This is a genomic window from Thermostichus sp. OS-CIW-33, from assembly GCF_054059615.1.
In genome coordinates this window covers 113,200-169,486 of sequence record NZ_JBSSCH010000005.1, presented here as the reverse complement: position 1 = coordinate 169,486, position 56,287 = coordinate 113,200, and the positions used below count along the sequence as shown (strand labels likewise).

General features: G+C 58.6%; 50 protein-coding genes and 1 tRNA gene (2 of these 51 running past the window's edge). 34 read left to right on the top strand and 17 right to left on the bottom strand.

The window, feature by feature from the left end:
- Positions 1 to 373, top strand: the 3' portion of a protein-coding gene (locus tag ACVWZG_RS05590; RefSeq protein WP_414344061.1) for an ABC transporter substrate-binding protein. It extends 638 nt beyond the left edge of the window; only the last 373 of its 1,011 coding nucleotides appear in the window; its start codon lies beyond the left edge, outside the window; it ends in the stop codon at positions 371 to 373.
- Here the strand turns inward: ACVWZG_RS05590 and ACVWZG_RS05585 are convergent.
- Positions 370 to 903: a phycobilisome rod-core linker polypeptide gene (locus ACVWZG_RS05585; RefSeq protein ID WP_457405331.1), complete on the bottom strand. Its 534-nt coding sequence runs from the start codon at positions 901 to 903 to the stop codon at positions 370 to 372. The genes ACVWZG_RS05590 and ACVWZG_RS05585 overlap by 4 nt on opposite strands.
- Before the next feature lie 588 nt (positions 904 to 1,491).
- Between ACVWZG_RS05585 and ACVWZG_RS05580 the strand changes: the two genes are divergently transcribed.
- The 6 genes from ACVWZG_RS05580 to ACVWZG_RS05555 all read left to right on the top strand — a co-directional run bounded on the left by ACVWZG_RS05580 (position 1,492) and on the right by ACVWZG_RS05555 (position 5,191).
- On the top strand, positions 1,492 to 1,977 hold the full coding sequence (locus ACVWZG_RS05580) for a 2Fe-2S iron-sulfur cluster-binding protein (protein WP_457405329.1): 486 nt from the start codon (positions 1,492 to 1,494) through the stop codon (positions 1,975 to 1,977).
- A gap of 232 nt (positions 1,978 to 2,209) precedes the next feature.
- Complete coding sequence (locus tag ACVWZG_RS05575; protein WP_457405327.1) at positions 2,210 to 2,890, top strand: V4R domain-containing protein; 681 nt, start codon at positions 2,210 to 2,212, stop codon at positions 2,888 to 2,890.
- 59 nt (positions 2,891 to 2,949) lie between these two features.
- Positions 2,950 to 3,231: a hypothetical protein gene (locus tag ACVWZG_RS05570; protein ID WP_457405325.1), complete on the top strand. Its 282-nt coding sequence runs from the start codon at positions 2,950 to 2,952 to the stop codon at positions 3,229 to 3,231.
- 63 nt (positions 3,232 to 3,294) lie between these two features.
- On the top strand, positions 3,295 to 3,888 hold the full coding sequence (locus ACVWZG_RS05565; RefSeq protein ID WP_457405324.1) for a hypothetical protein: 594 nt from the start codon (positions 3,295 to 3,297) through the stop codon (positions 3,886 to 3,888).
- 24 nt (positions 3,889 to 3,912) lie between these two features.
- Positions 3,913 to 4,383, top strand: coding sequence for a globin family protein (locus ACVWZG_RS05560; protein WP_011432225.1), 471 nt, complete (start codon positions 3,913 to 3,915; stop codon positions 4,381 to 4,383).
- Between the two features lie 118 nt (positions 4,384 to 4,501).
- On the top strand, positions 4,502 to 5,191 hold the full coding sequence (locus ACVWZG_RS05555) for a V4R domain-containing protein (RefSeq protein WP_457405323.1): 690 nt from the start codon (positions 4,502 to 4,504) through the stop codon (positions 5,189 to 5,191).
- Positions 5,192 to 5,228: 37 nt separating this feature from the next.
- Here the strand turns inward: ACVWZG_RS05555 and ACVWZG_RS05550 are convergent, their stop codons facing one another.
- Entirely contained in the window at positions 5,229 to 5,936 is a 708-nt protein-coding gene (locus tag ACVWZG_RS05550) for a hypothetical protein (RefSeq protein WP_011432227.1), read from the bottom strand.
- Between the two features lie 279 nt (positions 5,937 to 6,215).
- On the opposite strand from ACVWZG_RS05550, the gene ACVWZG_RS05545 reads away from it, so the two are divergent.
- The 7 genes from ACVWZG_RS05545 (at position 6,216) to ACVWZG_RS05515 (ending at position 12,727) form a co-directional block, all read left to right on the top strand.
- Positions 6,216 to 7,460 carry an HhoA/HhoB/HtrA family serine endopeptidase gene (locus ACVWZG_RS05545; protein WP_457405321.1) on the top strand — a complete coding sequence of 415 codons (1,245 nt, stop codon included), beginning with the start codon at positions 6,216 to 6,218 and terminating at the stop codon, positions 7,458 to 7,460.
- 424 nt (positions 7,461 to 7,884) lie between these two features.
- Complete coding sequence (locus ACVWZG_RS05540) at positions 7,885 to 8,808, top strand: glycine betaine ABC transporter substrate-binding protein (protein WP_011432229.1); 924 nt, start codon at positions 7,885 to 7,887, stop codon at positions 8,806 to 8,808.
- A 26-nt stretch (positions 8,809 to 8,834) separates the two neighbouring features.
- Positions 8,835 to 9,803: an ABC transporter ATP-binding protein gene (locus ACVWZG_RS05535; protein WP_457405319.1), complete on the top strand. Its 969-nt coding sequence runs from the start codon at positions 8,835 to 8,837 to the stop codon at positions 9,801 to 9,803.
- Positions 9,800 to 10,417 carry an ABC transporter permease gene (locus ACVWZG_RS05530; protein ID WP_414344038.1) on the top strand — a complete coding sequence of 206 codons (618 nt, stop codon included), beginning with the start codon at positions 9,800 to 9,802 and terminating at the stop codon, positions 10,415 to 10,417. Before ACVWZG_RS05535 ends, ACVWZG_RS05530 begins: the two co-directional genes overlap by 4 nt.
- A gap of 83 nt (positions 10,418 to 10,500) precedes the next feature.
- The gene (locus ACVWZG_RS05525; RefSeq protein ID WP_457388306.1) at positions 10,501 to 11,142 is read left to right on the top strand and encodes a sigma-70 family RNA polymerase sigma factor; all 642 of its coding nucleotides are present in this window, start codon (positions 10,501 to 10,503) and stop codon (positions 11,140 to 11,142) included.
- A gap of 66 nt (positions 11,143 to 11,208) precedes the next feature.
- On the top strand, positions 11,209 to 12,039 hold the full coding sequence (locus ACVWZG_RS05520; RefSeq protein WP_457415287.1) for an anti-sigma factor domain-containing protein: 831 nt from the start codon (positions 11,209 to 11,211) through the stop codon (positions 12,037 to 12,039).
- A gap of 1 nt (position 12,040) precedes the next feature.
- Positions 12,041 to 12,727, top strand: a complete 687-nt coding sequence (locus tag ACVWZG_RS05515; RefSeq protein WP_457393578.1) for a VanW family protein — start codon at positions 12,041 to 12,043, stop codon at positions 12,725 to 12,727.
- 386 nt (positions 12,728 to 13,113) lie between these two features.
- On the opposite strand, the gene ACVWZG_RS05510 is transcribed toward ACVWZG_RS05515, so the two are convergent.
- On the bottom strand, positions 13,114 to 14,532 hold the full coding sequence (locus ACVWZG_RS05510; protein ID WP_457405315.1) for a TIGR03985 family CRISPR-associated protein: 1,419 nt from the start codon (positions 14,530 to 14,532) through the stop codon (positions 13,114 to 13,116).
- Between the two features lie 165 nt (positions 14,533 to 14,697).
- Here ACVWZG_RS05510 and crn3 point away from each other — a divergent pair, with 165 nt between their 5' ends.
- Positions 14,698 to 15,666 carry a CRISPR-associated ring nuclease Crn3/Csx3 gene (gene crn3, locus ACVWZG_RS05505; RefSeq protein WP_457405314.1) on the top strand — a complete coding sequence of 323 codons (969 nt, stop codon included), beginning with the start codon at positions 14,698 to 14,700 and terminating at the stop codon, positions 15,664 to 15,666.
- 215 nt (positions 15,667 to 15,881) lie between these two features.
- Here crn3 and ACVWZG_RS05500 read toward each other — a convergent pair whose 3' ends face one another.
- The 4 genes from ACVWZG_RS05500 to ACVWZG_RS05485 all read right to left on the bottom strand — a co-directional run bounded on the left by ACVWZG_RS05500 (position 15,882) and on the right by ACVWZG_RS05485 (position 21,518).
- The gene (locus tag ACVWZG_RS05500) at positions 15,882 to 16,721 is read right to left on the bottom strand and encodes a nitrate ABC transporter ATP-binding protein (RefSeq protein ID WP_414344143.1); all 840 of its coding nucleotides are present in this window, start codon (positions 16,719 to 16,721) and stop codon (positions 15,882 to 15,884) included.
- Positions 16,722 to 16,792: 71 nt separating this feature from the next.
- Positions 16,793 to 18,790 carry a nitrate ABC transporter ATP-binding protein gene (locus ACVWZG_RS05495; protein ID WP_457405310.1) on the bottom strand — a complete coding sequence of 666 codons (1,998 nt, stop codon included), beginning with the start codon at positions 18,788 to 18,790 and terminating at the stop codon, positions 16,793 to 16,795.
- 68 nt (positions 18,791 to 18,858) lie between these two features.
- The gene (ntrB, locus tag ACVWZG_RS05490; RefSeq protein WP_011432252.1) at positions 18,859 to 19,686 is read right to left on the bottom strand and encodes a nitrate ABC transporter permease; all 828 of its coding nucleotides are present in this window, start codon (positions 19,684 to 19,686) and stop codon (positions 18,859 to 18,861) included.
- A 521-nt stretch (positions 19,687 to 20,207) separates the two neighbouring features.
- A complete protein-coding gene (locus ACVWZG_RS05485) occupies positions 20,208 to 21,518 on the bottom strand; it encodes a CmpA/NrtA family ABC transporter substrate-binding protein (RefSeq protein WP_457405309.1) in 1,311 nt (436 codons plus the stop codon).
- Between the two features lie 204 nt (positions 21,519 to 21,722).
- Between ACVWZG_RS05485 and ACVWZG_RS05480 the strand changes: the two genes are divergently transcribed.
- The 8 genes from ACVWZG_RS05480 (at position 21,723) to ACVWZG_RS05445 (ending at position 28,155) form a co-directional block, all read left to right on the top strand.
- Positions 21,723 to 22,820 (top strand): tocopherol cyclase family protein, encoded by a 1,098-nt coding sequence (locus ACVWZG_RS05480; RefSeq protein ID WP_457405307.1) that lies wholly within the window; start codon positions 21,723 to 21,725, stop codon positions 22,818 to 22,820.
- A gap of 175 nt (positions 22,821 to 22,995) precedes the next feature.
- A tRNA-Arg gene (locus ACVWZG_RS05475) sits at positions 22,996 to 23,069 on the top strand.
- A gap of 118 nt (positions 23,070 to 23,187) precedes the next feature.
- Positions 23,188 to 25,662 (top strand): ATP-dependent Clp protease ATP-binding subunit, encoded by a 2,475-nt coding sequence (locus tag ACVWZG_RS05470; protein WP_414522435.1) that lies wholly within the window; start codon positions 23,188 to 23,190, stop codon positions 25,660 to 25,662.
- 116 nt (positions 25,663 to 25,778) lie between these two features.
- Positions 25,779 to 26,414 (top strand): ATP-dependent Clp protease proteolytic subunit, encoded by a 636-nt coding sequence (locus ACVWZG_RS05465; protein ID WP_457405305.1) that lies wholly within the window; start codon positions 25,779 to 25,781, stop codon positions 26,412 to 26,414.
- 17 nt (positions 26,415 to 26,431) lie between these two features.
- A complete protein-coding gene (locus ACVWZG_RS05460; RefSeq protein ID WP_457405304.1) occupies positions 26,432 to 26,707 on the top strand; it encodes a hypothetical protein in 276 nt (91 codons plus the stop codon).
- The gene (locus tag ACVWZG_RS05455; protein ID WP_414328713.1) at positions 26,704 to 27,093 is read left to right on the top strand and encodes a Uma2 family endonuclease; all 390 of its coding nucleotides are present in this window, start codon (positions 26,704 to 26,706) and stop codon (positions 27,091 to 27,093) included. Before ACVWZG_RS05460 ends, ACVWZG_RS05455 begins: the two co-directional genes overlap by 4 nt.
- The gene (locus ACVWZG_RS05450) at positions 27,041 to 27,652 is read left to right on the top strand and encodes an ATP-dependent Clp protease proteolytic subunit (RefSeq protein WP_457405300.1); all 612 of its coding nucleotides are present in this window, start codon (positions 27,041 to 27,043) and stop codon (positions 27,650 to 27,652) included. The genes ACVWZG_RS05455 and ACVWZG_RS05450 overlap by 53 nt, the downstream gene beginning before the upstream one ends.
- 185 nt (positions 27,653 to 27,837) lie before the next feature.
- Positions 27,838 to 28,155 (top strand): hypothetical protein, encoded by a 318-nt coding sequence (locus ACVWZG_RS05445; protein WP_457396945.1) that lies wholly within the window; start codon positions 27,838 to 27,840, stop codon positions 28,153 to 28,155.
- A gap of 14 nt (positions 28,156 to 28,169) precedes the next feature.
- On the opposite strand, the gene ACVWZG_RS05440 is transcribed toward ACVWZG_RS05445, so the two are convergent.
- The gene (locus ACVWZG_RS05440) at positions 28,170 to 28,781 is read right to left on the bottom strand and encodes a chromophore lyase CpcT/CpeT (protein ID WP_414400142.1); all 612 of its coding nucleotides are present in this window, start codon (positions 28,779 to 28,781) and stop codon (positions 28,170 to 28,172) included.
- Between the two features lie 8 nt (positions 28,782 to 28,789).
- On the opposite strand from ACVWZG_RS05440, the gene ACVWZG_RS05435 reads away from it, so the two are divergent.
- Positions 28,790 to 30,184, top strand: a complete 1,395-nt coding sequence (locus tag ACVWZG_RS05435) for a malic enzyme-like NAD(P)-binding protein (RefSeq protein WP_414350856.1) — start codon at positions 28,790 to 28,792, stop codon at positions 30,182 to 30,184.
- Positions 30,185 to 30,284: 100 nt separating this feature from the next.
- Here the strand turns inward: ACVWZG_RS05435 and ACVWZG_RS05430 are convergent, their stop codons facing one another.
- Complete coding sequence (locus ACVWZG_RS05430) at positions 30,285 to 31,229, bottom strand: putative CRISPR-associated protein (protein WP_414344159.1); 945 nt, start codon at positions 31,227 to 31,229, stop codon at positions 30,285 to 30,287.
- Between the two features lie 884 nt (positions 31,230 to 32,113).
- Here ACVWZG_RS05430 and ACVWZG_RS05425 point away from each other — a divergent pair.
- A complete protein-coding gene (locus tag ACVWZG_RS05425; protein ID WP_457405298.1) occupies positions 32,114 to 32,785 on the top strand; it encodes a DUF1614 domain-containing protein in 672 nt (223 codons plus the stop codon).
- Here the strand turns inward: ACVWZG_RS05425 and ACVWZG_RS05420 are convergent.
- Positions 32,782 to 34,956 carry a caspase family protein gene (locus tag ACVWZG_RS05420; protein WP_457405295.1) on the bottom strand — a complete coding sequence of 725 codons (2,175 nt, stop codon included), beginning with the start codon at positions 34,954 to 34,956 and terminating at the stop codon, positions 32,782 to 32,784. The two genes, ACVWZG_RS05425 and ACVWZG_RS05420, sit on opposite strands and share 4 nt — an antisense overlap.
- 266 nt (positions 34,957 to 35,222) lie before the next feature.
- Positions 35,223 to 36,062, bottom strand: coding sequence for a CPBP family intramembrane glutamic endopeptidase (locus ACVWZG_RS05415; protein ID WP_457415284.1), 840 nt, complete (start codon positions 36,060 to 36,062; stop codon positions 35,223 to 35,225).
- Positions 36,063 to 36,313: 251 nt separating this feature from the next.
- Here ACVWZG_RS05415 and ACVWZG_RS05410 point away from each other — a divergent pair, with 251 nt between their 5' ends.
- Complete coding sequence (locus ACVWZG_RS05410) at positions 36,314 to 38,233, top strand: ABC1 kinase family protein (RefSeq protein WP_011432269.1); 1,920 nt, start codon at positions 36,314 to 36,316, stop codon at positions 38,231 to 38,233.
- Here ACVWZG_RS05410 and ACVWZG_RS05405 read toward each other — a convergent pair.
- Positions 38,230 to 38,628, bottom strand: coding sequence for a hypothetical protein (locus ACVWZG_RS05405; protein WP_414330450.1), 399 nt, complete (start codon positions 38,626 to 38,628; stop codon positions 38,230 to 38,232). The genes ACVWZG_RS05410 and ACVWZG_RS05405 overlap by 4 nt on opposite strands.
- Positions 38,629 to 39,137: 509 nt before the next feature.
- On the opposite strand from ACVWZG_RS05405, the gene ACVWZG_RS05400 reads away from it, so the two are divergent.
- The 4 genes from ACVWZG_RS05400 to ACVWZG_RS05385 all read left to right on the top strand — a co-directional run bounded on the left by ACVWZG_RS05400 (position 39,138) and on the right by ACVWZG_RS05385 (position 42,990).
- Complete coding sequence (locus tag ACVWZG_RS05400) at positions 39,138 to 40,031, top strand: prephenate/arogenate dehydrogenase (RefSeq protein WP_457405290.1); 894 nt, start codon at positions 39,138 to 39,140, stop codon at positions 40,029 to 40,031.
- A gap of 80 nt (positions 40,032 to 40,111) precedes the next feature.
- Positions 40,112 to 40,861 carry a cytochrome c biogenesis protein CcdA gene (locus tag ACVWZG_RS05395; RefSeq protein WP_457405387.1) on the top strand — a complete coding sequence of 250 codons (750 nt, stop codon included), beginning with the start codon at positions 40,112 to 40,114 and terminating at the stop codon, positions 40,859 to 40,861.
- Between the two features lie 111 nt (positions 40,862 to 40,972).
- Positions 40,973 to 42,382, top strand: a complete 1,410-nt coding sequence (locus ACVWZG_RS05390) for a cytochrome c biogenesis protein (RefSeq protein ID WP_457393622.1) — start codon at positions 40,973 to 40,975, stop codon at positions 42,380 to 42,382.
- Between the two features lie 347 nt (positions 42,383 to 42,729).
- On the top strand, positions 42,730 to 42,990 hold the full coding sequence (locus ACVWZG_RS05385) for a ferredoxin-thioredoxin reductase variable chain (RefSeq protein ID WP_011432274.1): 261 nt from the start codon (positions 42,730 to 42,732) through the stop codon (positions 42,988 to 42,990).
- Here the strand turns inward: ACVWZG_RS05385 and ACVWZG_RS05380 are convergent.
- The gene (locus ACVWZG_RS05380; protein WP_011432275.1) at positions 42,987 to 43,460 is read right to left on the bottom strand and encodes a globin family protein; all 474 of its coding nucleotides are present in this window, start codon (positions 43,458 to 43,460) and stop codon (positions 42,987 to 42,989) included. The genes ACVWZG_RS05385 and ACVWZG_RS05380 overlap by 4 nt on opposite strands.
- 260 nt (positions 43,461 to 43,720) lie before the next feature.
- Here ACVWZG_RS05380 and ftsH point away from each other — a divergent pair, with 260 nt between their 5' ends.
- Positions 43,721 to 45,637, top strand: coding sequence for an ATP-dependent zinc metalloprotease FtsH (ftsH, locus tag ACVWZG_RS05375; RefSeq protein WP_457405287.1), 1,917 nt, complete (start codon positions 43,721 to 43,723; stop codon positions 45,635 to 45,637).
- Positions 45,638 to 45,740: 103 nt separating this feature from the next.
- Here the strand turns inward: ftsH and glgP are convergent, their stop codons facing one another.
- From glgP to ACVWZG_RS05360, 3 genes are all read right to left on the bottom strand, one after another.
- The gene (glgP, locus tag ACVWZG_RS05370) at positions 45,741 to 47,942 is read right to left on the bottom strand and encodes an alpha-glucan family phosphorylase (protein ID WP_457405285.1); all 2,202 of its coding nucleotides are present in this window, start codon (positions 47,940 to 47,942) and stop codon (positions 45,741 to 45,743) included.
- Positions 47,943 to 48,393: 451 nt separating this feature from the next.
- Positions 48,394 to 49,578, bottom strand: a complete 1,185-nt coding sequence (locus tag ACVWZG_RS05365; RefSeq protein ID WP_457393626.1) for a SpoIID/LytB domain-containing protein — start codon at positions 49,576 to 49,578, stop codon at positions 48,394 to 48,396.
- Between the two features lie 262 nt (positions 49,579 to 49,840).
- A complete protein-coding gene (locus tag ACVWZG_RS05360; protein ID WP_414417605.1) occupies positions 49,841 to 50,374 on the bottom strand; it encodes a nucleoside deaminase in 534 nt (177 codons plus the stop codon).
- A gap of 192 nt (positions 50,375 to 50,566) precedes the next feature.
- Here ACVWZG_RS05360 and ACVWZG_RS05355 point away from each other — a divergent pair, with 192 nt between their 5' ends.
- Positions 50,567 to 51,808: an HhoA/HhoB/HtrA family serine endopeptidase gene (locus tag ACVWZG_RS05355; protein ID WP_457405283.1), complete on the top strand. Its 1,242-nt coding sequence runs from the start codon at positions 50,567 to 50,569 to the stop codon at positions 51,806 to 51,808.
- A gap of 66 nt (positions 51,809 to 51,874) precedes the next feature.
- A complete protein-coding gene (locus ACVWZG_RS05350; RefSeq protein WP_457405281.1) occupies positions 51,875 to 53,470 on the top strand; it encodes a protein kinase domain-containing protein in 1,596 nt (531 codons plus the stop codon).
- A 54-nt stretch (positions 53,471 to 53,524) separates the two neighbouring features.
- Here ACVWZG_RS05350 and ACVWZG_RS05345 read toward each other — a convergent pair whose 3' ends face one another.
- The gene (locus ACVWZG_RS05345; RefSeq protein ID WP_457405385.1) at positions 53,525 to 54,856 is read right to left on the bottom strand and encodes an NAD(P)/FAD-dependent oxidoreductase; all 1,332 of its coding nucleotides are present in this window, start codon (positions 54,854 to 54,856) and stop codon (positions 53,525 to 53,527) included.
- A gap of 399 nt (positions 54,857 to 55,255) precedes the next feature.
- On the opposite strand from ACVWZG_RS05345, the gene ACVWZG_RS05340 reads away from it, so the two are divergent.
- Positions 55,256 to 56,287, top strand: partial view of a cation-transporting P-type ATPase gene (locus tag ACVWZG_RS05340; protein ID WP_457405280.1) — the 5' portion only. 1,734 nt of this gene lie beyond the right edge of the window; only the first 1,032 of its 2,766 coding nucleotides appear in the window; the start codon lies at positions 55,256 to 55,258; the stop codon falls past the right edge of the window.

The window sequence follows — 56,287 nt, the reverse complement described above, 5'->3', positions numbered from 1 at the left end:
CTATTCCCCCTACGCCACCACCCTGGAGACCACCCGCCCCTTTGCCGAACAGCACCCGGAGCAGGTGCGAAAATTTGTAGCTGCCTCCATCCAGGGCTGGCAGAGCTACCTAGAGGATCCCCGCCCCGGCAATCGCCTCATCCGCCAAGACAACCCCAACATGAGCGAGGCCCTCCTGGCCTACGCCCACCAAGCCCTAAAAGACTACGGCCTTCTCACCAGTGGAGATGCCGCCACGCTGGGGATCGGTGCCATGACCCACCAGCGCTGGCAAACCTACTTTCAGGAGATGGTGGCCCTGGGGATCGGCGCAGCGGGTCTGGAGGTTCGCCAAGCCTATACCCTCGACTTCCTCCCCGGCCCCACTGCCTAAGGGATCCCCACTTCCATCGCCGCCAAACTGTGCAAAAGCGGGGATCCCTGCATCCCCAGCTCATGGCGCCGGTGCATTTGGTTTGTCAGCAAGTAGGCCAAAGGTGGGTGGCCGCTCAGCCGTTGGCGGGGGTGGGGCAGATGGTCGTTGCCGAACTGGTGGCGGTACTCCTCCGAGTCGATAAAGGCATTGACCATGGCCTGCAAGCCCTGGTGCACCAAAATGTCGTGGTAGGCGGCCACCTCCTCCTTGCTGGCCGGGGCCCGTCCCAAAAAGTGCTTGAAGCCCTGCTCCACACAGCGGGTGTTGCAGCCGGCACTGAAAAACAGCCGCTGATAAAGACGGGATCCCCCGATTTGACGAACCAAACGTTTGATCCCAATCCGCCCGCGGAGAAAGTCCTGCTCGATTTTCTCCAGTTCTCCCGCTTTCTCGTGCTGGTAGGGCTGGCGTTCCAAAAGCTGCTGATAGGCGGCCCGCAACAGGTTTTGCAACGTTTGCGGATCCTGCCGGCGCTGGCGCGATTCCATAACCCTAGCTCCCAATCGACGAAGCCAACAAAAACAGAAAAGATCGATTTACAGACAAAATGGGGGACTACTTTAAAGAAATTATGAAGGGAATAGCAAATGGCTCGATACGCTTTTACGGCGGACTTCAGCACATCCCTCTGCAACAAAACTGCCAACAAAAGACTATGAAGAGCCTACTTGAGATTTACCTTGACGATAGAACAACCGACGTAGATCCGCGATAAATATTTACAAAAGGATTGTCGTTGGCTCTGATTTACGTGATTTCACTTTGTGGCTTTCTGGGCGATAAAAAGATTCCGTGTTTATCCGTAGTTAAGGATTATGACATTTTCATCCAAGATGACCTCATCCAAATCCAAAATAAAGTAAAGAATATAGCCTTCCCCAGAGTTGCTTGTGCGGGACTCATCATCTGAGGTGACCTACATTTAACTTTAATCGACTGGGAAATCAGGTGTTGCCGTAGACCTGCAGAAGGACTGCAGGGAAGGGAGTTAATTGTTGTGATTTGTTTGCGTTGCTTTTGCAGTAGATCTTGCCCGCCGGGGTTTCTTGCCTGCCCTTAGCGTTTGGATCCCATCTATGGTTAAACAAATCCGGCTAGAGCCTTTATCTCGCGTCTCAGAGGTCGATACCTACAGCAATCTTCTGTCGGCTATTTTGTCGGAGGAGCTGCATGTCTCGCGGGAATGTAACGGTCGCGGCCTCTGCGCCACCTGTCATGTTTACGTCAAAGAGGGAATGGAAAGCCTCACTCCCATCACCCCCCGCGAGGCCAAGACTCTGGAGACCATTACCAGCGCCCGCAGCAATTCCCGGCTGGCCTGCCAGGCCAGGGTGGTTTCCGATGGCGTGGTGGTGGAGCTGCCGCCGGGAATGTACGTGAACTCTCTGAAAGATATCGAAGTGCTCATCGGTCGGCGGGCCGAACAAGACCTGCTGCACCCACGGACGGGGAAGGTTTTGGTGGAGCAGGGCAAGATCATCACTCGCTCTACTGTTAAGCAGCTAGAAAATGAAGATTTCCGCATCATCGGCAGTACACTTGCCCAAACTCGGGAAGTTTGATGGATTGTCGATGTTCAGGGATCCCTTGGGCTCAGCGGGCATTGTCTTATAGACAATCAACCAAGGATTGAACAATGTTGGATCCCTCAGATAGCTGACCAAGTTTATCGAATGCTTAGCCATTCATTTTGTTGACTCATTGGCATTGTCTGGCCCAGTTGATCCCTACAAATCCCACCAAATCCTGTTGCTTTGCAATCTAGAATTATCCATTTTTTATCAGGAGAGCGCCATGGCCACCACATCTCGACCGGATCCCCGTCCTGCAGTCACCCTGCCTGTGGGCCGCGACAAGCATGCCCACTACAGTTACCGCGATTTCTTCCGCTTCAACCGAGATCAGGGCACGATCATCGACTGGAACAACACGCAAAATCTCCTGCTCAGCGAAGACTTTATTGTGGGCTTGCAAACAGGCCTGGAACGGGAAGTGGGAGATGCTTCGGCGGCGGTGATGTACACCATTGGCAGAGATTGGGGCATCCGCGATGCCAAGCACTTCTCCGAGTGGTACGAGCGGGAGTATGGGATTGGCGTAAAACAGTCCAACCTTTTGTTTTTGCTGGAGACTTGGTGGTGGCCTTTTACGGCTCAGGGCTGGGGCAAGTGGGAGGTGGAAACCGAATCCAAACAAAAAGGCTTCCTGTTTATCAACTTGTTTGACTCGATGGTGGCTCGCACCCTAGGGGATGTGGGCAAGCCGGTTTGCCATCTCTATGCCGGTTTGTTTGCCGGATTTTTCACCGCCATGACCTCGCGAGAACTGGGCTGCATTGAGATCCAGTGCTACGCCATGGGGGAAACCTACTGCAAATTCCTGTTGGGCGGGAAAGAACGCATTGATGCCGCCAATTTTTGGATCACCGAAGGGGCCAGCGCCCGCGAGATCGAGCAGCGTTTGCACCAGTTGTGAGGCTTGCTTGTGGCTTTTGAAGGCTCTCTGGGATCCCTCGACACTTTGGAGAAACGCCCATGGTCACCTTCAACTTAGACACCGATCTGGACTTAACCCAGCCGCTGGCGGTCTTCTTGCAGGGGTTGAACTGGGATAATCGACCCCCGGCCAAGGCTCCCTTTGCTCAAGAGCCGCCGCCGCAGTCCCCCATGCTCTTTGCCCAGTCGGTGGGCCAGTTTTTTGCCGGCTTCAATTGGTCGGGCATCCGCCCATGGGTGGAGCCGGTGCCGGAATTGCCAGCGGAGGATCCCTTTACCCTTGAGGATTTTGCCGCCTTGTTTGGCGGAGCTTTGCTCTAGCTCTGGTTTGTTCAGGGCTCTCAGTTGTGCTCTCTCGATCCGTGCTCTAAGGAGACTTCACCCATGGATGACCTTCACTCTTGGCCGGAGCGCATTGCCGAGCGAGAAGGGGGTTACCTAACACCCGACGATCTGCAAGACCTGATTCGTTACTCGCTCTCTTTTGAAGAACGGCTGGAGCTCTACCAAGTCTTACAACAGCAAGAGCTGACCTGGATCCAAAAGGTTTTGCAACAGCAGGGGCCAACCCCCGTCGCGACAGCGTTGCCCAGCAGCAATCCCGCCAGAGAGGGGGCAGAACCTTCTCTAACCCCGGCTCAGCGCCTCTTGGCTCGTCAATTGGCCTTTTGTTTGCGCTCCCTGGGCCTGAGTCTGTTGCTGGGGGATCCCACCCCTGTGCAGCAGGTAACTCTTGGTGCGATGGAACAGTACCTAGGGTTGCCGCAAGCGCTCGCTCAGCTACGGGCAGTGGTTCAGGGATCCCTGCCGGCGGATCAGCAGGGTTTGCTTGCCCCCTACTGGCAAGAGCTACAAGCTGTCTGCACCACTTCTCAGGCCCAGTTCCCTTCCCCCTCTTCTTCTAGGTCTGAGGCCGAGGTTGACCTGCCCACAGTTCCGCCGGAGAGGGCTCTCACCTTGGCGGAAATGTTTGTGTGAAGCCCACTGAAGGAGGCTCTATCTATGAATTCAAGGGTTGCCGAGCTGATGCACCAAAGTGAGGGCCGCTATCTGCGCCCAGATGAGTTGAAAACTCTACACGCCTACGTGGAAGGGATCCCGAAGCGGGTCCGCCTTTACCAGGTTCTGCAGGCCAAAGAACAAGAGCTGCTGGATCGGGTGATGGAGAAGTTTCAGCCGATGATGCCGAATTTAATCCGCCAGCATGGTCACCTGGCCTGGGAGCGCTGCCGCCGGGATCTGAGCATGGTGTGGCGCTACTGCTGCATGGCTATGCTGCTCAACGACGAAGACTACCTGAGGGATAAATTGCTCTACTGGCTGGAGACGATCCTGAAATCGTTCAAGATGCGCGACCAATGCCAGCCTGCCTACAAGTTAATGCTCGACTCCCTGACCTACATCTTTGGGGCAGAAGAGAGCGAGATGATCCGTCCTTATCTGCTTTTGGCCAAATCCATGCTGGTTAACTAGGTCCATTCGCCCTCAATGGATTCCCTAGTTTTGCCAATCCACCGGACATTCATCCCTTCACTCCAAAAGGCCAAGTTCCAGCCGCCCTCAAATCCGTCCATCCCCCTGTGAGATAGCCATGACTACCCTGCAAGAGATTCTGCAAGACCAGATCTTGCCTGGGCACTGCTTTAGCCCTGCCTACTACATCCGCCCTGACATCCACACCGGACTGCTGTACAGCCGCGGAGGATACCGCTTGGCGGCCTTTCCCATGCCCCTGCTGGAAGCTCTCTACTCCGGCCTGCGCTACGAAACCGGCCAAGCCACCCGCGTCATTCTCTACAACTGTGGCCGCGATTGGGGAGAGGCGTTTTTCCGCCGTATTGAAGACGAGCTTTCCGGCTACTACCAGCAGCCGCTGCAGGAATTGCCGATGGGGATCTTCCTGGATGCCCTCAGCGACCTCTGGGCCACCCACGGTTGGGGACGCCTGGAGCTGGACTTTTCCGCTGCTGACCACGGCTTGGTTCAAGCCGGGATCCGCCATTCCGGGTTTGCCCTGGCCGCTCGCGCCAGCTTCAACCTGGAGGAAGCTTCTACACGGCAAGAGCCTGCCGGATACCTAGAGGCGGGAATGCTGGCCAGCCTCTTCTCATTGCTTTCGGGGCGGGATCTCATCTGCGTGCAGACTACCTGCGAATCCCTAGGGGCCGACCTCAACCGCTTCCTCATCGGTACGGCCCAGCGGCTGCACCACTGCGAGGAGTGGGTGCGCAAGGGCCTCTCCCACGAGGAGATTTTGGATCGGCTCACGGCCAGTCCCTAGAAAGGGATCCCTGGCCAGAGCTGTTTTCAGGGGCTCGCTAGGGCAGGTAGGGCTGAAAATCTTGGGTGACCGTCAGAGTCAAGTTGGCATTGGCGTCGATCACCGCCACTTCCGGTGCCGTCACATTGCCGATGACAGCCCCTGCCGCCGCTCCGCCCAGCACTTTCTCCGTCGAGATCACCCGGTCGCCGAAGAGGCCCCCCAAAATCGCTCCTGCGGCTGCCCCGATCAAGGCATCTTGCACAATCGCTTCCCCGGAAGTGTGGCGGGGATCCTTGCGCAGCGGGATAACCTGGCTCTGGGCATAGAGGGGGTAGGATTGGCCGTTGAAAATCAGGGCCCGCGAGACAAACTGGGTGCCGCCGCTCACCGGCTGAAATTGGCCTTCCAAAACGGCCCCCGCCGGGACGACCATGTTGCCGTAGATGTCCCGCAGAGGGGTATCCAAGCTAAGGCTGACGGCGCGGGTTTCCCCAGGGGCAATCAAGAGGGTTTCTGGGGAGCGATGCACCGCCTGGATCAGATCCCCAGAGCGCAATAGCAACGTGGTTTGCAGTTGAAAGGGCTGGCCAGGTTGCAGGGGTTGAGGGCCAGGGGGAAGGGGGCGAGGATTCACAGGACGCCATCCCTCACCGGCAGGCGGTGGTGGCAAGGGCCCCATTTGGGCCAAAACTGGGGCGGCCATCTGCGCTGAGAGCAATCCGCCAAGCAGAGGAGCCAACAGGCGGCTGGCTGGGTTGGTCATGGTCTTACCCCCATTCATTATTCCTACGTTAGCTGCAAACCGGCCAAAGTCGGGAACAAAAGCTTTCCTGGCCTCACTATCGTGATCAAAGCCAACTGAATGGGAGATGGGCTACCTTGGGTGAGCAGATTCGGCTGCTCTTCGCTCCAGATGGAAGTACGGCAAAGCGCCAGGGTTGCCCACTCTGGGATCCCTGCTGTCCATGTTAGATTAGGCCCTAGGTTTCTCCCCCTGCGTGGGGCCGAAGTCTTGCAGCATCCCAACCCTCTTCTTGTAGCTATGAAGCGCAGAACATCCATGCCGGGCCAGCCCTCTCCCGTGTCAGAAGCTTCCGCCCAACCTGCTCAATCCTCTTTCCAGCCTTTTGCCATCTCCACTTGGAAGTCTCTTCTCTCGTCAGTGCTGCTGGTGCTGCTGGGCATTGGGCTGGGAGCAGCTCTGGTGGGGGGCAAGGGGGTATCTGCCCAGACGACGGCAACCCCGCCCCAACTGAACCTGAATTTCATCGCCGATGTGGCGCAAAAGGTGGGGCCGGCGGTGGTTCGCATTGATTCGGAGCGGACGGTGCGCGCCCCTGCGCCTTTTCCTGAGGAGTTTTTCAGCGATCCCTTTTTCCGGGATTTCTTTGGCCAAGCGATCCCTTCCATCCCTCGGCAGCGGCGACAGCAGGGAACCGGCTCTGGGTTCATCATCAGCCCAGACGGCCAGATCATCACCAATGCCCATGTGGTCGAGGGATCCGACAAGGTAACGGTGACGCTCAAGGATACCCGCAGCTTTGATGGGCAGGTAATCGGTTCGGATCCGGTTACGGACATCGCCGTGGTGAAGATCAACGCCCAGAACCTGCCGACCGTGAAGCTGGGGCGCTCGGAAACCCTGGAGCCGGGCCAGTGGGCCATTGCCATCGGCAACCCCCTGGGTTTGGATAACACCGTTACGGCTGGGATCATCAGCGCTTTGGGCCGTTCCAGCGGGGAGATTCGGGTGCCTGACAAGCGGGTATCTTTTATCCAAACGGATGCGGCCATTAACCCCGGCAACTCCGGCGGCCCGCTGCTCAACGCTCAAGGGGAGGTGATCGGGGTGAACACCGCCATCATCCAGGGAGCGCAAGGGTTGGGCTTCGCCATCCCCATTGAGACGGCCCAGCGGGTGGCCAATCAGTTGATCACTCGCGGCAAGGTGGATCACCCCTACCTGGGCATCCGCATGCTCACGCTGACTCCAGAGCTGAAGGAGCGCCTCAACCAGGATCCCAATAGCCGCATTTTGATAACGGTGGATCAGGGTGTACTGATTGGCGAAGTCATCCAGGGATCCCCAGCGGAACGGGCAGGGCTGCGGTCTGGGGATGTCATTCTCTCCATCAATGGTCGTGCCGTAACCACAGCCGATCAGGTGCAACAGGAGGTGGAGCGCACTGAGGTGGGCAGCACCCTGGAGCTGGAGATCGAGCGAGCCGGGCGGCGACAGAAGATCCGGGCGGTAACGGGCTCTTTCCCGGTTCCGAGCGGAGGCTGATTGGGCATGGTTGACCGCCCCTCAAGTATCAACCAGACCCCAGCGACACAGCAGGGTTGTTGTCAATGGGGGTGAACTTCCCTCTTCCCCTGGGAGAGGGGCTGGGGCGGTGCTGATCGCGCCAGCGGGACGGAGTCCTATCGCGCCAGCGGGACGGAGTCCTATCGCGCCAGCGGGACGGAGTCCTATCGCGCCAGCGGGACGGAGTCCTATCGCGCCAGCGGGACGGAGTCCTTACACTTGGGCTATTTCAAACCAACTTGCAGTGACCGTACTGGCGATCTCTACGGTTGGTTCTTGCAGTTACGGCTCAGGGAAAATAATGGTTTAATGGTGACTTAACAGTCGAAACTTCCTGGCCCAGGCCGGAACGCTCTCGGCAGGGCCTCTTGTCATTAGCCTGGGATCCCTTCTCCCCTTGCCTATGCTGAAAACCACTCGTCGCTTGGCTTTGCTGGCCCTGTCGGGGCTGGCAGCTCTTGTTCTCACTCCCCATCGCGCCAGCGGGACGGAGTCCTTAGGGGGCCTCGCCAAGCCCATTACCGTCGGCTCCAAGGACTTTACCGAGCAGTTTATTTTGGGGGAAATGTACGCCTTAGCCCTGGAGGCGGCAGGGTTCACGGTGGAGCGCAAGCTCAACCTGGGCGGAACACCGGTAGCCCATGCGGGCTTGTTGAGCGGCGAGATCGATCTCTACCCCGAGTACACCGGCACTGGCCTGCTGACAGTGCTCAAGTTGCCCAGCAGCGGCGACCCGGCAGAGGTGTACGCGACGGTGGCCCGCGAGTACGAGAGCCAGTTCCAACTGATTTGGCTGGATCCCGCCCCCCTGAACAACACCCAGGCCCTGGCCATGACCCGCGCCAGAGCGGCTGAGCTGGGCATTGCCACCATCTCGGACATGGTGGCCAAAGCGGGCGAGCTGGTGATGATCGGGCCGCCGGAGTTTCAAGCCCGCGAGGATGGCCTACCTGGGATCCAAGCCGTCTACGGTAATTTCCGGCTCAAGGCCTACAAAGCAGTGGATCCCGGCCTCCGCTACCAGGGCTTGGTCAATGGGGAAGCGGATGTGGCAGTGGCCTTCGGCACCGATGGAGAAATTGCCGCCTTTGACCTGGTGCTGCTGGAGGATGACAAGCAGCTTTTCCCCCCCTACCAGGTGGCGCCGGTGGTGCGCAAGGACACCCTAGAGGCCAACCCCGGCATTGCCGCTGCCTTAAATGCCCTTTCCCCCCTGCTGACGGACGAGGTGATGCAGCGGTTGAACTACGAGGTGAGCGGCAACCGCAAGGAGCCGGCGGAGGTGGCCAGAACTTTCTTGGTGGAAGCCGGCATTCTCAAGAAATAACCTTGCCTGTTGCATGAGACCCTGAGGTGAGCACCGTCGAGTTCGAGCGGGTATCGCTGCGCTTTCCCCACAGTTCCCAGCCGGCTGTGGACGAGTGCAGTTTTTCCATAGAATCGGGCCAGTTGGTGGTCATCCTGGGGCCTTCTGGCTGCGGCAAAACCACCCTTCTGAAAATGGTGAATCGCTTGCTGGATCCCACCCAGGGGCAGATTCGCTTGGACGGGCGGGATATCCGCCAGTTTCCCATCACGGCTCTGCGGCAGCGGATCGGCTATGTTATCCAGCAATCGGGGCTGTTTCCCCACATGACGGTGGCCCAGAATGTGGCGGTAGTGCCGCGACTTTTGGGGTGGCCGAAGGAGCGCATCCGCGAGCGGGTGGACGAGCTGCTCAGCTTGGTTAATTTGCCCCCCCACGAGTACCGCCACCGCTACCCTGCCCAACTGTCGGGTGGACAACAACAGCGGGTCGGTCTGGCTCGGGCCCTGGCCGGGGATCCAGGGCTGCTGCTGATGGACGAGCCTTTTGGGGCCATCGATGCCATTACCCGCAGCAAGCTGCAAGATGAGATCCTGCGCCTGCAACGGCAATTGAAAAAAACCATCCTGTTCGTCTCCCACGATGTGGAAGAGGCGCTGCGCCTGGCGGATCGCATTTTGGTGATGCAGAAGGGGCGGGTGGTGCAGTTCGACACTCCCTTTCGGCTGCTCACCCAGCCGGCTACTCCCTTTGTCAGGGAACTGCTGGGGGCAGATGACATGGTACGGCAGTTGAGTGTGCTGCGGGTGGAAACGGCGATGGCCGGGATCCCGCACAACCACAAAATCCAAGAGGGAGCGATGGTGAGGCCCCAGGCCACTTTGCGGCAAGCCTTGTCCCTGCTGTTGCGCACAGGGGCGGCAGCCCTGACGGTGTGGGAGGACGGGCGGGCCATCGGCGTTTTGACCTTGGATCACATTCGCAGCTTGGCCATGCTGGAGGGGGGATCCGCGTGAGCTATCTCCTCAACCACCCCGGCCTGATGTGGCAGCTCACCCAAGAGCATCTGGCGATGGTGGGGATGACCTTGGGCATGGCGGTGGTGCTGGCGGTGCCGCTGGCTCTGCTGGTTCACCACGTGCGCTGGTTGGCCCTGCCGGTCATGGGGATCCTCAGCATCCTGTACACAGTGCCCAGCCTGGCTTTGATCATTTTGTTGGTGCCCTGGCTTGGCCTCAATGCCCGCTCGGTGGTGGTGGCGATGGTGATCTACACGCAGGTGATCTTGGTGCGCCATTTTTGCGTGGGCCTGCGCTCGGTCGAGCCTGCCATCCTGGAAGCTGCCAAGGGCATGGGGATGAACCTCTGGCAACGGTGGTGGCAGGTGCAGGTGCCGCTCATGCTGCCCATTGTTTTGGCAGGGCTGCGGCTGGCGGCAATTGTGGCCATTGCCATTGCCACCGTGGGCGCCAAGTTTGGGGCAGGGGGACTGGGAACCCTGCTGTTCGATGGCATTGCCCAGGCCGGTCGCTACGACAAGATCTGGGCCGGATCCCTGGCGGTGGGATCCCTGGCCTTGCTGGTGAACACAGCCTTGCTCAGCCTGGAATGGGCGGCCCGTCGTGGCTGAGGGGGTAGACTTAAGGACTCCGTCCCGCTGGCGCGATCGGGCAGGTTTATCCTCTAGTTGTGTGGGGCGAAACTGGGTGTAGCATGGGTGAGCAACCAGGGACTCCGTCCCGCTGGCGTGAGCGGGTGAGAGATTGGTCATCCCGCGCCGATTGGGAGCTGATGGAAGCGCTCAAGGCGGGGCAACCTGCTGCTCTGGCTGCGCTCTACGATCGCTATGCCGGCTTGGTCTATGGGCTGGCCTTCAAGATCCTGGGCCACGTGGCCGAGGCAGAAGACCTGACTCAGGAGGTGTTTGTCGAGCTGTGGCGCAAGGTTGGCTGTGATCCAAGGACTCCGTCCGAGTCGCGCGAGCGGCGGGGATCCCTGAGCAGTTTTTTGTGCATCCTGACCCGCTCGCGGGCCATTGACCGTCTGCGTTCTCAGGGCAGCCACCAACTTCTTTTGAAACGCTGGCAGACCATTCTCAGCGCCGATAGCAAGACTCGGTTCCCTTTTGAGCAGGTTTCCATCGAGGAGCGGCGGCAAGCGGTGCAAGCGGCCCTCAGCCAATTGCCCGAAAACCAACGGCAGATCCTGGAGTTGCTCTATTACCAAGGGTTGAGCCAGGCGGACATTGCTCGCCAATTGGGGATCCCGTTGGGGACGGTTAAGACCCGCTCTCGCCAAGCTCTCTGCAAATTGCGGGGATCCCTGCGCGCCCTTCTGGGTTTCTGCTCGCGTTAGCGGGACCGCGTCCTTTCGCGTCAGCGGGACGGAGTCCTAGGTTTGGAGTTGAGTTCTGGTGTCGGGATGGCCATGTCTGATCGCGTCAGCGGGACGGAGTCCTTTCGCGTCGGCGGGACGGAGTCCTTATCCACCTCGCCCCCTTTAACAGAGGAACGGGAAGAACTGGCCGGCTATCTGCTGGGGGACTTATCTCCTGAACAGGCGAGTGCTCTAGAGGCACGCCTAACCCAAGACCCTCGGCTGGTGGCCGAACTGCAAGCCTTGCAAGAAACCTTGGAATTGTTGCCCTACGGATTGCCAGGAGTACTCCCGCCTGCCAGCTTGCGCGACCAGGTGATGGCAGAGGTGGGGGCTATCGGCTTACGCGAGCAGGAGATGGCAGTCCCCCTTCACTCTCCACTGCCTGCTTTTGGGGTGGGGTGGCGCTGGTTGGGAGGCTTGGTGGCGGCAATTTTGGTTCTGCTCAGCTTGGACAACTGGCGACTGCGGCAAGCTCTGCAACTGGCCCAGCTAGAATCGGTGCGGGCATTATCCCATCTCCTGCAACAGCCGGGATCCCGTCTGGTGCATTTGCAGGGGGAGGCGGGGACGGCCAACGTGCTGTTTCGCCCAGGAGACTGGCAGGAGGTTATCTTGGCCGCACGGGATCTGCCCCAACCGGTGGCGGGGGAGCGCTACTCCCTCTGGCTCAAGCTGGATAATGGCGAGTTCCTCCACTGTGGTGACTTTCAGGTGGATGCTCAAGGCTCTGCTCTGGTGGCCCTACGCCCATCCCGCACGTTGCCGGCAGGTACCCGCGCCCAAGAGCTGGTGATTGCGACCGGTTCCCGCCAACTGCCCGCTCGCGCCAGCGGGACGGAGTCCTTGAAACCCCTTCTGACGGGCAAGGTGTGAGGTGAGAGGAAGGGTTGACCTGCGGAGGTTGGCTGTGCTGGTGGGGGCGCTACTGGCCCTTCTGGCCTTGTGGTGGACGGATCCCACGCCAACAACCCTAAGCCAATACGTTACTTCTTTGCAGGAGCGCACTCCTTCTCAACTCCACAACATTCGCCGAGCCGTCCAAAGCCTGGATGGAGTTTACATCATGCCTGCGACACGCTCACGGGAACAGGCAGAAGTGATTTTTTCCTTCAACCAAGTGGTGGGGCCGCGCAGCCTGGAACGAGGCTATGTGCCCGCGCCGGTGTTTATGGTGGCCGAAACCCTGGATTCGGTTGGGGGAGGAATCTGTCAGGTGTCCTCTAGCCTTTACAATGCCGCTCTGTTGGCAGGGCTGGAGGTGGTGGAGAGGCACCCCCATTACCGGCAGGTAGAGTCGGTGCCCCCTGGCTTAGATGCCACCGTTTGGTACGGCTTGGCCGACCTCAAGCTGCGCAACCCTTTCCCCTGGCCGGTGCGCGTACGAGTTCAGATCCGCGGCCCAAACCTGATTGTGTCCGTGCTGGGACGGGGATCCCGCCACGCCCTGAGGATCCCACCCATCCGTGTAGAGGGGCACCGGCTGGATCCCCAGCATTTGCAGGTGAGCGTGTATCGGGGTAACGAGCGCCTCTCCCAAGATCGCTATGTCGTTGCTCCCTAGCCTCTCATCGCGCCAGCGGGACGGAGTCCTTTTTTCGCCCCATTGGCCCCCTACTTCAGCGTCTCAGGAGCAGCTCCCCAGCAACCTCCACGCAGGGATCCATGTTAATTTCTACACCAACATGGTTAGCGACAGGGTCGGCGACAAGCCTCAAACCCTGATTCTTCCGTTGACCCGGTCGATCCCGCTCTGGGCAAGGGTTTCAGGCCCCTCGGCGGAGAAAAATAAGGGGAAATTGCAGCCGTTCGCGCCAGCGGGACGGAGTCCTTAAACGAGACCCTGTCGATCTAGGCCCCTGGATCCCGCTCTGGGCAAGGGTTATAATCGGCGGGAGTCGCTTCCCTTCGGGGAAGTGGAATTAATGGAAACAATGGAAACAAAAACAACTAAACGGAAACAGACGAAACATAAAGCTGCAGCTCCGCCTGAGCTTCTCGAGCCATCTGTTCCCGGTAGGCCGGGGGAGCGATCACCTCGCCGTTGGGCCGCCAATCCCGCAGGCGCATGGTGAAATTGGTATCTCCCACCCGTACCCAGGCGCGGAAGTACCGGTCGCTGGCTGGTCTTTGCCGGACAATGTTCAAAATCTGTTCGCGCTCCCGCGCATCCGCCACTGCCTGCTGCACCAAAGCCGGGATCCGCTTGTAGGCAATGGGCTGGAAGGTGGGATGTCGCGCTGTGCTCTCCACGTAGCGACGGGCAAACTCTGGGGAAAACCGGAGAATCAACAAAGCCTTGGGCAAGTAAAAATCGGATCCCCAGGCCTCTTCCCATGCCGCCTGGACTTCTTCCGGGCTGGGCAGCTTCCTCTGCCGTTTGCGGGTTGCCAGCTCTGGCGGAATGGAAGGAGCGTCCCAGGGAATCACCGCCAGGCGCTCAGACTGGATCCGATCTAAGCGGAAATTGTGCCAGCCCAGGGATCCCTCGGGGGTGGGGAGCTGGCCAAAGGCTGCCAAATACTTGGCGCGGCGGGCATAGAACAAACAGACTGGGTAAGTGAGAACGTGTCGGATCCCATGTTGGCGGGTGGCGTAGTCAAAACCGATCACCCCCGCTTCTGGGTTGGCCCAAAAGGCTTCCAGCTGGTTTTGATATTCGTCCACCCGTTCTTGCTGTTCGTCCGAGAGGATGTACTCAAACCACACAAACAGCCGCCGCTGCGAGTGCTGATCGCGCCAGCGGGACGGAGTCCTTTGGTTGGCCCAGATTTCATCCAGCAAAACCTGCACATCTGGATGTACAAAGGCCACATCGCTGAGGATGTGATAGATCTGTTCCAGTTGATGGCCCGATAAGGTCAAAGCCGATGAAGATACGGGCAGTTGGGGACGATCCCCCGGCGCACGGCAGCGAAAATTATCTCTCCGCCTAGAGTTGGCCTGAATTTGTTGCAGCCAACCCCGGGCAGCCAGGTAATCCAGCTCTTTGCGCAGGGTGCGATGGGTCTTGTGAAAGGGTTGAGCAGATAGCAGCGCTTCCAGATCCGGAACTTCTGCTTTTAAGGCGGCCAATAGGTTGGGATCCTTCAGCCAAAACCTCAAGGGTTTCCAGCAAATGCAGTCAACATCAGGACAGGGTGAAGGGATCCCTTTTGCCAGATCCTGCTTGGGGTGCCGTGGTGAGAGCAAGCGATCCCAAATGTGGGTATAGCCAAACGTTTCCGGCAGATCCCGCCATCCCTCCTCGCCATACAAGCAATCGAGCAACACCCACAGGCGCACGGCCCGCTCCAGGCGCTCGGCCAACTGACCGCCCGCTAACCAACGCAACACTTCCACCGTCAAAGGCAGCTCAAATCCGCTCATCCGACAGTTCCCTCGGTTCTTAGGTCAACCAGTTGATGGCACTCCAGGCCAGGGGTTTTCTTGGAGCAAGGCGCAAGTGAGAGCCTGACCACTCTGACATGAGTTGGAACCTTCCACTTCCAATCTCTTCCATACTGAAGTCAACCTGTCTCGTCAAATCTGCCCATGGCTGCTGTGGCACTGCATTTGCTTTCCGGCTGTCTGGCCGATCGCGCCAGCGGGACGGAGTCCTTTCGCGCCAGCGGGACGGAGTCCTTGGACCCTCGAAGATCCCATTCTTCGGAACTGTCTTTTCAGGTCATCGAAATTGAGCTGACCCGACCGGATCGCCTGGTTTTTCCAGAGGATTTGGCTCAGCTTCAGCTGCCTGCCGGGATCAATGCCCAGTTGGGGGTGGTTCTGACGGGGCGGGCCCCCATTTGGCTGTATGGCTGGCTGGTGCATGAGTGCCACTTCACCCGTTGGGTGGCCTGTTATGACCCACGCTTGGGCGCGGTGGTGGTCTCCAGCCATACCCCCGAAGTGCGGGTGGGCCAGGTCATCCCCTGGGTGCAGGGAAGGCCGGGCAAGGCCTACGGCCCGCTGACGCGAACAGAATTGGCAGCGGCGGTGATGGTGGTGGGCCCCCCCGACAGTGGCAAAAGCCGTCTTGCCCGCGCCCTCTTCGAAGCTCTGCTGCCGGAGCATCCCGATATTTATCTGCAACGGGCCCATTGGGATGGGGAAGGCAATTGGACTTTAGACTTGCCACCAGAAGAGGCGAAGATCCTCAAGCACCAGTACCGGGGCTCTTTTACCCCCGAATTTTTCAGCTTCCATGCCCAGGCCATTCTGGCTTTGCGCCGGCAAAAGAGTTTGGTGATTGTGGATGTGGGCGGCAAGGTGGATCCGCAAAAGCAGCCGATCCTGGAAGCCTGCTCCCACTACCTGGTGGTCAGCCGGGATCCCGAGGCTATCCCTCTCTGGCACGAGTTTTGTCGAGACCGGGGCAATTTGCGCTGTGTGGCCATCCTGCACACCTCGCCCGGCCCTCCTCAAGTGCTCAAAGACTCACCTGAGTTGGAAATTCGCTGGGATCCCAACTCTCCTCCCCCCGCGGAGCTGCTGCGGGCGGTGCGCCGCCTCATTCACTAGAGCTGCAGGTTCAGAATTGGAGGGGCGGGTCAGCATATATCGCATCCCAGACGCTGGCCGTTTTGGACGAGCGGTTGCGCAATGTTGTGGGCGAGTTCCAAGAGAGGTTTGCGGATCGCCTGACCAGGGGCTGCACCTGATGGCCAAGGTGTGTGGTTTTTGGGTTTTGGGTTGCCTTGTCGCCCTCTCGCTCCGTCAACTGCTCCAGGTTGGATTTACCGGTAAGCCGCCTCTGGGTTGGCTTCATGGCCGTAGAGATAGCTGAGAACCGAGTTGCGCAGGCGGTAGTACTGCGGATCTTCAAGAATCCGCTCGCGATCCCGAGGGCGCGGGAAGGGGATGGTCACGATCTGCCCGATGGTGGCTGCAGGGCCATTGGTCATCAGCACCAGGCGGTCGGCCAAAAACAGCGCCTCATCAATGTCGTGGGTAATCATCAAAACCGTGCAGCGATGTTCATCCCAAATGCGCAACAGCTCCTCTTGAAGCTCCTCTTTGGTAATGGCATCCAAGGCCCCGAAGGGTTCATCCAAAATCAGCACTTCTGGACGGATGGCCAACGCACGAGCAATGGCTACCCGCTGTTTCATCCCTCCCGAAATTTGCGAGGGATATTTCTGAGCGGCTTCCCCCAGCCCCACCAAATCCAAATGTTCTTCCACAATTCGATGCTTTTCCGACTGGCTCTTTTGGGGAAATACCGACCGAACGGCCAAATAAACATTTTCATAAACCGTGAGCCAAGGCAACAGGGCATACCCTTGAAACACTACCATGCGCTCCGGGCCAGGAGCTGTAATCGGCTGCCCTTTCAGCTTCACCGAGCCACTGGTGGGCTGGGCAAATCCGGAAACCATATTCAGCAGGGTGGTTTTGCCACAGCCGGAATGCCCAACCAGGCAGACAAACTCTCCCTCGTTCACACTGAGGTTGATATCTCGCAAGACGGGATAATCCCCCTTGGGAGTTGAGTAGGTCTTGCTGACATTCTCAAGGCTTAGGTAGGGTTCTGCGGCTACGTTCGCTGGGGTAGAGGTTGTCAAGAGGGCAGTCATCGTAGGGTGCTCCAACTCATGATTTTCTCACAACGGGGAATGTGCTTTTGCAAGGGCGCCCAAGTGGGTATCTAGAGCAACACAGGACGACGATCTAAGGCAACCTCGGCTACATAAATATCGTGCTTAATCGCCAAGCTGTTGAGGTAGGCCAGGGGATCCTCGCCATTAAAAGGGATCCCGTCGAACAACTGAATGGGCTGCCGCTGGTAAGACACATCCAGCCCCAGCTCGCGGGCTGCCGTACTGAATACCCCCACCTGACACACCCGCTCTACAATCTCCACCCAGTTGCGAGGGAAGGGCAGATCCCCCCAGCGGGCCATTTGGGTCATCATCCACAGATGCTCGGTGCGGCTGGGACGGTTGCCGGCTCCCAGAAAGAAGCGGTGGTGGGCATATTCCCGCATCGGCCTGTCCAAGTCACAGATTAGGCGCTGGGGATCCCCCAGATGAATGTAGGATGGGTCGGTGCTCAGGTAGGCGCGGCGGCTGAGCAGCTCGCGAATCTCGTCGTGATGGGCCGGATCTTCACAGTAGCGGCAGGCTTCCAACAGCGCTTTGACCAAGGCAATGTGGGTGTTGGGGTAGGCTCTGGCCCAATCTTCTCGCACCCCCAACACTTTGCCGGGATGGCCCAGCCAAATCTCCAGGTCTGTAGCCACCGTAAAGCCACTGCCCTCTAAGGCTGCCCGCAAATTCCAGGGCTCTCCCACACAGTAGCCATCGATGTTGCCGGCTGTCAGGTTGGCCACCATCTGGGCCGGAGGCAGCGTTTTCAGTACCACATCGTGATCCGGGTGGATCCCGCCGGCTGCCAGCCAATAGCGCAACAGCAAATTGTGCATAGAGCTGGGATGCACCACCCCAAAGGTAAGCCGACGGCTGGGACTATCCAGGATGTAAGCCTTCAACTGGCTGAGGGTGTGGATCCCTTGCTCATAGAACCGCTTGTGCAAGGTGATAGCATTGCCGTTGCGGGTCAAGGTGAGAGCCGTAACCACCGGCTGAGGCGGGTTATCCCCTCCACCCAAGGACATCCACACCGGCATACCGGCGGGCATTTGGGCCGCATCCAGATAACCTCCCTGAATGCCGTCTTGGATCCCTCGCCAACTGGTTTCCCGCACCAAATTCACTTCTTCCAAGCCGTGTTTGGCAAAGAACCCTTTTTCTTTGGCCACAGCCAACGGAGCGCAGGCAGTGAGGGGCACAAAGCCGATCTCCAAGTTGATCTTTTCCAAGCCATGCCTGGCCACCACAGTGCTGCGGCGAGCACGCCATTGCTTGATGCGTTTTTGTTGGTTCAAAAAGTAGATGATCTCGCTGCGGTAGCTGTAGTAGCTGGGATGGTTGACCACCTCCAGCCGACGGCGGGGCCGAGGAATATCAATGGTCAAAATGTTCCCAATTCGGGATCCCGGCCCATTGGTGAGCATGACCACACGATCTGACAGAAGAACCGCTTCGTCCACATCGTGGGTGACCATGAGAGTGGTCATCTGATGTTCTTCACAGATGCGCATTAACTGCTCTTGCAAGTTCCCGCGCGTGAGCGCATCCAAAGCGCCAAATGGCTCATCCAACAACAACACTTTGGGCCGCAAAGCCAGGGCACGGGCAATGGCCACCCGCTGCTTCATACCCCCGGACAATTGGGCTGGGAGCTTATCTGCTGCGTGGCGCAAGCCCACCAGATCAATGTGCTCTTCCACGATCTGCTGACGCTCGGCTGGAGAATGCTTTTTAAGAACGGCATTCACCGCTAGCGCAATGTTTTGCCGAACCGTTAGCCAAGGCAAAAGCGAGTAATGCTGAAACACCACCATGCGATCGGGGCCGGGAGCCGTAATGGTATGTCCATCCAAAGCTACGATCCCCCCTGTCGGCAAAGACAGACCCGCCACCATGTTTAACAGGGTGGATTTGCCACAGCCGGAGTGGCCGATTAAGGAGACAAACTCCCCTCGATGGATTTGCAGATCGATCCCTTTCAGAGCAAGGTATTCCTGCCCTCCGGGCAGAGCAAAAGATTTTTCCACCTGCTCCACACTGACCAATACAGACACAGAAAACCTCCCAACCTATCACCCGTCTAGCCTCAAACCAACCACATACTGACAACACATCCAACACATCATTGGTTGGCTATCTTGTTTTGCAAAACAGACATCAGGCGATCCAAAAGCAATCCCACCGCTCCGATGTAGATGACGGCAACGATGATCTCCGTAACGTAGTTCTGCTGGTAGGCATCCCAGATGAAAAAGCCGATCCCCGGCACACCCGACATCACAATCTCTGCGGCAATAATGGCCAGCCAAGATAGGCCAATACCAATGCGCAGACCTGTGAACATGTAGGGCAGGGCTGAGGGCAGCAACACCTTAAAAAAGAAGTCCACTTTGGAGAGCTTGAGCACTTTGGAGACGTTGATGTAGTCTTCCGGGATCTGTCTCACCCCCACAGCCGTGTTGATGAGAATGGGCCAAATTGAGGTGATAAAAATAACAAACAGGGCAGCCGGCTCATTGCGCTGCAAAGCAGCCAAGGAAATGGGCACCCAAGCTAAGGGAGCTACCATGCGCAAGAATTGAAAGATGGGATCCAAAGCTCGGTTGATCCACACACTGCTTCCCACCAAAATGCCCAACGTGATGCCCACCAAAGCGGCACTGCAATAGCCGATGGCCACCCTTTGTAGGCTGGCCAAGGTTTGGCGCAGCAGCCCTTGGTCGAGGTCGCTGTTGCGATACAAAGGATGCAGGATCAGATATCGGCTGCGCTCGTCCATCCACACATCCCAAGGCCCCGGCAGCCGAATTAGGTTGGCACTGGCCAAGATCTGCCAGATGAGCAGAAATCCAACAATACCCACCACAGGGGGGAGAATCTGATCTCGGTACTTCGCCAAATCGAACTTCGCCGTTGCAGATTTTGCCGGAGAAGAAAGTGTTGTCGTCATAGCTCCTGCAGAGGATAGGGTTTTACAAGGTTCTCTGGTGTTGCGCTTTTGGAACGCCCCGATCGAGGGGTTCTACACCGTGTTGGAGACAGAGCATGAGCTTGGATCGGCCTTGCCTTTTCCTTGGAGGGGCAAACACAGGGATTGCAAACTCAACAAAACTCTCACGACAATTAGAAAGCTCAGCGCCCCCACGGCTATCGAGAGAATGAGCTTGTCCCAGCGGGGCTGGGCCGGCCTCTCAAAAGGAGGATCCCTGAAGAGTTCGCGCGGAACGTGAAGTAGAGCCAACATAGCCGATCCTCAACATAGCATTCAAAGTTATTCAAAAAGTGCGAGGCTCATAGCATCCATCAACTTTCCATCGTTTGGGCAGAAAGCTCGGCACCGCTTTTTTCGACCTCGTGGGATCCCACAGGTAGGCAGGATCCCTGTCGCGCGAGAGATTCGAACAAGGAAATGGTAAGCCATGGACTTCCTGCGAAAGAAGGTGAGGAACTTGGCCCAATCAAGCTATTCAGCTAGACCCTTTTGATTTTCAGGCTGTTCAGGTAAGCCTGCGGATCCTGTGGGTCAAACACCACACCGTCAAAGAAACGCTCTGTTCCCCGCGAGGTGTTGTTGGGGATGTTCTTCACCCCCAGTGCCTGGGCGGCCTCACGCCAGAGATCTTCACGGTTCACTTCATCCACCAGACGACGGGCAGTATCCAGATCGGGAAGGAAGCGAGCGTGGAAGCCCCAACGCAAGGATTCCGTCAGGAACCAAAGGTCATGGCTCTTATAGGGGTAAGAGACGCTGCCCCGGCCATCTTCCCAGTACAAGGGCCCGGCATTGAAATCTTGAACAGCTGGCTTGCCGTCTCCCAATTCGTAGTTGCCTTGAAAGGGAGGGGTGAGAACTTTAACCGGCACATTCAGGTAGGCACGCCCTGAGAGAATGCGTGTCAGTTCTTCTCGGTTGGCCGGATCGTCGCACCATTGCTGCGCTTCCATCACCGCCATCAAAGTGGCTTGTGTGGCCCTGGGGTTTTGCTCTACCCAATCGGCGCGAATGGCCAAGTATTCTTCGGGGTGAAAGGGCCAAATCTGTTGGGTAAGGGCCGCCATAAACCCGATCCCATCAGCCACAATCCGGTAGGGCCAGGGATCCCCGGTGCTAAAAGCATCCATGGTGCCATTGCGCATTCCCTGCACCGTTTCGGCAGAGGGAACCGCCAACAGGTCGATGTCTTGATCCGGATCTACCCCCCCAGCAGCAAACCAGTAACGGATCCAAAAATCTTGATTGACGTTGGGGAAGGTATGAGCGGCCTTGAATTTGCGTCTGTTGCTGGCGCTGAAATTTTTGATGTAATCCGCGGCTCCCGAGATATCCAGCCCCAAACCCTTGCCAACATGCATTCCAGCAATGGCAATTCCGTTGCCTTGGGTGATCAACTGACACAGAACTGCCATGCGCACCGGCTGATTGTTGGTGATGGCGCCAATGTGGATCATGTGAGGCATCGGCATCTGCCACTGGCCACCGTCGATTCCCCCACCCGCTGAGCCAATAACCACATTGTCACGGGCTGCCGGCCAACTGGCCTGCTTCAACACCTCTACACCGGTCATGCCATGCTTGTCGAAAAAGCCCTTTTCCTTGGCGATGATCAGGGGGGCAGACTCCACAATCGGTATAAAGCCTAACCTGAGATTGGGGGTTTCTGGGCCGCTGGCCTGGGCAACCCAGTAGCCTGTGCTGGCCCGTGCTAAGCTGCCACTCACGAGTCCACCCACGGTGGACGCACCCGCAGACAGCAAAAAGTTACGACGTGACGTCATGCTCACCTCATCGAAAGGATATGTGAAGGCAAGATGGAAGCTTTCCGGTTCAAGTCGCCTGACCCATGGATTTCCTTCGTGAAATCTCAAGAAATCCTTAAATCTCAGCTTGGTTGATATCCTAAGGGCAAATAAATATAGAAACAATACAATTATTATTTTGGTAAGCATAGACTTCCGTTTATCATTGTTGCGATGGCTTAGGTCTCAATGGCGTTTCCTCCAACGGCGGCTTGCTCTGGGCAAAACAACTCAACAGATTGGGGATCCCTGCCCCATGCCGGCTACCACTGGGATGGCTGCACAGAGCGGTTTTTTGAGGGTTGGTATAGCCGGGTAACGTTGCCCGGGGATCCGCCCATCAGCTTTGCCTTCATGTACGCCATCGATCCCAAGCGCGGGGGCATGGCGCAGGTGTTGGGGCCGGAGGAGGAGTTGCATTGGCGCACCTTCCCCAATCCCCGCCGCTTTTGGGCCAGCTCAACCCATCTGGCCTTGGGGCACTCAGGGATCCCAGACCCTGGCTGTCGCGGCCTTCAGGATCCCTTCACCTTCTTCCAGCGCACCGCCAGCGGCTACCAATACACCGCCCACCTCAATCAGGGGATTTTGCCGGATCCCTTGGGCTCTGAGCCCATTCGCTGGCTTTACCGCATTCAGCCTCGTTTTGCCTATGGGATCCCACCCCGAGCCACCATGGGAGCCTGGTCTTATCTGCCCATCTTTGAGCCGGGCTGGCAGATCCTCATGAGCCATGGCTTGGCCACCGGCTGGGTGGAGTGGAGAGGCAGGCGCTATGCATTTCAGCAGGCTCCTGCCTATGCCGAAAAAAATTGGGGCCAAAACTTTCCTCGCCGCTGGTTTTGGATCCAGTGCAACGCCTTTCCCCAACATCCCGGCCTTAGCCTCACCTGTGCCGGAGCTGAGCGGCAGGTGCTCACCCGCCCCGAGGAAGTGGCCCTGATCAGCTTGCATGGATGGGGATCCCAGCCCTTTTTGGAATGGCGACCCGGATCCGCTCGGCTGACCTGGCAAGTGGATCCCTGGGGATCCTGGCGAATCTGGGGAGAAAGTGCCCTCTGGTGTATTCAGCTAGAAGGGCACACGCGGCGGCCTGGCCAAACTGTATTCGCCCCTGGCCCAGAAGGGATGCAGCGCAACTGTCGGGATACCCTGGCAGGACATCTGCACCTGCAGCTTTGGCAGCGCAACGGCCAAGTCTGGACGCCGGTGATCAAGGCCACCAGCCCCCAAGCCGGCCTGGAAGTGGGGGGAGAAGTTCCGCGACCTTGGCAAGGGCAATGTTAACGCTGGCGGATATCTACACCCCCGTTGGACTTTCCAAAAAACGCTCTTGTGCTAGAATGCCTAAGCCACATTGATAGATGTCCATCTCTGTCTCTGGATAGTACTGGATAGTATCTGAGTAACTATGGACAGATAGTATGGACAGACAGTCAACCGTGGTTGGCCCGCCCCTTTTGCGCCTGTAGCTCAGTGGACTAGAGCACGTGGCTACGGACCACGGTGTCGGGAGTTCAAATCTCTCCAGGCGCGTTTTGGCCCCAGACAGCTTCCGTCTGGGGTATTTACCGTCCCTTGGTTTCGCCAGAACTTGTGCTAGGATTACCCCTATCAAGTCCGCCTTGATGCAGGCGTAGGGAGCCCGAGGATCATGTTTGAACGCTTTACAGAAAAAGCCATCAAGGTGATCATGCTGGCCCAAGAAGAAGCCAGACGGTTAGGTCACAATTTCGTTGGCACCGAGCAAATTTTGTTGGGGTTAATCGGCGAGGGCACTGGGGTCGCCGCCAAAGTTCTCAAGTCCATGGGAGTGAACTTGAAGGACGCCCGCATTGAAGTCGAGAAAATTATCGGTCGGGGATCCGGTTTTGTGGCCGTCGAGATCCCTTTCACTCCCCGCGCCAAGCGAGTGCTGGAACTCTCTCTAGAAGAGGCCCGCCAGCTCGGCCACAACTACATCGGCACTGAGCACCTGCTCCTGGGCCTAATCCGAGAAGGGGAAGGGGTGGCAGCCCGCGTTTTGGAAAACCTGGGGGTGGATCTCTCCAAGGTGCGCACCCAGGTGATCCGCATGTTGGGCGAGACCGCCGAAGTGACGGCAGGGGGGGGATCCTCCAGTCGCACCAAAACGCCCACCCTGGACGAATTCGGCTCCAACCTAACTCAACTGGCCCAGGAGGGCAAGCTGGATCCGGTGGTCGGTCGGACGCGGGAGATCGAGCGGGTGATCCAGATCTTGGGCCGCCGCACCAAGAACAACCCCGTCCTCATTGGCGAGCCAGGGGTGGGCAAAACTGCCATTGCCGAAGGCTTGGCCCAGCGCATTGTGCAGGGGGATGTGCCGGATATTTTGGCCGACAAGCGGGTGATCAGCCTGGATATTGGTTTGCTGGTGGCCGGCACCAAGTACCGCGGCGAGTTTGAAGAGCGCCTCAAGAAAATCATGGATGAGATCCGCAATGCCGGCAACATCATCCTGGTCATCGACGAGGTGCATACCCTGATCGGGGCCGGGGCTGCGGAAGGGGCGATTGATGCCGCCAACATCCTCAAGCCTGCTTTGGCCCGCGGCGAGCTGCAGTGCATCGGCGCCACCACCCTGGATGAGTACCGCAAGCACATCGAGCGGGATGCTGCTCTGGAGCGCCGCTTCCAGCCCATCATGGTGGGCGAGCCGACAGTCTCCGAGACGATCGAGATCCTGTTTGGCCTGCGGGAGCGCTACGAGCAGCACCACAAGCTGAAGATCTCCGATGCCGCCTTGGATGCGGCAGCCAAGCTGGCCGACCAGTACATCTCCGACCGGTTCCTGCCGGATAAGGCCATCGATTTGATCGACGAGGCTGCTTCGCGGGTGCGCCTGATCAACTCTCAACTGCCCCCGGCGGCCCGGGAGCTGGATCAAGAGTTGCGGCGAGTGCTCAAGGAGAAAGACGCTGCGGTGCGGGCCCAGAACTTCGACAAGGCTGGTGAGCTGCGGGATCGGGAGATGGAGATCAAGCAGCAGATCCGCGCCATTGCCGCTGCCAAAAAAGCCGAGGAGAGCAGCCGCAGCGAAATGCCTGAGGTAACCGAAGAGGACGTGGCCCAAGTGGTCAGCGCCTGGACGGGGGTGCCGGTGGCCAAGCTGACGGAAAGCGAGTCGGTGAAGCTGCTGAACATGGAAGAAACCCTGCACCAGCGCATCATCGGCCAAGACGAAGCGGTGCGGGCCATCTCCCGGGCCATCCGCCGCGCTCGGGTGGGGCTGAAAAATCCCAACCGTCCCATCGCCAGCTTCATCTTCTCCGGCCCAACAGGGGTGGGCAAAACCGAGCTGACCAAGGCTTTGGCAGCCTACTTCTTCGGCTCCGAGTCAGCCATGATCCGCCTCGACATGTCGGAATACATGGAGCGGCACACGGTCAGCAAGCTGATCGGATCCCCGCCGGGGTATGTGGGCTACAACGAGGGAGGTCAGCTCACCGAGGCGGTACGCCGTCGCCCCTACACGGTGGTGCTTTTCGATGAGATCGAGAAGGCGCACCCGGATGTGTTTAACCTATTGCTGCAAATCCTGGAGGATGGCCGCCTGACCGATGCCAAAGGCCGCACGGTGGACTTCAAGAACACCCTGATCGTGATGACCTCTAACATCGGCTCGAAGGTCATCGAGAAGGGCGGCGGCAGCCTCGGCTTCGAGTTCAACACCAACGACGAGGATGCCAACTACAACCGCATCCGCAACCTGGTGAATGAGGAGCTGAAGCAGTACTTCCGTCCGGAGTTCCTCAACCGCGTGGACGAGATCATCGTCTTCCGGCAACTGACCAAGGATGAGGTGAAGCAGATTGCCGACATCCTGCTCAAGGAAGTGTTTGACCGCATGACGGAGAAGAAAATCCGCCTCTCGGTTAGCGATCGCTTCAAAGACTTGGTGGTGGAGGAGGGGTATAACCCCAGCTACGGGGCACGCCCGCTGCGCCGCGCCATCCAACGCTTGCTGGAAGACATCCTGGCGGAAGAGATCCTGACTGGGCATGTCCGGGAGGGATCGGAGGTGCTCATCGATGTGGATGAGGAGCGCAAGCCCAAGGTGTTGGTCACGGAGCCGGAGCGGGTTCTCTTGCCTCAAGGGGCGGAGTAAAGCTGGCTTTGAGAGGTCCTCAGACTGCAAGGGATCCGTTGGGATGCTGCGGATCCCTTGTGGTCCTCAAGTGTTGTTTTTCAGTTGAACAGACCCAGGCGTAGGAGATCTCTGGCATGGTGCAATCGACCTACTACTACTATGGCGGCGCTCCGGTTCGTACCCCACCCCCAGATTTGGCTTCGCTGCTGCTGCAGGAGCGCATTGTCTACCTGGGCTTGCCCCTTGCAGAGGAGTCGAATGCCAACGTCACCAAGCTGATCATCGAGCAACTGCTGTATCTGCAGTACGAGGATCGGGAAAAGCCGATCAAGATGTACATCAACTCGACGGGCACCTATAACTACGACACAGCGGCCTTTGCCATTCTGGACACCATGAACTACATCAAGCCGCCTGTGCATACTATCTGCATCGGCAATGCCATTGGGATGGCGGCCATGTTATTGGCAGCAGGAGCCAAAGGATTTCGGGCCAGTCTGCCCAATGCCACGATCGTGCTCCACCAGCCCTATGGGGGCACCCGTGGACAGGCCAGCGACATCGAAATTCGCACCCGCGAGATTCTGACTTTGCGCAACATGATGCTGGAGCAACTGTCCCGCAGCACGGGCCAGCCTATGGAGCGCATCAAGAAGGACACGGAGCGGCTATTTTTCATGACACCAGAGGAAGCCAAAGCCTACGGCCTCATCGATCAGGTGCTGACCAGTTCCAAAGGCGTGCCGAGGTTGGCAGCAGCCAAAAACTAAAGCAGAGGGATCTGTCCATGGTTCAAGTTCCCGTACAGCCTTTAACGGCGGAGGAGTACCTCCACCTCACGGACTGGCCTTATGGAGGACGGATTGAACTTGAAGACGGGTCTATTCGGGAAGTGCCAACCGAGGAGCGCATCAACACCCTCATTGAGCTGTTTCTGATTGCGGAATTGCTCAAGTTTTTGCCCATCCAACGCCTGAGCTTGGGCCAAGTTGAGGTCGAAGTGCCCGCAGCCAAGGCTCGGTTTCGCAACCCAGATGTGATGGTTTTGCATCCCGCTATGTGAGCTTGCTGGGAAACGGTCGCGGAACCATTGGGCTGCCCATGCCCCCGCCGCTGCTGGTGGAGGAGGTGGTTTGCCCCGGAGTGGACCATGAAAAACGCGATGATCAAGACAAGCGCAAAGATTATGCTGCCCGTGGGATCCCGGAATACTGGATTGTGGATCCAGCCAAGCAGTCCGTTTCCGCGGTGCGCTGGGTTGGCGGAGAATACGAAGGCGAGGTCAAAACTGGATCTGGACGCATTGTTTCCTCGGTTTTGCCCCAGCTGGATTTGAGCGCGGAAGATATCTTACAAGCGCGTCGTTCTGTGTTTCATACTTTGCCAGGAGAAACTTATGCCGATTGGAGTGCCTCGGGTTCCCTACCGTTTGCCCGGCGAGCCCTATAGCCAGTGGATTAGCCTTGACGATCGCCTGTACCAAGAGCGGATTTTGTTTATCGGCGAGCCCATTGACGATAGCTTGGCCAATACCATCGTGGGGGTGATGCTCTACCTCAACTCGCAGGATCCGCAAAAGGACATTGTGATGTACATCAATTCTCCCGGTGGCTCTGTGACGGCGGGCATGGCCATCTACGACACCATGAACCACATCAAGCCAGATATCGTTACGGTTTGCGTGGGCCAAGCAGCTTCAATGGGAGCCTTTTTGTTGGCTGCTGGCACCAAGGGCAAGCGGTTTGCCCTGCCCCACTCCCGCATCATGCTGCACCAGCCTTCGCTGGGCACGATCCAAGGCCAAGCCAGCGACATTGAAATTCGCGCCCGCGAAACTCTGCGAGTCAAACGACGCATGAACGAGACCTTGGCACAAACCACCGGCCAGCCGCTGGAGAAAATCGAGCGGGATGTGGAGCGAGACTTTTACCTCTCGGCCACAGAAGCTCAGGCATACGGCATAGTAGACCGGGTGATCCAGGAGCGCTCAGAAGCAATCGCCAGCTAGGATGGCTGGATCCAAAAAATAGCCTGGGCAAGCTCCTGAGTCGGATGTTGAAGAATTGAACCCGCGAGGAATACACCTGGGATCCTTTCATGATCTCACCGTGCCGGTTCTGCGGTGCCGAGAGACGGGCTGAGGTCTTTGGGGTGGCTAGGATTAGGGTGGAGTTAGCCGGGAGATCCGACCAGGTGAACCGACAGCATTGGGCCAGAAGGAGCGGTGGATGGGCCAGTCTGCTGGTGTTCCTGCTGTATCCCCCAGATCAGGCTTTGGCTCTGCCCCCCGCTTCTGAGATCCCTGAGGAGGTGCTGCGGGCCCAGCCCGACTTGCGGGCTCGCTCTCCGGTCGATAATCAGCCCCTCGCCGCCGCCGAGGCTCTGGAACTCCAGGAAGCCTTGGCAGCTCGGCCCGAAACCGGATCCGTCTCCCCCGAGGTGGAACGGCTGATCTTTTTGCTCAGGCTGCGCAAAGGATTTCGAGATCTGTTGCCTTTTTTGTTCCCCTGACTGTTTTCTGGCCCTCACCCCCTGTCCCTCTCTCCCCAAGGGCGAGGGGAAGAGGCCGGTGGGATCCCTTTTTGGTAACGGTAGGGTCCGGCGCGGGATCCCCAGGTTTGTTGGCCAGTGGCGGCGTCAAAGCCCCGATCCCAGGTGATGAATTCGCTGGGGGTGAGGTCGAACTCGATGTGGATATAGGTGCTATCCCCGGGGTTCAGACGACATTCTCCACCTGGCAGCATTTCGCCGTGGTAGCAGTCTGGGCGCTTTTCCACCAAAATGCGACAACCGGGCAAATGCTCCAGGTCGGCCAAGGAGAGCTGCGCCAAGCGCTGCGGATCCTGAGAGGCACCTGCCCAAGCTGCTTGATCCCGCAATTTGTAGTTCTCGATCCGCAAGGGATCCCCCAATACCTGGAGCACCCGGCTGCGATAAAACTGGCCCGGCGTGTGCTGGTTAAATTGCTCGGTAAAAAAGCCGATCCCCTCCGAGAACAGGTGGGGAAGGCGCACGTACCAAAGGCTGACCGGCACAAACCACACCGGCTCTGCCATCGCCTGGGTGCGGTTGCTGTAGTAGCCCTCCAGCCAGTTGGCCAGGGTGTGCAAGTCGGAAGCGGATTTTTCGTCTACCATAGGGAGCTATGACAAAACTTACCCCCAGCTCTAGCTATAGCATTGCCCTGCGCATTCGCCTGCTCAACCAGCCGGGAGCCCTAGCCCGCGTCACCCAGGCCATTGCGGAAGTGGGAGGCAGCCTCAGCCAGATCGATCTCATCCACCAATCGGCAGCAGAAACGGTGCGAGAAATCTGTGTAGATGCCGTCAGCAGCGAGCATGCTCAGCAAATTTACGCCGCCGTTGCCTCCTTGGCCAATGTGAAGGTGGAGCGGGCGGTGGACCGCACCTTTGAGCTGCACCGCGGGGGAAAGCTGCAGGTGGTGGCCAAAAGCCCCCTGGAGAGCGCCGCCGATCTGGCCATGGCCTACACGCCGGGGGTGGGGCGGGTTTCCCTAGAAATTGCTGCCAACCCCGCCGCGGTCTATGAGTACACCATCAAGGGCAACAGTGTAGGCATTGTAACCGATGGCAGTGCGGTGCTGGGCTTGGGGAATGTCGGCCCGGAGGCAGCTTTGCCGGTGATGGAGGGGAAGGCGGCGCTGTTCAAGCGCTTTGCCGATATCGATGCCTTTCCTCTGTGCCTGGCCACTCAGGAGGTGGGGGAAATTGTGGAGACGGTGGTGCGCCTGGCGCCGGGATTTGGCGGCTTTAACCTGGAAGACATCAGCGCCCCTCGCTGCTTTGCCATTGAGTCTCAGCTCAAGGCCCGCCTCAACCTGCCGGTGTTTCACGACGATCAGCACGGCACCGCCATTGTGGTGCTGGCGGCGCTGCTGAATGCCCTGAAAGTGGTGAAAAAGAGCCTAGACGAGGTGCGCATTGTCCTCAACGGGGCCGGGGCAGCCGGCATTGCCGTGACGCAACTGCTGCGGCGGGCCGGGGCAGCCCACATCCTGGTCTGCGACCGCCAAGGGATCCTCAGCCGCTCCCGTTCCGATCTCACCCCCGAGAAGGCGGCCATTGCCGTCGAGGAGAAGGGATCCCTGGCGGAAGCCTTGGTGGGAGCGGATGTGTTTATTGGGGTGAGCGTGGCCAATGCCCTGACAGTGGAGATGGTAGAAAAAATGGCACCGGATCCCATCGTCTTTGCCCTGGCCAACCCGGTGCCCGAGATCCAGCCGGAGCTGGTGGGCAATCGGGTGGCAGTGATGGCCACGGGCCGCAGCGACTACCCCAACCAAATCAACAACGTGCTGGCCTTTCCGGGCGTGTTTCGCGGCGCCCTCGACTGCCGCGCCAAGCAGATCAACACCGAGATGTGCCTGGCTGCCGCTCAAGCCATTGCTGCCTTGATCCCTGCCGAAGAGTTGGATCCCCAGTGGATCATCCCCTCGGTCTTCGACGGGCGGGTGGTTCCTCAGGTGGCCGCTGCGGTAATCCAGGCTGCCCGCCAAACCGGCGTGGCCGGGATCCCTTGAGGGCTACCTAGGGCACCAGGTGACAAGCCACAAAATGCCCCGCGCTCACCTCGCGAAAGGCCGGGGGTGGATCTTGGCCTGTTCCTTCCCTGGGGGGAACTCACACCAGACGACCCAAGCGCTCCCGCAACTCAGCGGCGGCCTGCTCCAGGTGCTCAGGGGTGTAACCGGTGGTCTCTACCCTGACAGCAAGGTGGGTGTCCTGGCTCTGGTGGAGATGGATCCACAAGATGTGGCGGCCGTCCTCTGTTTTGCGGTTTGCAGCTTTGACGCTGTTTTTGGGGGCAGAGTAAGCGTGCGGGTCGTAGCGGACCAGATCCACCCAGGGAATGTCTCGCAGGAGTTTTTCCACCTTGACCCAGCTGCGAGGACGGTGGTGGCTGCTGTCGACCTGCAGCTGGATGACTTCGGAGCGAGGTCGGCCTGAAAAGGACTCCGTCCCGCTGGCGCGATCGGGAAGACCTGCCCGAGGGATCCGGGGCTGAACTTCCGGCTGTAGGTAGGGCAGGTAGACCAAAGACTTGTATTGCTCATGGATGTAGCAAACTGGGATCCCCAATTGGCTGCCCACCACAGCCATGATCATGGCTTGGGCTTTGAACCCACCGGTGGCGGCAAAGGTGACGATCCCCTTGGCGCTCTCTGCCAACTGTTTCAACAGCTCGGCCATCCGCTCCAGAGAGGATCCCTCTAGCTCGTAGTCGATGCCGGGAAGGGGCACCAGAGAAACCTGTTGTTGGCCCAGTTCTCTTTCAAAGAAGAGCTTCAAAATCCGGGCACACTCCAGCCCATGGGGGGTTGCGGAGTGCAGCAGAACCAAAGCATCGCCGGGGGTGGGATCCAGGCGGTAGTAGGTGTTGGTTAAGGACTCCGTCCCGCTGGCGCGATCGGCGCTGATCAGCTCCAGATCGGTTCTTTTCATCCAGGCCAGCGCTTGCTCCGGATCCCCGATGGTTTTTTGTCCCACCCAGGGGCGCTGCGGCTGCAGGTCTTTGTCAAGGTTGGTGAGCAAGGAGGTGCCCACAGTCATGATGATGGTCTGCATGATAGGCGGTTAACTCAAATTTTTCGAGAGCTCTGTCTTGCTTTGCGCCCAGAGCAGCTGGACTTTGCCGATTCTGCTATCTTCTCTGATCGCGCCAGCGGGACGGAGTCCTTTATCTTCTCTAAGGCCCAGAACCTTCACCTCTACCTCTTGCTCCACCGAGAGGGAGGGTTCCCTTGGGGTGAGCTTGATGTCGGAGCCCGAAATCTGGAAAGTAACTTCGTTGCCCTTGATGTTGGTGATGGTGGCCTTCAGTTTTTGACCAATCTGGAAGCAGGCTTGGCGGGCCCGCTGTTGGGTCTAGTCTTGTGGGTATTGGTTGTTTTGCTGTGGTCTGTCCTGCTGGGGCTCGTTTGCCGCGCCTTGGGGAACGGCGTCCCTGCGACCAGAGTGGCTGTTGGGCTGGGATCCCTGGTGTGGCGGAGTCTCGCCAGCAGGCATCCCCCCATTCCCGTAGTAGCGGGCCATGCCTAGCCCAGGATCTGCAGCACCTCTGCCGGCCTGTCCTGTAGGGCTACATCTTCAGAGACTACCGCAAGTGGAACATTCATACTGAACAGTATCTGCGCGACCTTTGCTTCGAGACTGTTGAAGAATCTAATCACATCAAAATTCGGTTTTATGGAGATCCGCGCTATCAAATCGTTATGGCTAAAACTCCTGGCGACTGGAGGGCTGGCCGCAATATTTCAAGGACTCCGTCCCGCTAACGCGATCGGGATATTCGCAACCTCATTTTTGGCCTTTGAGATCCTGAAACGAATAAAGTTTAGTTGCAAACCTATCGCGCCAGCGGGACGGAGTCCTTACTTTCTCAGGGGGCACGCAGCTGAGAAAAGTTGAACCGAGTCCTGATAGGCTGAAGAAAAGTTGGGATCCCTGCCATGTTCTACCTGCCGGTCTCGCTGCTGTTGTTTTTCATGCTGGTGTTGCTGCTGCCTTTCCTCTGGCTGGGGCTGGCAGTGGATGTGGTGGCGCTGGCGGTGGGAAAGCTGGGGTTCTCGCGGGAGGGAGCGCTGTTACTGCTGCTGGCCATCCTGGTGGGCAGCTCGGTCAATATTCCCCTCTATCGGGTGAAATGCGAGGTGACGCTGGTAGAAGACCTAGCTAGCTTGTGGATGCGGCAGTTCTGGGGGATCCCTTTGACCAAGCTTTCCCAGGAGACGGTGATTGCCTTAAACGTGGGCGGGGGGCTGATCCCGGTGCTCTTGGCCCTATACCAATTTGGGCGGGCCGATAGCGTGCTGATCCTGGCGGTAACGGCGCTGGTAACCTTGGTCAGCTACTATGCTTCCCACGTGGTGCCCGGGATCGGCATTCAGATGAATCCTCTAATTGCCCCGGCTACGGCAGCCTTAGCCGCTCTGTTTTGGGCAGGGAACCAGGCACCGGCAGTGGCCTTTGCTGGTGGAGTTTTGGGCACGGTGATCGGGGCAGATCTCCTGCATCTGCCAGAAGTCCTGCGGCGCAACTGCTCTGGCATTCTCAGCATTGGCGGGGCCGGGGTTTTCGATGGTATTGCCCTCTGTGGCTTGTTTGCCCTGCTGCTGAGCTAAACCAGCAAATAGGTAAGGGAAAGGGTGATGGATTGGGCGGGATCCAGCCAACGCAAGTCGGGATCCCCTTCGGAGGCACGCTGAGTCAACTCCTCGAGGAGCGTTTGCGTCCATTCCAGCGGCCCATTGAGCAACATCGGCGAACGGGCTACCCCCAGTTTGCGGGCCATAGCCTTGAGGGCTTCCAAGCTGGCGGACAGGGGGCGGGTGCTGGCCACAAACAACAGCTCCGTCAGCCCTTGGGCCTGACAGGTGAGCAAGTCAGAGCTCACAGCAGAGCGCAGCTCGCCATCGACCTCCGGCAAGGGTGGCAAAGTTAAACTGCTCTTGGCTTCCAAGCGAAGAGGTGTGGTGAAGTTGTCCTGAGGCAGGGGGGCCAGCAGGTGCAGTTGTCCGGTCGGGTCGATCAGCAACAGGTAGCCGTAGAGATCCTGCTCGCTGTTGTTGCAAAGGGTGAGATGCAAGGGATCCCCTCGCGTAAACCGCTGCATACCCACCTCAGCAGGAGCAGAGGCTACAGACTGGACAAGGCGTGCCGCCAACGAGGGAGCTAAGGACTCCGTCCCGCTGGCGCGATTGGCAGCTCTACCTTTGACAGCCAACTCCGCCACCACCGCCAAGGAAGAGGAAACAGCATTGAGAGTGGTGCGCAAACGTTTGGCAGCCAGCAGATGGGCAAGACGGGGAGCTAACCGCTGGACGGCCATTGCTGCAGCCTCTCCTGCTGGGCCACAGGAATTCAGGAGCAATTCTCGCCCCGGCCAGAACAGGCTGTAGCTGTTCACTTCCAGGGGTTTGAGCAGGGTATCCGACCGTTCGCGCCAGCGGGACGGAGTCCTAAAAGCAGTGGCCATTTCCGGGGTGATGCGGCCCAACAAACAGTCCACCTGTCGCTCGCGGGGGTTGGCCGTTTCCATCCAGCTATAGCCGGCAATGGCATTGGTCAGATCCACCTTTTCAATGCGGCCCAGGTTCTCCTCTAGGCCAACCAAAAGCTTGAGCGTGCTGGAGAGGCCGCGCAGCTGCTCCCGCAAAGGTGTGCCCACAGGGGGAAGCTGCCCTTCCGGACTGGCCATCTGAACCTGAGCCAACAGCCCACTGCGAGAACGCATGAGCAGCGGCGTCGGCGAAGAGGCGGAAGGATCGGCGGGAATGGGAACCAAAAGAGTACCCGGCTGCAAACCACACAGGGCCGCCGATGGGATCCCGCCTAACCACACCTGAGCCCGATTTCCCTTCACTTCTTGAACTACCCCGCTGACCCCTGCCGGTGTGGGCATGAGAAAATAGGGGTGGATGTGTCGAGCAGTGTCTTTGCCTTCCAAGGTGGGGCGTTGGCAGGCGAATAGGCCCAGCTCTCGCCGGCTAACCACTTGGTTAAAGGCCACCAGCAGACGAGTGGCAGGCGTGGTTTCCCACAGGTACTGCGTCAGCAGATAGGTGAGTACCCCAGCATAGAATCCTGGCCAAGCGGCTTCTGCTGCCAAGTCTTGCGGGGTGGTGGCCGAAATCAGCAAGCCCTTGGGCGGAGACGGCCAAACCCGCTGCGGCTCCGATCGCGCCAGCGGGACGGAGTCCTTGGAGTCCGAGATCGCGGCTGGGGGACGGGAACGCAGTTGCAAGTTGCCTCGCACCGACGGCGAGACATAGGTAAAGCCACAGTCCAGAAGGGTGGTGATCTGGGCAGTGCCCAAGCCTTCCAAAAGCCGGAAAAAGCTGTCTAGCTCCATTGCTGCCACTCCCTCAGAGCCAGACAACAGCAGCACCGGCTGCCAACAGTTGGGCGCGGATCCCAGCCGCCACTGGCCATAGCCGCTAAACTGCACCACTACCGTTTCAGCCGTGTGACCTTGACCCCCCAAGTGCTCTGCAAAGGCCGATTGGATCCCAGCCGGCGTGGCTGCCCCATCGGTAAGGGTGAGAATGTCTGCCGGGTCAAAACCAAAGCGATAGAGGAGTAGCTCCCGCTGCAACTCCACATCTGTCAAACACCCTTGTAGCGCGGATCCCTCGCCCAGGTAGCGGTTAATACCGATGAGAACAGCCAGCTTGCGGGAGCCAGCCGCCAAAGCTTGCCCATATCGCTCAGCCCGGCCCCTCAACCAGCCAGGGGATAGGCCAAGACCGGCAGCAACCAGGAGGAGTTTTTGCAGAAAAGACCGCCTTTCCATGTTGACCCTCTGGGCTGACCCCCGGCCCAACGACTACCCCATCGGCCAGCGAGCCACAGCTAAACTTTGCACTGGAATCTGTTGCTGCCTATTTCAGGATATCCCCATCCACACAGCTTTTTCCCGAGATCGAGTGACAGTTTTTGGCGTTTTCTTTGCATTCCTTATCAATCAAACCTCCGCTACTTCCCATGGGGATCCCACGGCAGCGCTCTTCTGTCAGACAAGTCCGTCAGACAGGAGGGAAAGTGTGAGGAAGTCAATACTCAGCGGTTCAGGAAATAGGGCAAGCAAGCCCCACGCTCCGGCCAATGGAAGCGGACGAAGGGAACCAAAATGAACCCAGCTATCCCCAGACAGAACAGGCCAAAGTAGAGGTGGAAAGCCCCGACTGGATCAGCTGGTTCCATCCTTCCCCCTCCTAGGGATCCCAGCGCTAAGGCCAAGAGATTGTTCAAGGCATGAGCCAAGACAGGCAAGGTCAGGGAGCGGGTCTGCAGGTAGAACAGGCCCATCACCAGGCCGAACACCGTCAACCCGACGGGGTTGGGGTGCAGCAGGCCAAATACCCCAGAAGAAGCCAGCAGACCTCTGGAGAGGCCCCACTTGAGGCCCCAGCGGTGTAGCAAGATGCCGCGAAACAGCCACTCCTCCGTTATGGGGGCCACCACCCCAATCGAGAGCCAGCGCAACCCCTGATACATCTGCGGCCAGGCCGTTTCCCTATCCTCTTCCCCCAGTGAGTGCAGCATCGACTCCGCCAGCTCTGGTGCAAGCCAAGATATCAGGTAGATCATCAGTAAAGTTGTGCCGATGGAGAGCACTACCAAAGCCGGCACCACCCGCAGCAGGGATCCCCAAGGAATAGCAGCCCGCCAGTTGCCCCACAGCCGTCTCATCTGCAGATGGGCTTGCTGCCCCCGTCGCCAGCTCCAGATACAGGTGAGGACAAATGTAGCGCAATAGACAAAGTCGGCCAGCAGAGGATCGTCAGATGGGAGATGAAACAGCTGGGCCAAGGCGATGGCTCCCAAGCCTACCCCCAGGTTGATCACCAAGAAGGCCAACAGCACGCGGCGCGCCTTAAGGGCTGCAAATCCGGTCACACTCGGCTCGGCAGGCCGTAGAGGGGGAGATCCAGACACAGAGGCAGAGAGCGCAGTTTTCCCATTCTAGTTTTGGCGGGGATCCCCAGAGGTGGGCTGCTGTCAACTCCTCAGGGAGAAGACTGAAGATCCTTATTCCGAAGGTTCGTCCCGCCTTTTCAAACCCAATCGAGCAGGCCGGTGGCTGTCTCCGAGGGTCGCCAGGCTGAGCCAGCAAGTTAAGATGTGTTACGGAATCCGTTGGGGCATCTATGGGCGCAACACCGGTAGTGACAATAGCAGCGAGGCAGGATGGCTTGGGTTCTGGGGCTGTCTCCATCCCTCCGGCAGATCTGGGGGTGGTTCCTGAGCCAAGCTTGCGTTACGACCCAGAGCAGTTGGCCAAGCAATATCGAGGGCGCTGGGATCTGGTGGTGCGGCGCCTGTTTCAGTTGATCACCCCCTTTTTGGGCTTGTTGGCCTGGGTGTTTTGGGATCGCTGGCGGGGAGTAGAACTGAAGAATCGCCCGAAACATGCGGCCCGGCTACGGGAGATCCTCACGGAATTGGGGCCGACAGCCATCAAAATCGGCCAAGCCCTCTCCACCCGTCCCGATCTGGTTTCGCCCCTATTTCTAGAGGAGCTGGCCAAACTGCAGGATGAGCTGCCCCCCTTCGAGAATGCCATTGCTTTTGCCCTCATCGAGTCGGAGATCGGCAAACCCATAGACAAAATCTTTCGAGAGATCAGCCCTGAACCGATTGCCGCCGCCAGCTTGGGGCAAGTGTACCAGGCCTACTTGCACAGCGGGGAGAAAGTCGCCGTCAAGGTGCAGCGGCCCGACTTGATTGGGCGCATCTCTCTCGACATGTATATTGTCCGCAGCCTGGCCGCCTGGGCCAAACGCACTTTCCGCCGCATCCGCAGCGACCTGGTGGGCATCGTCGATGAGTTTGCCGGGCGCCTCTACGAAGAAATGGACTACACGCAGGAGGGCCGCAATGCCGAGCGGTTCCTGGCGCTGTACCGTCACCCCTCCATCTACGCTCCCAAAATTTACTGGGAGTACACCCGCACCAAGGTGCTGACGATGGAGTGGATTGATGGCATCAAGCTGACTCAGGTTGACAAAATCGCTGCTGCGGGGCTGGATGGACGGCACTTGATCGAGATCGGTGTCAATTGCTCCCTCAAGCAGCTTTTGGAAAATGGCTTTTTCCACGCCGATCCCCACCCGGGCAACCTCTTGGCCATGTACGACGGGCGGCTGGCCTATATCGATTTCGGCATGATGAGCACCATCGCGCCCCATCAGCGCTACGGCCTGATCAAGGCGATTGTGCATTTGGTAAACCGAGACTTTGCCGGGCTGGCCCAAGACTACGTGGACTTGGAGTTCCTGGATCCAGATACCGACCTGACTCCCATCATCCCTGCTCTGGAAGCTGTCTTCGCCGAAGCGATGGGCAAATCGGTCTCCGAACTGAATTTCAAGAGCATCACCGATCGGCTCTCGGGGGTGATGTACGACTTTCCCTTTCGAGTTCCCGCCTACTACGCCTTGATCATCCGCTCTTTGCTCACCCTGGAAGGGATCGCCATCGGCCTGGATCCCAACTTTAAGGTGTTGAGCGTGGCCTATCCCTACGTGGCTCAGCGCCTGCTCACCGACCCGGCCCCGGAGCTGCGCGTATCTCTGCGGGAGCTGCTGTTTAACCAGGGGCAATTTCGCTGGAACCGCCTGGAGAACCTGCTGCGCAACGCCGTCAACAGCGAGGATTTTGACCTGCAGGGATCCCTGGAAAAGGCCGTTGATTTTATCTTTTCTGAGCGGGGCGCTTTCCTGCGGGAGCGCCTAGTGGATGTGCTCTTTTCCAGCTCGGGATCCCAGGGTGGCTCAGATGGCTTGGCTCATTTGCAGCGTCTGTGGGAACTCCTCAGCAGCAACCCAAGCTTTCAGCCGCTGCAGCTTCTGCCGATTGTTGCCAAGGTGGCTGCCAAACCGGAAGCTCAACAACTGGGCCGTCAATTGGCCTCCCGCTGGTTGCAACGCTCGGCAGCCCGCCTCATCCGCGACCTGCTATTGCCGGATACAGAAAAGCCCAGTTCACCCTCTTCCCTCAACGGGCGTGGCGGGATCCCTGGGCCAGCAACCTCTGCTTCTACCGCTCAACTTCCCCTTCCGGCCTAGCTCAGGTGCTCTTGGGGGGCAGTATCGCTGTTGGGGTTAACAGAGGCCAGAGCCAGCGTAATCCACTCGGAAAATTCATCGCGGCGGAAAACCTGGGGGCGGGAGCGGGGGCCAAAACGCAGCAGGCTGGGCATGCCGTGCTCCTTGAGTCGAGACTGTAGCCAGGTGCCCACACCGGTTTTGCCATCGTTGGGCATTTCGGTTTGGAAGTCACTGTACATCAACAACAACTGGCTGCGAGATTGGAGCACCGCATTCTCTTGAATTAACTTCGGCAAGGAGAGATGGGTGGCTGAGACTGCCCCTTTGCTCCCTTTGGCCGATTCACGACGACGGTCGCGCGGGCGCGGGTTAGTGCTTTCACGGCTCTTGCGGGTTTTGGGTTCACTAGGCATAGAATCTCCTAAACGACAGAGTGCTCCCCAACGGGGGTTAAAGCGGGAACTCGCAGGCCAAAAGCCGAGCCCGCTGTGAAAGTGGCTCGATGGGTACAGTTCTGGAGAATCGCTGAGAAGAGGGACACCTGCTCTTGAGTAAGCGAAGAAGAACTGCGCTGAGCCGGCACGAAAGGCTGGGATCCCTTCGGCGCAACAGCAGTCCACAGCGGGCCGAGCTCCTGCCAATACATCCAAGGCCTGCCCTTGTTTTTCCTGTCGGAGGCCAGTTTGGCTACCACGAATCCGCAGGGCAAGCAAGCCCGGATGTTACCCCTATATTGACTTAAAAATGGACAAGTGGACAGTCCCTGGCCGAGAATTTAGCTGCTGCGGCGGGAGCTTCGGAAGGAACTAGGCTTGCCCGCCGGTGGCGAGTATCGCTGAGCTACGGGAGCAGCCTCCTACTACACCTGGAAGCGGTTGTTGGTGGTGTCCAAAAAGGAGTTTCACTGGCTTACTGAGATACTATGCGCATTGCCATTGTCGGGTTGGGGTTGATTGGCGGATCCCTGGCCCTCAAACTGACCGAAAAGGGATATCCCGTCTGGGGGATAAGCCGCAACCCGGCCACCTGCAAACAGGCTCTGGAACGGGGTGCTGTCCAAGGCTGTGGAACCGAGTTGGCCCAGTTGGCTCGCTTTGATCCGCAAATGGTGCTGATCTGTACCCCTCTGGAGCAGGTGTTGACCACGCTAGCCGCCCTGTTGCCTTATTTGTCGGCAGAAACCGTGGTGAGCGATGTCGGCTCGGTTAAGCAGCCCATCGTTGCTCCGGCAACCGAATTGTGGCCCTGGTTTGTGGGGGGGCACCCCATGGCCGGCAAAAGCCTGCAAGGGATCCAAGCGGCAGAAGCTGACTTGTTTCGGGGGCGGCCCTACGTGCTCACTCCCATCGCCGAGACCCAACCTCAGGCTCTCGATGCGGTGAAAGAACTGATTGCTGCTGTTGGCGCAGAAGCTGTCCTCACGGATCCCGCACGCCATGACCGAGCGGTGGCCTGGATCAGCCATTTGCCAGTTATGGTCAGCGCCAGTTTGATCGCAGCGGTTAGCCAAGAAGGGGATCCCGCGATTCTGGAATTGGCCCGCACTTTGGCCAGCAGCGGATTCCGCGATACCAGCCGTGTTGGCGGAGGGATCCCGCAATTGGGTTTGGAAATGGCCCGCCACAACCGGCAGGCGCTGCTGACTGCCCTGCACAGCTACCAAGCCCAGTTACGACAGATAGAGCGGTTGATCGATGGCGAAAAGTGGGACGAATTGCTCCGGGTGCTGCAACGAACTCAACAAGAATGGCAGCAGTTCCCGGTCAACCATCCTCGCGGAATTCCTCACAACCTGCGCGGTGGGAATGGACAGTAGACGTACTCCCCCAAGACTGGGGATCCCAGGGGGGCGGGGGAGTTCATGCTACCTTGAGCTTATGTGGACAGATCGAGCTTATGTTGAATGCGGCTCAGCTCTGGCTTTACCACCTAGAACAATGGGCAACTGAGCTGGTGCAGTTTCAACTGCAGCACCTTTCTCCCGTTAGTCTGTTGGTGGTGGGTCTGGCGGGCTTGCTCACCAGTCTTTCCCCCTGCACGTTGTCTATGCTGCCGGTGACCATCGGCTACATCGGCGGCTACACCCCCGCTTCTGAGGAAACGGCTGGGGAAGGGCGGCGGCAAGTTTGGGCTCAATCTTTGGGTTTTGCGGCTGGGGTGGCTTTTACCCTGACCCTGCTGGGTTTGTCGGCAGCTTTGCTGGGTCGCGTTTACGGACAAACCGGATCCTTCGGGCCTGTTGTGGTGGGGGGAATTGCTATTTTGATGGGGCTGAACTTGTTAGAGGTGATCCCCCTGCGTTTTCCCGATGGGTTTAACCGCCTCGAGATTCCCGGAGAATGGCCCAGGCTGGGTCGGGCAGTGTTGCTGGGGTTAACTTTTGGCCTGGTGGCCTCTCCCTGCAGTACGCCGGTTTTGGTGGCTTTGCTGGCCTGGGTTTCCACCACAGGGCAGCCATGGGTAGGGGGTGGGCTGTTGCTGGCTTACGGGCTGGGATTGGCCTTTCCTCTGCTCCTGGCGGGGGTGTTTACCGGGTTGGTGAAGCAACTGTTGGCCCTGCGGCGCTGGTCGGGCTGGCTCACTTATGCCAGTGGGGTGGTGTTGGTGGGGTTCGGCAGCGTAACAATCTTGTTGGCTTGGGCCTAAGGGATCCCTGCTGCTGCAGGCTAAGATGGGGCTACACCTACAGCACCCTGTTGGGGACTGCACCTTGCCTGGCAAGAGCAGCGGTCTGAATCTTGAGCCGACAAACTTCTCATGGTCATATACTCTCTCCCGCTTGCCCGCTGGGTTTCCTCGCTGCGGCGGTACTTTCGTCATGAGCTGCTGCCGCTGCTGGCGGATCTGCGCCTGGCCATTGGCCTTTTGTTGGCAATTGCGGTCTTGAGCGCCACCGGCACGGTGATCGAGCAAGAGGAAACAGCGGCTTTTTATCAAGCCCACTATCCGGAGCATCCGGCCCTGTTTGGCTTTCTCACGTGGCGGGTGATCCTGAACTTGGGATTGGATCACGTCTACCGCACCCCTTGGTTTCTGGCCATTTTGATCCTGTTCGGCAGCAGCCTTGCCGCCTGTTCCCTGACGCGCCAATGGCCGATGTTGAAGGGGGCCCGCCGTTGGAGCTATCTCACCCGTCCGCAGTCTTTTCAGCGCCTGCCCTTTTGGACGTATCTGCCCCAACAATCCTTACAAGGGCTGCCGCAGCAGTTGCGCCGACAGGGCTACCTGGTGTTTCAGGAGGGCCATCACCTCTACGCCCGCAAAGGGTTGATCGGCAGGATCGGCCCCATCTTGGTGCATGTCAGCATGCTGCTGATCTTGCTGGGGGCCATTTGGGGCAGCATTAGCGGCTTCAAGGCCCAAGAACTCATTCCCAGCGGCAGCGTGGCTTCCATTCAACACTTGACCGGAGCAGGGGATCTGGCTCGCGCTCACTTGCCCACCTGGCAAATTCGGGCCAATCGCTTCTGGATTGACTACGCTCCCGATGGCCGTGTCAAGCAGTTTTATTCCGACCTCTCGATCTTGGATCAGGGTCAGGAGGTCAAACGTCAGACCATTTCTGTCAACCATCCTCTCTCCTACCGGGGTGTGACCCTCTACCAAGCCGATTGGAGCATCGACAGCATCCGCATCCGCATCAACAACAGCCCCACTTTTCAAATCCCGGTGGTGCCGGTGCGTACCGAGGCAGGCAACAAACTCTGGGGCGCTTTTGTGCCCACCCAGCCGGACATGAGCCAGGGCCTCACGCTGCTGCTGCCGGATCTGCAGGGGACAGCCCTCCTCTACGACACTGAAGGGCAATGGATGGGATCCCTGCGCCAAGGCATGAGCTTGGCCCTCGACGAGGTCGCTCCCCAACGCTTCCCCAACCCCCTCACTCTGTATCTGGATGAGGTGATCGGCGCTACCGGACTGCAAATTAAATCGGATCCAGGGATCCCTGCGGTGTATCTCGGATTTGGCCTGTTGATGGTGGGGGTGGTGATGAGCTACTTCAGCTACAGCCAAATCTGGGCTTTGCAAACGGAGACGGGGCTCTACTTGGGGGGCAAAACCAACCGGGCCTTGGTTACTTTCGAGCGAGAATTCGACCGCTTGGTGGAGCAACAAAAGGTCGCCTTCTCTCTTTCCCAGATCCCGGTGGAAGCTGAGATTGGATAGGTGCTGCCTTTTCCTCCGAAACTGAGCTCTATCTCCTGCCCAATAGGGATCCCATGAGGTTGAAAGCCCTCATTTGATTTTCCTTGCCACACCCTAAAGTTCTCTGGAAGGATGTATACAATGCAGGGATCCAGTGGCCAGTCAGGGGGATCCCTTGGGTCGGGCTCATGGCTTGAGTTTGAGGGGATGTTCTCGGGTCATCCAAAGTGAGAGGGAACTTGAGAAAAATGCAAACTACTGTTTCAGTTTCCACACACTTCTCCACATCCGGAAAGCTTGCTTAGAGATTGAGTTAGAGTGTTTCCAGTCGGTTCCTGCAGTATGCTGCCTTTTCAGGAGGGCAAGACATGAAAGTTGGAGATCGGGTGCGGGTGCGTACCAGCGTGATTGTCTATCACCACCCGGAACATCGCAATCAACCTTTCGACCTCAAAGGCATGGAAGGGGAGCTGAAGGCCGTGATTCGGGATTGGAATGGCCGCCCGATCAGCGCCAACTTTCCCTTTCAGGTGCAGTTTGACAACAAGTTCCGTGCCCATCTCCAAGCTGATGAGCTAGAGGTGGTGGAGTCGGCTGGTTCTGGAGAGTCTGCTGAGACGGCTGCCTAGTTGAGGCCCAACAGCGTGCGGTTGGTTTCCAGAATCGGCCTGATCAACTTGGTTTCTTCGGGGGTGAGGTAATTGGCTATCACTTCTTGTAGGAAGCGATAGGTGGCCTCGCAACTGCGTTGGGTGCGGAAGGCCCGCATTAAGGTCTGGAACCAGTAGAGAAATCGATCTTTGTAGCGTTGCTCATCGTCCAGGAGCATGGCCAAAGCCGAGAGGCGCAAAACCCGCACGGTGTCAGCCTTCCACTTGTTGCTGAAGTCTTCCACCCCTCGCATGAGCAAGTAGGGATCCAGCGCGCGCATTTTCATCTCCACATCCCGGATGATCTGGGCTTCCGCCGCCTGGATCTTGCGATAGGCGCTCAGGCGAAGGTCAAAGGAGGCTAGGTAGGTCTCCATGAACTGCAGCTCCTCATCCCTGAGATACCGTCCGTCGGCAGCGATGCTCAGTTCGCGCAGTTGAGTCAGCATAGGGATCCCTGGGCAAGCTGGAATGAGAATGGAAAAAACACCACCTGTTCTGACTGACGGTCCAGCCTTGGTCTCTCAATCCTATCCCCAAACTCCCGGCCAGAAGAGGGGAATTGCAGGGATCCCCGGCAACCCTCTCAGTCAGGTTAATATTAATTAACAGTCTGTTGCTGCAAGAACCCACTCGACCCCAGATTGTTACCCACAAGTCGCCATCTGCGAGTTCGATTCAAAAACACCCTTTGGGAGGAAACACTTCCGTGAGTCAGAAAGGTAAAAACAAGAAATGGAGAAGCGCGGGGTTATATGCGCTACTGGCCATCGTCTTGATCTCTTTAGCCACCACCTTCTTTGGTACTCGCCCGGCTGAGCGTTTGGAGATCAGCTACTCCGACCTAATCAGCCGTGTTGAACGGGGCGAGGTCAGCAAAGTTTTGGTGGAGACGGCCCCGGATGGTCGCCAGGTTGCCATCGCCGAGGCAGAAATCAACAACCGCGCCACCCAAGTGCAGGTGAATCTGCCCCCCCTTACCCCCGAGTTTGAGAACACCCTGGTTGCCAACGGGGTGGAGCTGGCGGTACGCCCTGTTCAAGAGGAGGGGCTACTTGGGCGCATTCTCAGCACCTTCTTCCTGCCGGTTTTGCTCTTGCTGGGGCTCTTTTTCCTGCTGCGGCGGGCTCAAAATGGCCCAGGCAGCCAAGCTCTCAACTTCGGCAAATCCAGGGCACGGGTGCAGATGGAGCCGAAAACCCAAATTACCTTCAACGATGTGGCCGGCATCGATCAGGCCAAGCTGGAGCTGGCAGAAGTGGTGGATTTCCTGAAAAATTCAGAGCGCTTCACCGCTTTGGGAGCCAAGATCCCCCGCGGGGTGCTGCTGGTGGGCCCGCCCGGCACCGGTAAGACCCTGTTGGCCCGCGCCGTAGCCGGAGAAGCAGGTGTGCCCTTTTTCTCCATTTCCGGCTCCGAGTTTGTGGAGATGTTTGTTGGGGTGGGGGCCTCGCGGGTACGGGACCTGTTCGAGCAAGCCAAGCAAAATGCTCCCTGCATCGTCTTCATCGATGAAATTGATGCAGTCGGTCGCCAGCGGGGAGCTGGCTTGGGAGGTGGCAACGACGAACGGGAGCAGACCCTGAACCAGTTGCTCACCGAGATGGACGGTTTTGAGGGCAACTCCGGCATCATCGTCATTGCGGCCACCAACCGACCGGATGTGCTGGATGCAGCGCTGCTGCGGCCCGGTCGCTTTGACCGCCAAGTGACGGTGGATCGCCCCGACTTCCAGGGCCGCCTGGAGATCCTCAAGGTGCATGCCCGCGGCAAAACCTTGGCCGCCGATGTGGATCTGGAGAAATTGGCCCGCCGCACCCCTGGGTTTACCGGCGCAGACCTGGCCAACCTACTCAACGAAGCGGCCATCTTGGCGGCCCGCCGCAACCTCACCGAGATCTCGATGGACGAGATCAACGACGCCGTGGATCGGGTGTTGGCTGGCCCAGAGAAGAAGGATCGCCTCATGAGCGAGCGGCGCAAGGAGCTGGTGGCCTACCACGAGGCAGGACACGCCCTGGTGGGATCCCTCTTGCCCAACTACGATCCCATTCAAAAGGTCAGCATCATTCCCCGCGGCCAGGCGGGTGGTCTCACTTGGTTCATGCCCAGCGATGACGACATGGGGCTCACCACCCGTGCCCATCTGAAGAACATGATGACTGTTGCCTTGGGTGGGCGCGTGGCCGAAGAAGTGGTCTATGGAGAGTCGGAGATCACCACAGGGGCAGCCAGTGACCTGCAGCAGGTGGCCCGCATCGCCCGCAACATGGTGACCCGCTTCGGTATGAGCGATCGCCTGGGAAATGTAGCCCTAGGTCGCCAGTACACCAACATTTTCCTGGGCCGGGAAATCGCCGCAGAACGGGATTTCTCGGAGGAAACAGCAGCCCTCATCGACGAAGAGGTGCGGCGGCTGGTGAACGAGGCCTACCAACGGGCTACCTACTTGATTCGAGAAAACCGCGCCCTCTTGGATCGGATTGCCCGCCGCCTGGTGGAGGCCGAAACCATCGATGGGGAAGAGCTGCAGGCCATCATCGACAACTCTGAGGTGGTGATGTTGCCCCCCGAAGAGGAGCCAGAACCGCTGACTCTGCCTATGGCCGTCAACGCCAGCGCCTAGTCTCTTTTCCCCAAGCGCAAACTTGGGATCCCTGCTTTTCCTCTTGAGGAGAGAGGGATCCCAATGTTTTGTATGATTTGCGCTGGGAGAGGGGGAGTCCACCCTAGCCGGCAGCAGCCGAACCCAACAGAGTCCGGCTCACCCCTGCTTCCAGGGGCTGAGGCTCGTAGATTTTCAGCACGTACTCGGCCACCATGCGGTCGGTGTTGAAAACGGGGTTGAGGGTGCGGATGGCCTCCTTCATGCGGGCAATCCAGCGGCGCGGGATCCCTTTCTCATCCCGGTCGTAGAACATGGGGATCACCTCATACTCCAACAAGTCGTAGAGGGAGTTGGCGTCCAAGTCGTCTTGGGCAGCGGGATCCAGACCTTCGATTTCTTGGCCAATAGCCCAGCCATTGCGACCGTTGTAACCTTCGGGCCACCACCCATCCAGCACCGACAAATTCAATCCCCCGCTGAAGCCCACCTTTTGTCCTGAGGTGCCGGAGGCCTCCAGAGGGCGTCGCGGGTTGTTCAGCCACACATCGACCCCCTGCACCAAATTGCGAGCGACATAGGCATCGTAATTTTCGATGAAGGCGACTCGGTTGGCCACCTCAGGCCGGTTCGACCATTCCACCACCCGCTGGATCAGGCGCTTGCCCCCTTCATCCCGGGGATGGGCCTTGCCGGCGAAGATAATTTGCACAGGGTACTCTTTGTTGGTGAAGATGCGGGTAATTCGCTCCAGATTTCGCAGGATCAAATCTCCTCGCTTGTAGGCGCTGAAGCGACGGGCAAACCCAATCGTCAAGACCTTGGGATCCAACAACTGGTTGACCGCTTGGATGCGTTCGTTGCTTTCGCCGCGATTGCGCCGGGCCCGCAACACTCGGTGACGGGTGAAAGACACCAGCCGCTCCCGCAGAGCTTCTTTGCGCCGCCACAGTTCTTCATCTGGGATCTCTTCCACCTTGGCCCACAGTTCCGGGTCTGACACCCGCTCCGGCCAATCGGGGCCCAAGTACTGGTCGTAGAGATTCCAGAAGAGGGGGGAAACCCAGGTACGGGCGTGAACCCCATTGGTAATGGAGCTGATGGGCACCTCATCCACCGATCGCTCAGGGTAGAGCACATGCCACATTTCGCGAGAAACCCGTCCGTGGAGCTTGCTTACGCCATTGGCTGCCCGCGCGTACCGCAAAGCCAGCACCGTCATGTTAAAGCGCTCCCAGGGATCCCCGGTGCGCCGAGCTCCCAAGGCCAAAAATTGTTCCCGCGTCAGGCCCAGTTGTGGCCAGAAAGAGGCAAAGAACGCATCCATCTCATTGGGGCTAAAGGCATCGTGGCCAGCCGGCACCGGTGTATGGGTGGTAAACACGCATTTTTCCCGCACCTTGGCCTCCGCCGTCTCGAAGGGGGTGCCCCGCGCCACCTCCTCCCGCAGCAACTCCAGCGTCAGGAAAGCAGCGTGCCCTTCATTCATGTGATAAACCATGGGATCCAAACCCAACTGGCGCAGCAGACGCACCCCACCGATACCCAGGATGCACTCTTGGGCAATGCGAGTATCGGTGCTGCCCCCGTAGAGGTGGGCGGTAATCCAGCGGTCGATGGGGTCGTTCTCCGGCAGGTCGGTGTCCAGCAGAAAAAGAGGTACCCGGCCCACGTCCGCCCGCCAGGCCCGCGCCTTCACCAACCGCTGCCGCATCGCCACTTCCACCAACAGAGGGCTGCCATCCGGCTGGCGCACCAGAGTCAACGGCAGAGACTCAAACTCAGAGTCTTCGTAAAGCTCCCCCTGCCAGCCATTGTTGTCCAGGCGCTGTTGGAAGTAGCCCTGACGGTAGAGCAACCCGATGGCCACCAGGGGCACCCCCAAATCTGAAGCCGACTTGAGGTGATCGGCGGCCAACATACCCAGCCCGCCAGAGTAGGTGGGCAAAGACTCGTGCAAGCCGTATTCGGCACAGAAATAGGCAATAGGACGCTGCCAGTCGTAGGTTTTCATGGTGCGCTTGGCCCAGGTATCCTCAGCCGTCATGTACTGCCGATAGGACTGCACCATCCGGTTCAACGTGTTGAGGTAGTTCACATCGGTGGCCAAGGCTGCCAACCGCAAGTAGGAAACCTCCTCCAGCATGCGCACCGGGTTGTGGGAGGTTTTTTCCCACAGGGCGGGATCCATTTCCCGGAAAATGGTGAGGTGATCGGGGTTCCAGGTCCACCAATAGTTGCGGGCGATCTCGCACAGGGGCGTGAGCGCTTCCGGCAGCACCGGACAACGTTCGGGAAAAGCAGGAGCTAAGGTGGCAATGGACATAGGACAGATACCTGGGGTTAAAGTTATGGGCTCGAAAAAGAAGAGGTAGAGGTCGATCCTGGTAAACGTATCTCAATTATTATTGAGCCGATCCTGAGGATTCTGAGGGGGGAATTCAAGATCTCTACAAAATCTTCAGGGGACGTAACCCAAATTTTCCAGGGCTTCTCCCGATCTTGCCACAGCAGCGCGGAGCCTTCAAAAACAGGGGTCGCAGGCAGGCCAGCTTTCGATTCCGGCAGAAGCTGCCCGTCTAGAAGCTGCCCGTCTATCGTAAGAGATGGTGCAACATTAGAGTTAACTCAAAGTTAACAAAATCTACAGAACCCCAACGAACCCTTGGGGAACCCCTCCGGTTCAATTAAAATGCTGCTTCTCATAAGCTCTTAAAAACTGCAGCCGCTTTTGCTACCAATCGATGATTTTGTTGGCTTCTCCCTGAAGTTGAGCCCTAACGTCCTTCCACCACTGCCAAGGTGGTGTTGCGGTAGTAGTGGCTGAGGATCTGTTGGTAGGAGTAGTTCTGGCTGGCCATCCCAGCCGCTCCCCACTGGCTCATGCCGACGCCATGTCCGTAGCCGCGCCCCTGAATCTCAAAGAAAGCCGGGAATGTCCCTGCCACAGGAGCCAGGCTGGCCGTAGTGGTGGCCTCCCCGCGCGGACTAATGGCAATCTTTGTGCTGCGCAACCCTAGAGCCCGACGAAAATCGCCGGCATTGAGATCTTTGATCCCTTGGGATCCCGTCAGGCGCACCGTGATTGCCCGTCCCCACGGGGAGCTGCGCAGCACCTCAACAGAACGAATGGCACCGATCCCGGCAGCCAATTGCTGAATCTGTTGGGCAGGAACGGTGGCCGTCCAGCTAAACACGGGTGAGTGGTGATCGAAATCGGGCACCCCCTGTAAGTAGGGCCGCGATTCTAACCAGACGTTGCCTGCATCATCTGTATGTCCCCCCGCAGAGGAGTGGAAAACCGCATTGATCAACTGCCCCTGGTAGATGAGAACCTGCCCGGCGGTCTCACGGGCAGCCGCTTGGGTACGGCTGGATTCGGCAGCCACTCCCTTGTAAACCTGCCAATCAATCCCGTTTCCTAAGTCAAAAGGCTGCTGGGAACGGCGACTGCGGTGGTAGAGGGCATAGGTGCGGGAGGCCACGGCTTGGGCTTTGAGAGCCTCCATGGGAAAACGGTGTCCCATCTCGCTGCCCACTACGCTGGAAACGTAGTCCTCCAAGCCAACTTGGTTGATGGCAATCACCCCGCGCTCGCCGGGGATCAACTCCACCAAGCCACGGTACCAATTCTGGTCGATAAACACCAACCCATCGGGGACAGTGGGCTGCAGGTAAAGACGTTCTCCCTGTTGGCCGGCCAAACTGACTGCTGAACCCGAACGGCTGGCCTGCAGCGGTTGCATGGCCTGAACCTCTGCCAGCGGCTGTCCCTGGGCATTCAACAGGCGGGCTCCGGTAGAGCTGCCGACGGTGACCTGGGGCTTGTTGACGGCAATACCTACCCGCAGCAGTACCCGTGCCTGCACCGGAAAGGTCAAGCACAGCCAAGCCCAAACCAGAAGGGCAATACTCCTAAGCCAAGCTGATGGGAGAGGAGAAAAGGAGAGGGCAATAGTCACACACCAATCCTCTGGGAAAGAGTATCACAGCCGGCGAGGGATCCCGGACAAGTCGGGTTTTGAGAATCCAGGCATAGGGCCGACGCACCCTCAACAACCCAAGCGGCCACCGTTGGGCTCAAGAGATCCCGCACTCGGAAAGCCTTTTTTGAGGCTGGTGCGGGATCCCGGGCAAGGGCCAGCCGAACCCGTTATGACAGTATCAAAAACATCCTGCAGATGCACGACTTCAACCCAGAATTTTCCGCCCCCAGTCCCTCGGTCAGGATTCAGCCGGCTCAGAGGGGATCCCGCGGCGGCGGCAAAACCACTGCTGCAATAGGCGGCGACACTCGGCCTCGCAGACTCCGCCGATGACCTCCGGGCAATGGAAGCTGGCAGCGGAGGCAGGCAAATTGAGTACACTGCGCAAAGCCCCGGCCTTGGGATCATCGGCGCCGTAGATTACCTGGGCCAGCCGCGATTGGCTGATTGCCCCCGCACACATAGGGCAGGGCTCCAGGGTCACATACAGCCGACAGCCCTGCAGCTGCCAATCGCCCAAGCGCTGCCCTGCCTGCCGTAGGGCCAGAATCTCCGCATGGGCCGTGGGATCCCGATCCCGTTCCCGCCGGTTGCTGCTCAAAGCCAGCAACTTTTCCCCTGGCCCCACCACCAGAGCGGCCACCGGCACCTCTCCAGCTTCTCCTGCTTGCTTAGCTTCTCGCAAGGCCAACTGCATCCAGGCGCGGTGGCGCTGCCACGGATCCCGCCCTTGTGGCTCGGAGGAATGGAGCTCGCTCGGATCCCCGATCATTTTGGGTGTTTCGAGCACTGCCTTTGCCCGCAAGATTTGCTAGGGTAAGCACACATACCCCGAACATCCAAAAGTAAAGAGTAGGAATAGATAGAATAGACCAGGAGTGAACTGGGTCTTGATGGCGTAAGTCGGGGGAGCGGGTTCACGCCTTTTGAGTCTTGGCGATACGGCTTAGCTTTGGGAGGGAGCATGGCGCGGATTCTACGGCACACACTTTTGGCGATGGCTCTGTTTGGTGGAGGCGTCGCAGGTGGGGTCTGGCTATCGTCTCGAGCGGGGCAGGAGTGGTTACAGCAAACTCCTCTGGTCACTTGGACGCAACGGGCCGGTGAGGGAGTGGGATCCCTTTTGCCCTGGTCTGAGCCCCGCCCTGAGGCTGCGAATTCTGCTCCTCCCGCCGATGCTGTCCGGCCTTCTAATTTTATTGCCGCCGTTGCCCAAAAGGTCGGCCCAGCGGTGGTGCGCATCGATGCCACCCGCACTGTGTCGAGGGGGGTCAACCCAGAACTGTTCAACCAGCCCCTGTTTCGCCGCTTCTTTGGGGATCAACTACCGCAGTTGCCGCAGGAGTTTCGGCAAGAAGGCACCGGATCGGGGTTTATCATCGACGCCAGTGGCCTGATCCTCACCAACGCCCATGTGGTGGAAGGCAGCGAGCGAGTCAGGGTTCACCTGCTGGATGGGCGCACCTTTGAAGGGGAGGTGAAGGGCTCAGACCCAGTTACCGATATCGCGGTGATCAAGATTGAGGGGGAGAATCTGCCCACGGTTACCCTGGGTAACTCTGACTTGGTGCGACCAGGGGATTGGGCTATTGCCATTGGCAACCCGCTGGGCCTAGACAATACCGTGACTGCCGGGATCATCAGTGCTGTTGGGCGCTCCTCCGGGCAAATTGGGGCTGTCAACAAGCGGGTGACTTTCCTGCAAACGGATGCGGCCATTAACCCCGGCAACTCGGGTGGCCCACTGCTGGATGCGGAAGGGCGTGTGATTGGGGTGAATACGGCCATCTTCCAGCGGGCCCAGAGTGTGGGCTTTGCCATCCCCATCAACCGCGCCATGGACATTGCCGAGCAATTGATCCGGAATGGTCGGGTAGAGCACGCTTTCTTGGGCATTCGCATGATCACCCTCAACCCCGACATTGTGGCCCGCCTCAACCGCGACCCCGCTCGTCCCACCACGCTGACAGTGGAAGAAGGGGTCTTGATCGGGCAGGTGATTCCGGGATCCCCGGCTGAGGAGATTGGCTTGCGGGAGGGGGATGTGATCACTGAAATCAATGGGCAGGCCATCCGCGATGCCGAGCAGGTGCAGCAGTTGGTGGAAGCCGCTGGGGTGGGCAATACGCTGACGCTGCGGGTCATCCGCGATGGACAGGCGCGCACCTTCCAGGTGAAGACGGGAGTGCTGCCCGTAGACTTCTAAGCAGTTTTATGTGCCGTCAATTTACTGATCCCCGTGACACAATGGCCCTAGAGGCGGGGGTCAGGTATGGCTTGGGCAGTCGGCGAAAGACTACAGGGGGGGCGCTACCGCATTGAGGCCATCTTAGGAGAGGGGGGCTTCGGCATTACCTACCGGGCCTGGGATAGCGTTCGCGCCGACCAGGTGGTCATCAAAGTTTTGAACGACAGCCTTCGTGAGGATCCCGACTATCCCCACTTCCAGCAGAACTTCATGAATGAGGCGCTGCAACTGGCCCGCTGCCACCATCCCCATGTGGTGAAGGTGGAAGAAGTGATCTGGGAGCAGGAGCGCTGGTGCATTGTCATGGAGTACATCCGCGGCCAGACTCTGCACCAGCTTCTGCGGCAAAAGGGGCCGTTGCCCCTGCCGGAAGCCCTGCGCCTGACGCGGGAGGTGGGATCTGCCCTGATGGCCTTGCACGAACAGGGGATCCTGCATCGGGATGTGAAACCAGCCAACATCATGGTGCGGGAGGGATCCGGGCAGGCAGTTTTGATCGACTTTGGCCTAGCTCGCGGCTACACCCAAGGTCTGATCCAACGCCACACCTCCTACGGCACCGATGGCTATGCTCCTCTAGAGCAATACGACAGCTTGCGCCGCCGCGGCGCCTTCACCGATGTCTACGCCTTGGCAGCAACCCTCTACACGGCGCTGACGGGGATGGTGCCTATGTGTGCGCCAGTGCGGGCCACAGGCCGCCAGTTGGATACCCCTCGCAGCCTTAACCCCAACATTCCCGAGGTTGTGGAGGCTGCCATTCTCAAAGGGATGGCTCTCCACCCAGAAGAGCGCCCGCAAACCATGGCCGAATGGTTGGCACTGTTGCCGGCAGAAGCCTCTCAAGAAGAGAGAAAGCGGGTTGCTTTTGAGCCGGCCATCCACACCCAAGAGCTGCGGGAGCTGGAGCAGGTCTTGGCCCAGCCTCCAGAACCCCAAGACGAGCTGGAACAGCTTTTGGCCAGCCACTCGGCAGAAGAGCTGGAGCAACTGGTGGCACCGCCCACCCCCCCGACGGTGAAAAGAGAGACAGGGCCCGGATCCCTGATTTTTCCTGAGGTCTGTCCAGAGGAGAGAGGGGAGGGGGGATCCCTGCCCGGAACTCTCTCTTGGCCAGAGTGGGTGGGGGAAGCAGCCCCTGCCTTGCAAGGTCTGTGGGATCGGCTGCGAGCGGGGCAGTGGGGGGAGGCGGATCGCTGGACGACAGCCCTGATGCTGAAGCTTGCTGGGCGCTCGCAAGTGGGCTTTTTTGATCCCAAGGATGTTCAGGCCTTCCCCTGCCCAATGCTGCGGCTGATTGACCAACTGTGGGTGCGGGCCAGCCATGGGCGCTTTGGCTTTACCGTCCAGAAGCAACTTTGGCAGGAGTGTGACCCGGAGGGAAGAGGAGGGATCCGTTCGGGCTCCTTCTCAGCCTTGCCCCGCGAAGACTGCATGGGGGAAAGAGTCGGCTGGCAGGTGCAGGGCCGCTGGCTGGGGTATGGGGAGCTCACAACCCGTCTGGCAGCGCCCAAGGGTCATCTGCCAGTGGGCTTTTTTTGGGGCTACTCAGGTGGCCTACGTGCGGCGCTGCTGATGCTGGATCGGGCGGTATTGAAAAAGTTCAAAGCTTGCCTGTAAAAAACTCCCCCCTCCCAAAGGGAGAGGGGCTGGGGAGTGAGGGGATAGAAAGCCCTAGTAGCGGTGCACCAGCTTGTTGATGGGCTTGAAAATGTCTGCCTCAAACTTTTTGCCCTTGAGCATGCGGTTCCAATAGAGCCAGGGTAATAGATGCACCTTGGCTAGGTACATGGAGTAGCGCTCCCGCGTCGGATCCAGCGGGAAGGAGGGAGCCAGTTTCCCCCCGTAGGCAAACTCCGCCATGATTAGGGAGTTATAGCCTGTGATCAGGGGACAACAGGTGTAGCCATCATACTGGGCCACCGGGGGCTTGGACTGCATGGCAGCCAAGAGATTTTCGGCCAGTACCGGCGCTTGCTTGCGGGCGGCAGCCGCCGTTTTGGACGTTGGCAGAGAAGAGGCATCTCCCAAGGAAAACACGTTGGGGTAGCGGGTGTGCTGCAGCGTTGCCTTATCCACATCCACCCATCCTCCCGGCCCGGCCAGGGGGCTGCGCTTGACAAAGTCCGGAGCGCTCATGGGCGGAGCCACGTGGATCATGTCGTAGTGCAGGCTCACCTCTTCTTTGCCATTGTCGGTGGTGACTTCAAAGATGGCTTCCTGAGTCTCAGGCCGGATGGCTTTGAGGTTGTGCTTGAATTTCACCTGGATCCCTCGCCGCTCTACCACCTTCTCCAGGGCAGCACTGTACTCCGGCACGGCAAAGAGAGTGGGAGTGGCTGTGCAAAAGAGAACCTTGGTGTTGACGCCAACCCCACTTTTGCTTTTGAAGACATCGTCGGCCAGGTACATGATTTTTTGAGGGGCGCCGCCGCACTTGATTGGCGTAGCCGGGTACGTGAAGATGGCTGTTCCTCCCTTGAAGTTGCGGATGGTCTCCCAAGTGTAGGAGACGTAGTCCTTGGAATAGTTGCTGGTTACTCCTCCCTTGCCCAGCGCCTCCGGCAAGCCCTCGATCAAATGCCAGTCAATCTGGATCCCGGGGGCCATTATGAGGTAGTCGTACTGAATAACCTGGCCGGTCTCGGTGATGACGCGGTTGTGATCTGGATCCAGCTCTGCCACTCGCGCTTGAATCCAGGTGGCTCCCTTGGGGATCACAGTCCTTTCGTCCCGGATAAACTTGGCCAGGGGGGCAATACCTCCCCCTACCAATGTCCAGCCGGGCTGGTAGTAGTGCTTGTCGGAGGGCTCGACAATCGCGATATCAAGATTGCGCTTGCGCTCCAGCAACTGGGCCGCTGCGCTGATGCCGGCAGCCCCTCCTCCCACTACAACAATTTGATGGTGAATGACAGGTTGCGAAGTTCTGGAGATGGATCCCTCCACGCTGGGGCGCCCGTTCGTTTGGGTGGAGGCGGGTGGGGATTGGGTTTTGAGTTCCATTGGCTTAGTAGTCGTTGACACAGCAGTTTCCTCAAACAGAACTGAACTTGAGCTCAAGAAGCTGTTTAGTTTAATGCGGAAGAACCTGTTAAATGACAAGCAACAACCTTGAACCGGCAATCCGTAGAAGACTCTGCGGATCGCCAGTCTTCAGGGCGCTGCAGGTGTGGAACAATTGTAACCATAACACTTGATAAGAATATAGCCATTTTTTCAAGCTGTCGAGAATTTGAGGCAAATCTTAGCCTAGGACTTAGGCTTTGTTGACGCTGGTGGCAGCAGTGGCATCTCGGAGGATGAGCAGCATCCGCTAGGCTGTGGACTGTACGAAGGATTTGCCGCTGGGTTCACGGCTGGCCTTCAAGTTCTGTTGCGATTCAACTGGAGACCTTCATCACGATGGCAAAGTCCATCCCTGCTGGCTCATTGCCGGTTGCTCCCTGGCACGCCCTGCCCGAAGAGGATGTTGCCCGCCAAATTGTTGCAGAGGAACTGCCTCTGGCAGCGCTTTTGGAACGGGGTCTGTCTCAAGCTGAGGTGATCCAGCGGCAGAAGCAATATGGCCCCAACGAGCTAAAGGCCAAGGCGGCTACCCCGGCCTGGGTGAAGTTTCTGCAGCAGTTCAACCAATCCTTGCTCTACATCTTGATGGTTGCCGGGGCGGTCAAGGCGTTTTTGGGATCCTGGCGCAATGCCATCGTGATCTGGGCGGTGGTGGTAATCAACGCTCTCATCGGCTACATCCAAGAGTCCAAAGCGGAGGAAGCGATCGCCGCCCTGGCCCAGTCGGTGGTGACGGAGGTTACTGTCATCCGGGAGGGGCAAAAACTGCGGGTGCCCTCGCGGGAGCTGGTGCCGGGGGATGTGGTGCTCTTGAGCTCGGGAGATAAGGTGCCCGCCGACCTGCGCTTGCTGAGCGTGCGCAACTTGCAGGTGGATGAATCGGCCCTGACCGGAGAGTCGGTGCCGGTGGAAAAACGGCTGGGATCCCTGGCGGAAGACACACCCCTAGCCGACCGCCAGAACATGGCCTATGCCGGCAGCTTTGTTACCTTCGGCCAAGGAGCAGGGGTGGTGGTGGCCATTGGCAACCAGACTCAAACAGGCCGTATCTCGGAGTTGGTCGAAAAGGGGGGATCCCTGCAAACTCCCCTAACACGCAAGTTCGAGGAATTCAGCCTCATGCTGCTCAGGATCATCCTCAGCTTGGCCGGGCTCACCTTTTTGGTGGGATTGGTTCAGGGACAGGGGGTGGCCAGTGTCTTTGAGGCGGCAGTGGCGCTGGCGGTGAGTGCTATCCCCGAAGGCTTGCCGACGGTAGTCACTGTAACCTTGGCGATTGGGGTTTCCCGCATGGCAAAACGCCACGCCATTATCCGCAAGCTGCCGGCGGTGGAGACCCTGGGCAGCGCTACGGTAATTTGCTCTGAC

What these genes read in the sequence shown, in the direction of transcription:
- ACVWZG_RS05585 (WP_457405331.1), bottom strand. Translation starts at nt 903, where the DNA reads ATGGAATCGCGCCAGCGCCGGCAGGATCCGCAAACGTTGCAAAACCTG.
- ACVWZG_RS05580 (WP_457405329.1), top strand. Translation starts at nt 1,492, where the DNA reads ATGGTTAAACAAATCCGGCTAGAGCCTTTATCTCGCGTCTCAGAGGTC.
- ACVWZG_RS05575 (WP_457405327.1), top strand. Translation starts at nt 2,210, where the DNA reads ATGGCCACCACATCTCGACCGGATCCCCGTCCTGCAGTCACCCTGCCT.
- ACVWZG_RS05570 (WP_457405325.1), top strand. Translation starts at nt 2,950, where the DNA reads ATGGTCACCTTCAACTTAGACACCGATCTGGACTTAACCCAGCCGCTG.
- ACVWZG_RS05565 (WP_457405324.1), top strand. Translation starts at nt 3,295, where the DNA reads ATGGATGACCTTCACTCTTGGCCGGAGCGCATTGCCGAGCGAGAAGGG.
- ACVWZG_RS05560 (WP_011432225.1), top strand. Translation starts at nt 3,913, where the DNA reads ATGAATTCAAGGGTTGCCGAGCTGATGCACCAAAGTGAGGGCCGCTAT.
- ACVWZG_RS05555 (WP_457405323.1), top strand. Translation starts at nt 4,502, where the DNA reads ATGACTACCCTGCAAGAGATTCTGCAAGACCAGATCTTGCCTGGGCAC.
- ACVWZG_RS05550 (WP_011432227.1), bottom strand. Translation starts at nt 5,936, where the DNA reads ATGACCAACCCAGCCAGCCGCCTGTTGGCTCCTCTGCTTGGCGGATTG.
- ACVWZG_RS05545 (WP_457405321.1), top strand. Translation starts at nt 6,216, where the DNA reads ATGAAGCGCAGAACATCCATGCCGGGCCAGCCCTCTCCCGTGTCAGAA.
- ACVWZG_RS05540 (WP_011432229.1), top strand. Translation starts at nt 7,885, where the DNA reads ATGCTGAAAACCACTCGTCGCTTGGCTTTGCTGGCCCTGTCGGGGCTG.
- ACVWZG_RS05525 (WP_457388306.1), top strand. Translation starts at nt 10,501, where the DNA reads ATGGGTGAGCAACCAGGGACTCCGTCCCGCTGGCGTGAGCGGGTGAGA.
- ACVWZG_RS05520 (WP_457415287.1), top strand. Translation starts at nt 11,209, where the DNA reads ATGGCCATGTCTGATCGCGTCAGCGGGACGGAGTCCTTTCGCGTCGGC.
- ACVWZG_RS05510 (WP_457405315.1), bottom strand. Translation starts at nt 14,532, where the DNA reads ATGAGCGGATTTGAGCTGCCTTTGACGGTGGAAGTGTTGCGTTGGTTA.
- crn3 (WP_457405314.1), top strand. Translation starts at nt 14,698, where the DNA reads ATGGCTGCTGTGGCACTGCATTTGCTTTCCGGCTGTCTGGCCGATCGC.
- ACVWZG_RS05500 (WP_414344143.1), bottom strand. Translation starts at nt 16,721, where the DNA reads ATGACTGCCCTCTTGACAACCTCTACCCCAGCGAACGTAGCCGCAGAA.
- ntrB (WP_011432252.1), bottom strand. Translation starts at nt 19,686, where the DNA reads ATGACGACAACACTTTCTTCTCCGGCAAAATCTGCAACGGCGAAGTTC.
- ACVWZG_RS05480 (WP_457405307.1), top strand. Translation starts at nt 21,723, where the DNA reads ATGGCGTTTCCTCCAACGGCGGCTTGCTCTGGGCAAAACAACTCAACA.
- ACVWZG_RS05470 (WP_414522435.1), top strand. Translation starts at nt 23,188, where the DNA reads ATGTTTGAACGCTTTACAGAAAAAGCCATCAAGGTGATCATGCTGGCC.
- ACVWZG_RS05465 (WP_457405305.1), top strand. Translation starts at nt 25,779, where the DNA reads ATGGTGCAATCGACCTACTACTACTATGGCGGCGCTCCGGTTCGTACC.
- ACVWZG_RS05460 (WP_457405304.1), top strand. Translation starts at nt 26,432, where the DNA reads ATGGTTCAAGTTCCCGTACAGCCTTTAACGGCGGAGGAGTACCTCCAC.
- ACVWZG_RS05450 (WP_457405300.1), top strand. Translation starts at nt 27,041, where the DNA reads ATGCCGATTGGAGTGCCTCGGGTTCCCTACCGTTTGCCCGGCGAGCCC.
- ACVWZG_RS05440 (WP_414400142.1), bottom strand. Translation starts at nt 28,781, where the DNA reads ATGGTAGACGAAAAATCCGCTTCCGACTTGCACACCCTGGCCAACTGG.
- ACVWZG_RS05435 (WP_414350856.1), top strand. Translation starts at nt 28,790, where the DNA reads ATGACAAAACTTACCCCCAGCTCTAGCTATAGCATTGCCCTGCGCATT.
- ACVWZG_RS05430 (WP_414344159.1), bottom strand. Translation starts at nt 31,229, where the DNA reads ATGCAGACCATCATCATGACTGTGGGCACCTCCTTGCTCACCAACCTT.
- ACVWZG_RS05425 (WP_457405298.1), top strand. Translation starts at nt 32,114, where the DNA reads ATGTTCTACCTGCCGGTCTCGCTGCTGTTGTTTTTCATGCTGGTGTTG.
- ACVWZG_RS05420 (WP_457405295.1), bottom strand. Translation starts at nt 34,956, where the DNA reads ATGGAAAGGCGGTCTTTTCTGCAAAAACTCCTCCTGGTTGCTGCCGGT.
- ACVWZG_RS05410 (WP_011432269.1), top strand. Translation starts at nt 36,314, where the DNA reads ATGGGCGCAACACCGGTAGTGACAATAGCAGCGAGGCAGGATGGCTTG.
- ACVWZG_RS05405 (WP_414330450.1), bottom strand. Translation starts at nt 38,628, where the DNA reads ATGCCTAGTGAACCCAAAACCCGCAAGAGCCGTGAAAGCACTAACCCG.
- ACVWZG_RS05400 (WP_457405290.1), top strand. Translation starts at nt 39,138, where the DNA reads ATGCGCATTGCCATTGTCGGGTTGGGGTTGATTGGCGGATCCCTGGCC.
- ACVWZG_RS05395 (WP_457405387.1), top strand. Translation starts at nt 40,112, where the DNA reads ATGTTGAATGCGGCTCAGCTCTGGCTTTACCACCTAGAACAATGGGCA.
- ACVWZG_RS05390 (WP_457393622.1), top strand. Translation starts at nt 40,973, where the DNA reads ATGGTCATATACTCTCTCCCGCTTGCCCGCTGGGTTTCCTCGCTGCGG.
- ACVWZG_RS05385 (WP_011432274.1), top strand. Translation starts at nt 42,730, where the DNA reads ATGAAAGTTGGAGATCGGGTGCGGGTGCGTACCAGCGTGATTGTCTAT.
- ACVWZG_RS05380 (WP_011432275.1), bottom strand. Translation starts at nt 43,460, where the DNA reads ATGCTGACTCAACTGCGCGAACTGAGCATCGCTGCCGACGGACGGTAT.
- glgP (WP_457405285.1), bottom strand. Translation starts at nt 47,942, where the DNA reads ATGTCCATTGCCACCTTAGCTCCTGCTTTTCCCGAACGTTGTCCGGTG.
- ACVWZG_RS05360 (WP_414417605.1), bottom strand. Translation starts at nt 50,374, where the DNA reads ATGATCGGGGATCCGAGCGAGCTCCATTCCTCCGAGCCACAAGGGCGG.
- ACVWZG_RS05355 (WP_457405283.1), top strand. Translation starts at nt 50,567, where the DNA reads ATGGCGCGGATTCTACGGCACACACTTTTGGCGATGGCTCTGTTTGGT.
- ACVWZG_RS05350 (WP_457405281.1), top strand. Translation starts at nt 51,875, where the DNA reads ATGGCTTGGGCAGTCGGCGAAAGACTACAGGGGGGGCGCTACCGCATT.
- ACVWZG_RS05345 (WP_457405385.1), bottom strand. Translation starts at nt 54,856, where the DNA reads ATGGAACTCAAAACCCAATCCCCACCCGCCTCCACCCAAACGAACGGG.